The 57,671-nt window shown below is 65.0% G+C and carries 49 protein-coding genes and 1 pseudogene (2 of these 50 running past the window's edge); 16 read left to right on the top strand and 34 right to left on the bottom strand.

From position 1 onward, the window contains the following. From mutM to ACOOHP_RS17505, 5 genes are all read left to right on the top strand, one after another. Positions 1-84: the 3' portion of a bifunctional DNA-formamidopyrimidine glycosylase/DNA-(apurinic or apyrimidinic site) lyase gene (mutM, locus tag ACOOHP_RS17525; RefSeq protein WP_420467777.1), read on the top strand. It extends 735 nt beyond the left edge of the window; the window shows 84 of its 819 coding nt (coding positions 736-819); the start codon falls outside the window, past its left edge; it ends in the stop codon at positions 82-84. A gap of 72 nt (positions 85-156) precedes the next feature. Then, on the top strand, positions 157-1,476 hold the full coding sequence (locus ACOOHP_RS17520) for an NADH:flavin oxidoreductase/NADH oxidase family protein (RefSeq protein WP_420467776.1): 1,320 nt from the start codon (positions 157-159) through the stop codon (positions 1,474-1,476). Further along, positions 1,469-2,722: a formate-dependent phosphoribosylglycinamide formyltransferase gene (gene purT / locus ACOOHP_RS17515; protein ID WP_420467775.1), complete on the top strand. Its 1,254-nt coding sequence runs from the start codon at positions 1,469-1,471 to the stop codon at positions 2,720-2,722. Before ACOOHP_RS17520 ends, purT begins: the two co-directional genes overlap by 8 nt. A 338-nt stretch (positions 2,723-3,060) precedes the next feature. Further along, positions 3,061-4,896 (top strand): translational GTPase TypA, encoded by a 1,836-nt coding sequence (gene typA / locus ACOOHP_RS17510; RefSeq protein WP_420467774.1) that lies wholly within the window; start codon positions 3,061-3,063, stop codon positions 4,894-4,896. A 166-nt stretch (positions 4,897-5,062) separates the two neighbouring features. After that, positions 5,063-5,386 (top strand): hypothetical protein, encoded by a 324-nt coding sequence (locus tag ACOOHP_RS17505; RefSeq protein ID WP_420467773.1) that lies wholly within the window; start codon positions 5,063-5,065, stop codon positions 5,384-5,386. Here ACOOHP_RS17505 and ACOOHP_RS17500 read toward each other — a convergent pair. The 4 genes from ACOOHP_RS17500 to ACOOHP_RS17485 form a co-directional block, all read right to left on the bottom strand. Next, entirely contained in the window at positions 5,374-6,420 is a 1,047-nt protein-coding gene (locus ACOOHP_RS17500; RefSeq protein WP_420467772.1) for a glycosyltransferase, read from the bottom strand. The genes ACOOHP_RS17505 and ACOOHP_RS17500 overlap by 13 nt on opposite strands. A gap of 3 nt (positions 6,421-6,423) precedes the next feature. Continuing rightward, positions 6,424-7,608 (bottom strand): class I adenylate-forming enzyme family protein, encoded by a 1,185-nt coding sequence (locus ACOOHP_RS17495; protein ID WP_420467771.1) that lies wholly within the window; start codon positions 7,606-7,608, stop codon positions 6,424-6,426. A gap of 82 nt (positions 7,609-7,690) precedes the next feature. Further along, entirely contained in the window at positions 7,691-8,287 is a 597-nt protein-coding gene (locus ACOOHP_RS17490) for a TetR/AcrR family transcriptional regulator (protein WP_420467770.1), read from the bottom strand. Positions 8,288-8,465: 178 nt separating this feature from the next. Further along, on the bottom strand, positions 8,466-9,944 hold the full coding sequence (locus tag ACOOHP_RS17485) for a DUF3336 domain-containing protein (RefSeq protein ID WP_420467769.1): 1,479 nt from the start codon (positions 9,942-9,944) through the stop codon (positions 8,466-8,468). A gap of 114 nt (positions 9,945-10,058) precedes the next feature. Between ACOOHP_RS17485 and ACOOHP_RS17480 the strand changes: the two genes are divergently transcribed. Further along, positions 10,059-10,547: a DUF456 domain-containing protein gene (locus ACOOHP_RS17480; RefSeq protein ID WP_420467768.1), complete on the top strand. Its 489-nt coding sequence runs from the start codon at positions 10,059-10,061 to the stop codon at positions 10,545-10,547. Positions 10,548-10,560: 13 nt separating this feature from the next. On the opposite strand, the gene ACOOHP_RS17475 is transcribed toward ACOOHP_RS17480, so the two are convergent. Then, on the bottom strand, positions 10,561-12,264 hold the full coding sequence (locus tag ACOOHP_RS17475) for a LysM peptidoglycan-binding domain-containing protein (RefSeq protein ID WP_420467767.1): 1,704 nt from the start codon (positions 12,262-12,264) through the stop codon (positions 10,561-10,563). Between the two features lie 178 nt (positions 12,265-12,442). Between ACOOHP_RS17475 and pip the strand changes: the two genes are divergently transcribed. Beyond that, a complete protein-coding gene (pip, locus tag ACOOHP_RS17470; protein WP_420467766.1) occupies positions 12,443-13,390 on the top strand; it encodes a prolyl aminopeptidase in 948 nt (315 codons plus the stop codon). A gap of 40 nt (positions 13,391-13,430) precedes the next feature. Here the strand turns inward: pip and ACOOHP_RS17465 are convergent, their stop codons facing one another. From ACOOHP_RS17465 to ACOOHP_RS17430, 8 genes are all read right to left on the bottom strand, one after another. After that, positions 13,431-13,745, bottom strand: coding sequence for a hypothetical protein (locus ACOOHP_RS17465; protein WP_420467765.1), 315 nt, complete (start codon positions 13,743-13,745; stop codon positions 13,431-13,433). Positions 13,746-13,845: 100 nt separating this feature from the next. Beyond that, positions 13,846-14,412, bottom strand: coding sequence for an NnrU family protein (locus ACOOHP_RS17460; protein WP_420467764.1), 567 nt, complete (start codon positions 14,410-14,412; stop codon positions 13,846-13,848). Between the two features lie 254 nt (positions 14,413-14,666). Then, positions 14,667-16,421, bottom strand: a complete 1,755-nt coding sequence (locus tag ACOOHP_RS17455) for an FAD-dependent monooxygenase (protein WP_420467763.1) — start codon at positions 16,419-16,421, stop codon at positions 14,667-14,669. Further along, positions 16,408-18,252 carry an FAD-dependent monooxygenase gene (locus ACOOHP_RS17450; protein ID WP_420467762.1) on the bottom strand — a complete coding sequence of 615 codons (1,845 nt, stop codon included), beginning with the start codon at positions 18,250-18,252 and terminating at the stop codon, positions 16,408-16,410. Before ACOOHP_RS17450 ends, ACOOHP_RS17455 begins: the two co-directional genes overlap by 14 nt. A 233-nt stretch (positions 18,253-18,485) precedes the next feature. Next, the gene (locus ACOOHP_RS17445) at positions 18,486-19,598 is read right to left on the bottom strand and encodes a Rieske 2Fe-2S domain-containing protein (protein WP_420467761.1); all 1,113 of its coding nucleotides are present in this window, start codon (positions 19,596-19,598) and stop codon (positions 18,486-18,488) included. A gap of 45 nt (positions 19,599-19,643) precedes the next feature. Then, entirely contained in the window at positions 19,644-20,900 is a 1,257-nt protein-coding gene (locus ACOOHP_RS17440) for an aromatic ring-hydroxylating oxygenase subunit alpha (RefSeq protein WP_420467760.1), read from the bottom strand. A 63-nt stretch (positions 20,901-20,963) separates the two neighbouring features. Continuing rightward, positions 20,964-21,299: a hypothetical protein gene (locus ACOOHP_RS17435; RefSeq protein ID WP_420467759.1), complete on the bottom strand. Its 336-nt coding sequence runs from the start codon at positions 21,297-21,299 to the stop codon at positions 20,964-20,966. A gap of 63 nt (positions 21,300-21,362) precedes the next feature. Then, positions 21,363-22,223, bottom strand: coding sequence for a fumarylacetoacetate hydrolase family protein (locus ACOOHP_RS17430; RefSeq protein ID WP_420467758.1), 861 nt, complete (start codon positions 22,221-22,223; stop codon positions 21,363-21,365). A gap of 174 nt (positions 22,224-22,397) precedes the next feature. On the opposite strand from ACOOHP_RS17430, the gene ACOOHP_RS17425 reads away from it, so the two are divergent. The 3 genes and pseudogenes from ACOOHP_RS17425 to ACOOHP_RS17415 all read left to right on the top strand — a co-directional run bounded on the left by ACOOHP_RS17425 (position 22,398) and on the right by ACOOHP_RS17415 (position 25,070). After that, complete coding sequence (locus ACOOHP_RS17425) at positions 22,398-23,027, top strand: VOC family protein (protein ID WP_420467757.1); 630 nt, start codon at positions 22,398-22,400, stop codon at positions 23,025-23,027. 65 nt (positions 23,028-23,092) lie between these two features. Continuing rightward, positions 23,093-24,025 (top strand): annotated as a pseudogene (locus tag ACOOHP_RS17420) (NADH-flavin oxidoreductase/NADH oxidase); the annotation flags it as partial. 202 nt (positions 24,026-24,227) lie between these two features. Further along, on the top strand, positions 24,228-25,070 hold the full coding sequence (locus ACOOHP_RS17415; protein ID WP_420467756.1) for an FAD-dependent oxidoreductase: 843 nt from the start codon (positions 24,228-24,230) through the stop codon (positions 25,068-25,070). A 48-nt stretch (positions 25,071-25,118) separates the two neighbouring features. On the opposite strand, the gene ACOOHP_RS17410 is transcribed toward ACOOHP_RS17415, so the two are convergent. Together ACOOHP_RS17410 and ACOOHP_RS17405 are read right to left on the bottom strand one after the other, a co-directional pair. Beyond that, the gene (locus ACOOHP_RS17410; protein WP_420467755.1) at positions 25,119-26,141 is read right to left on the bottom strand and encodes a zinc-dependent alcohol dehydrogenase family protein; all 1,023 of its coding nucleotides are present in this window, start codon (positions 26,139-26,141) and stop codon (positions 25,119-25,121) included. Beyond that, the gene (locus ACOOHP_RS17405) at positions 26,138-26,536 is read right to left on the bottom strand and encodes a hypothetical protein (protein ID WP_420467754.1); all 399 of its coding nucleotides are present in this window, start codon (positions 26,534-26,536) and stop codon (positions 26,138-26,140) included. Before ACOOHP_RS17405 ends, ACOOHP_RS17410 begins: the two co-directional genes overlap by 4 nt. On the opposite strand from ACOOHP_RS17405, the gene ACOOHP_RS17400 reads away from it, so the two are divergent. Then, complete coding sequence (locus ACOOHP_RS17400) at positions 26,426-26,944, top strand: NADPH-dependent FMN reductase (protein WP_420468735.1); 519 nt, start codon at positions 26,426-26,428, stop codon at positions 26,942-26,944. The two genes, ACOOHP_RS17405 and ACOOHP_RS17400, sit on opposite strands and share 111 nt — an antisense overlap. Positions 26,945-27,260: 316 nt before the next feature. On the opposite strand, the gene ACOOHP_RS17395 is transcribed toward ACOOHP_RS17400, so the two are convergent. The 11 genes from ACOOHP_RS17395 to ACOOHP_RS17345 form a co-directional block, all read right to left on the bottom strand. Further along, the gene (locus ACOOHP_RS17395) at positions 27,261-28,157 is read right to left on the bottom strand and encodes a sulfurtransferase (RefSeq protein WP_420467753.1); all 897 of its coding nucleotides are present in this window, start codon (positions 28,155-28,157) and stop codon (positions 27,261-27,263) included. A 455-nt stretch (positions 28,158-28,612) separates the two neighbouring features. After that, positions 28,613-28,984, bottom strand: coding sequence for a molybdopterin-dependent oxidoreductase (locus ACOOHP_RS17390; protein ID WP_420467752.1), 372 nt, complete (start codon positions 28,982-28,984; stop codon positions 28,613-28,615). A 59-nt stretch (positions 28,985-29,043) separates the two neighbouring features. Then, positions 29,044-31,518 (bottom strand): efflux RND transporter permease subunit, encoded by a 2,475-nt coding sequence (locus ACOOHP_RS17385; protein WP_420467751.1) that lies wholly within the window; start codon positions 31,516-31,518, stop codon positions 29,044-29,046. 58 nt (positions 31,519-31,576) lie between these two features. Further along, positions 31,577-32,956, bottom strand: a complete 1,380-nt coding sequence (locus tag ACOOHP_RS17380; RefSeq protein WP_420467750.1) for a DUF1329 domain-containing protein — start codon at positions 32,954-32,956, stop codon at positions 31,577-31,579. 108 nt (positions 32,957-33,064) lie between these two features. Further along, complete coding sequence (locus ACOOHP_RS17375) at positions 33,065-35,185, bottom strand: DUF1302 family protein (RefSeq protein ID WP_420467749.1); 2,121 nt, start codon at positions 35,183-35,185, stop codon at positions 33,065-33,067. Positions 35,186-35,280: 95 nt separating this feature from the next. Further along, on the bottom strand, positions 35,281-36,279 hold the full coding sequence (locus tag ACOOHP_RS17370) for a YCF48-related protein (protein ID WP_420467748.1): 999 nt from the start codon (positions 36,277-36,279) through the stop codon (positions 35,281-35,283). Positions 36,280-36,362: 83 nt separating this feature from the next. Then, positions 36,363-37,760, bottom strand: coding sequence for a DUF1329 domain-containing protein (locus ACOOHP_RS17365; RefSeq protein WP_420467747.1), 1,398 nt, complete (start codon positions 37,758-37,760; stop codon positions 36,363-36,365). A 594-nt stretch (positions 37,761-38,354) separates the two neighbouring features. Next, positions 38,355-39,653 carry an ACS family MFS transporter gene (locus tag ACOOHP_RS17360; protein WP_420467746.1) on the bottom strand — a complete coding sequence of 433 codons (1,299 nt, stop codon included), beginning with the start codon at positions 39,651-39,653 and terminating at the stop codon, positions 38,355-38,357. 16 nt (positions 39,654-39,669) lie between these two features. Continuing rightward, positions 39,670-40,719 (bottom strand): alpha/beta fold hydrolase, encoded by a 1,050-nt coding sequence (locus tag ACOOHP_RS17355; RefSeq protein ID WP_420467745.1) that lies wholly within the window; start codon positions 40,717-40,719, stop codon positions 39,670-39,672. Positions 40,720-40,785: 66 nt separating this feature from the next. Continuing rightward, positions 40,786-43,296 carry an FAD-binding oxidoreductase gene (locus ACOOHP_RS17350; protein WP_420467744.1) on the bottom strand — a complete coding sequence of 837 codons (2,511 nt, stop codon included), beginning with the start codon at positions 43,294-43,296 and terminating at the stop codon, positions 40,786-40,788. Between the two features lie 220 nt (positions 43,297-43,516). Then, positions 43,517-44,323: an enoyl-CoA hydratase/isomerase family protein gene (locus ACOOHP_RS17345; RefSeq protein WP_420467743.1), complete on the bottom strand. Its 807-nt coding sequence runs from the start codon at positions 44,321-44,323 to the stop codon at positions 43,517-43,519. 188 nt (positions 44,324-44,511) lie between these two features. Here ACOOHP_RS17345 and ACOOHP_RS17340 point away from each other — a divergent pair, with 188 nt between their 5' ends. Further along, complete coding sequence (locus ACOOHP_RS17340; RefSeq protein ID WP_420467742.1) at positions 44,512-45,678, top strand: serine hydrolase domain-containing protein; 1,167 nt, start codon at positions 44,512-44,514, stop codon at positions 45,676-45,678. Positions 45,679-45,741: 63 nt separating this feature from the next. Here ACOOHP_RS17340 and ACOOHP_RS17335 read toward each other — a convergent pair whose 3' ends face one another. From ACOOHP_RS17335 to ACOOHP_RS17325, 3 genes are all read right to left on the bottom strand, one after another. Further along, entirely contained in the window at positions 45,742-46,389 is a 648-nt protein-coding gene (locus ACOOHP_RS17335) for a response regulator (RefSeq protein WP_420467741.1), read from the bottom strand. Beyond that, on the bottom strand, positions 46,389-47,669 hold the full coding sequence (locus tag ACOOHP_RS17330) for an ATP-binding protein (protein WP_420467740.1): 1,281 nt from the start codon (positions 47,667-47,669) through the stop codon (positions 46,389-46,391). Before ACOOHP_RS17330 ends, ACOOHP_RS17335 begins: the two co-directional genes overlap by 1 nt. A gap of 127 nt (positions 47,670-47,796) precedes the next feature. Then, positions 47,797-49,230, bottom strand: coding sequence for an amidohydrolase family protein (locus tag ACOOHP_RS17325; protein WP_420467739.1), 1,434 nt, complete (start codon positions 49,228-49,230; stop codon positions 47,797-47,799). A 274-nt stretch (positions 49,231-49,504) separates the two neighbouring features. On the opposite strand from ACOOHP_RS17325, the gene ACOOHP_RS17320 reads away from it, so the two are divergent. From ACOOHP_RS17320 to ACOOHP_RS17305, 4 genes are all read left to right on the top strand, one after another. Next, positions 49,505-50,914 carry an NAD(P)/FAD-dependent oxidoreductase gene (locus tag ACOOHP_RS17320; RefSeq protein WP_420467738.1) on the top strand — a complete coding sequence of 470 codons (1,410 nt, stop codon included), beginning with the start codon at positions 49,505-49,507 and terminating at the stop codon, positions 50,912-50,914. A 115-nt stretch (positions 50,915-51,029) separates the two neighbouring features. After that, positions 51,030-51,791 (top strand): SDR family NAD(P)-dependent oxidoreductase, encoded by a 762-nt coding sequence (locus ACOOHP_RS17315; RefSeq protein ID WP_420467737.1) that lies wholly within the window; start codon positions 51,030-51,032, stop codon positions 51,789-51,791. A gap of 106 nt (positions 51,792-51,897) precedes the next feature. Next, positions 51,898-53,145: a sensor histidine kinase gene (locus ACOOHP_RS17310; protein WP_420467736.1), complete on the top strand. Its 1,248-nt coding sequence runs from the start codon at positions 51,898-51,900 to the stop codon at positions 53,143-53,145. After that, positions 53,142-53,792, top strand: a complete 651-nt coding sequence (locus ACOOHP_RS17305) for a response regulator (protein WP_420467735.1) — start codon at positions 53,142-53,144, stop codon at positions 53,790-53,792. The genes ACOOHP_RS17310 and ACOOHP_RS17305 overlap by 4 nt, the downstream gene beginning before the upstream one ends. Before the next feature lie 181 nt (positions 53,793-53,973). On the opposite strand, the gene ACOOHP_RS17300 is transcribed toward ACOOHP_RS17305, so the two are convergent. From ACOOHP_RS17300 to ACOOHP_RS17280, 5 genes are all read right to left on the bottom strand, one after another. After that, complete coding sequence (locus ACOOHP_RS17300; RefSeq protein WP_420467734.1) at positions 53,974-54,615, bottom strand: 3-oxoacid CoA-transferase subunit B; 642 nt, start codon at positions 54,613-54,615, stop codon at positions 53,974-53,976. Next, complete coding sequence (locus ACOOHP_RS17295; protein WP_420467733.1) at positions 54,615-55,334, bottom strand: CoA transferase subunit A; 720 nt, start codon at positions 55,332-55,334, stop codon at positions 54,615-54,617. Before ACOOHP_RS17295 ends, ACOOHP_RS17300 begins: the two co-directional genes overlap by 1 nt. Positions 55,335-55,453: 119 nt before the next feature. Continuing rightward, positions 55,454-55,987, bottom strand: coding sequence for a hypothetical protein (locus tag ACOOHP_RS17290; RefSeq protein ID WP_420467732.1), 534 nt, complete (start codon positions 55,985-55,987; stop codon positions 55,454-55,456). Positions 55,988-56,050: 63 nt separating this feature from the next. After that, a complete protein-coding gene (locus ACOOHP_RS17285) occupies positions 56,051-57,247 on the bottom strand; it encodes a phosphotransferase family protein (RefSeq protein WP_420467731.1) in 1,197 nt (398 codons plus the stop codon). A gap of 125 nt (positions 57,248-57,372) precedes the next feature. Further along, positions 57,373-57,671, bottom strand: the 3' portion of a protein-coding gene (locus ACOOHP_RS17280; protein ID WP_420467730.1) for an HpcH/HpaI aldolase/citrate lyase family protein. The gene runs 559 nt beyond the window's last position; 299 of the gene's 858 nt are visible here — the last part of the coding sequence; the start codon falls outside the window, past its right edge; its stop codon occupies positions 57,373-57,375.

Raw genomic sequence — 57,671 nt, 5'->3', positions numbered from 1 at the left:
CCCTGCCGGCATTGTCAAACCCTGATCCGTCGCGTCGTGATCGGCCAACGCGCAAGCTGCTACTGCCCGGCATGTCAGCGTTGAGCCGGCTGCATTGATGGGCTCCGAAGGCTTGCGCATACTGACCAGCTTGCTCCCGGCTGCCCGAAGCGCTCGATGACCTCTGTTCTGCAACAAGTGCTGCCCCTGCCCTGCGGCGCGGTGCTGCCCAACCGCCTGTGCAAGGCGGCGATGACCGAAGGCATTGCCGACGCGCACCTGCGCGCCACCTCGCGCCACGAAACCCTGTACCGGCGCTGGAGCGAAGGCGGCGCAGGTCTGCTGCTGACCGGCAACGTGCAGGTGGACCGGCGTGTACTGGAACGGCCCGCCAACGTCGCCATCGACCGGACCGATGAGCTGACCACCAATGCCGAGGCGCGGGCACGACTGTCGCGCTGGGCCCGGGCCGGCACCGTCGGCGGCAATCACCTGTGGATGCAGATCAATCATGCAGGCCGGCAGTCGCCGCGTTATGTCACCCGGACGCCGCTGGCACCCTCGGCCGAGCAGCTCGGAATCCTGGGCAATTTCGGCAAGCCGCGCGCGCTGACCGAGGACGAAATCCTGGACCTGGTCCAGCGCTTTGCCCATGTGGCGTCGGTGGCGCGCGAAACCGGCTTCACCGGGGTGCAGATTCACGCCGCGCACGGGTATTTGCTTAGTTCGTTCCTGTCCGGCGTCACCAACCGACGCACCGATGCCTGGGGCGGCGCGCTGGAGAACCGTGCACGCATGTTGCTGGAAACCGTGCGCGCAACCCGCAAGGCGGTGGGCGCGGACTTTCCGCTGAGCATCAAGCTCAATTCCGACGACTTCCGCAAGAACGGCTTTTCCAACGAGGACTGCATCCAGTTGGTGCAGTGGCTCAATCACGAGTCGGTGGACCTGCTGGAAATCTCCGGCGGCAACTACGAACAGCCCGCCCTGCTCGGTCACCAGGGCGATGCCACCACCGCGGCGCCCTTGCGCGAAAGCACGCGCAAACGCGAAGCCTACTTTCTCGACTACGCCGAGCGTATCCGCGCCGTTGCGCAGATGCCGATGATGGTCACCGGTGGCTTTCGCAGTCGCGAGGGCATGGAAGCCGCCTTGTCCGACAACGCCTGCGATGCGATCGGCATCGCCCGCCCGATGTGTACCCATACCGACGCCGCGGGGACCCTGCTGCGCGGCGAAATCCAGGATCTGCCGGCGTTCGAGCACACCCTCAAGATCAGCCAGAAGGGCCTGTTTTCGCCCACCTCAAGCGTGATGCTGTTCAAGATGCTCAACATCTTCGGCTCGCAGGGCTGGTACTACCTGAATCTGTTCCGTCTCGCCGACGGCCTGGGCCCCGACCTGCGCCGTGGCCCGCTATCGGCTTTCTTTGGTTACATCGCCAGCGAGTACGCGGCGGCATTTCGCCTGCATCGCGCAAGGAAAAAACATGTCTGAGCTGCCGCGGTCCCCGGCCATCAAGATTTCCACCACCACCCTGGGCACGCCGCTGTCGCATAACGCGGTGTGCGTGCTCATGCTGGGTGCCGGCGAGCTGGGCAAGGAGGTGGTGATCGAACTGCAGCGCCTGGGCGTCGAGACGGTAGCGGTGGATCGTTATGCCCACGCGCCCGCGATGCAGGTGGCGCATCGCAGTCACGTCATCAATATGCTCGACGGCGCCGAATTGCGCCGCGTGGTCGAGGAAGAGGGTCCGACGCTGATCGTGCCGGAGATCGAGGCCATTCACACGCCCACGCTGCTCGAACTGGAGAAGGAAGGGTTTGTGGTGGTGCCCACCGCGCGCGCCGCACGGCTGACCATGGATCGCGAGGGCATACGCCGACTCGCCGCGGAGGAACTGGGTCTGCCCACCTCGCCGTACCGCTTCGCGGAAACCGAAGAGGAGTACCGCGCGGCCATCGAAGTCGTCGGTCTGCCATGCGTGGTCAAACCGGTGATGTCCAGTTCCGGCAAGGGCCAGAGCACGGTCAAGACCACGGCAGACATTCAGAAGGCCTGGGATTACGCGCAGGCCGGCGGTCGGGCGGGACGCGGCAAGGTGATCGTGGAAGGCTTCATCGACTTCGATTACGAGATCACCCTGCTCACCGTGCGGCACTGGCCGGGACCTCCGGGCATGAACGAGGAGTTCGGCACCCGCACCACGTTCTGTGCGCCCGTCGGCCACGTGCAGATCGACGGCGACTATCGCGAGTCCTGGCAACCGCACCCGATGTCCCAAACGGCGCTCGCTCGCTCGCAGGAGATCGCCGACAAGATCACCCGTGCGCTCGGCGGACGCGGCCTGTTCGGCGTGGAGCTGTTCGTCAAAGGCGACGAGGTGATCTTCAGCGAAGTCTCTCCTCGCCCGCACGACACCGGTCTGGTGACCTTGATCTCGCAGGACTTGAGCGAGTTCGCACTGCATGTTCGCGCGATCCTGGGCCTGCCGATCCCCAATGTCCGCGCGCGCGGGCCGTTCGCGGCCTCCTGCGCCATCCTCTGCACGGGCGATCAGGTGGCACCCGCCTTCAGGGGCGCCAACGATGCCCTGGCCGAACCCGACACCATGCTGCGCCTGTTCGGCAAACCCGAGATCGTCGGCAAACGACGCATGGGCGTGGCACTGGCGTTGGGCGACAGCCTGGAGATCGCCCGCGCCAAAGCGCGGCGCGCCGCGGCAGCCATTCGGCTGCTCTGAAGACGCTGGAAGCGCGCGGCATCGACGCGCGAACTCCGGCCGATGCCGGAGCTGCCCGACCTGACCGTCTACCTCGAATGCCTGGAGGCGGGCGCGCTCGGGCGGGTGCTGCACTTCGCGGGCGGGCACCGCGCCGTCATCCATCTGAATCGCGATTTTTGCACGACAGCTGGCCGAAGACCCTGGACGAAGCCTGACCCCGAAAGCGGCGACGACGCGCCCGCGAGGCGCTTCCGCAAAAGAAACCGAAGAGGGTTCGCAGCGTCCAAAGCAGTGAAGTTTCACGGGAACCCGCGTAAACTCCGCGACCTTTTGTCCAGGCCGCCGCGGCCGTTCCCATGATCCAGAATCTTCGCAACATCGCCATCATCGCTCACGTCGACCACGGCAAGACCACCTTGGTCGACAAGCTTCTGCGTCAATCCGGCACCCTGGACAAGCGCGAGGAACTGGGCGAAAGAATCATGGATTCCAACGACCTGGAGCGCGAGCGCGGCATCACCATCCTGGCCAAGAACACCGCGCTGCGCTGGATGGACGAGCGCACCGACACCCAGTACCGCATCAACATCGTCGATACCCCGGGGCATGCCGACTTTGGCGGCGAAGTCGAGCGCGTGCTGTCGATGGTCGACTCGGTGCTGCTGCTGGTGGACTCGGTGGACGGGCCGATGCCGCAGACCCGCTTCGTGACGCAGAAGGCGTTTGCGATGGGCCTGAACCCGATCGTCGTTCTCAACAAGATCGACCGCGACGGCGCGCGTGCCGACTGGGTGGTGGATCAGGTCTTCGATCTGTTCGACAAACTGGGCGCCAACAACACGCAGCTGGACTTTCCCTTCATCTACGCCAGCGGGCTGATGGGTTACGCGGGCGATTCGCCCGACATCCGCGAGGGCAACATGGACCCGCTGTTCCGCGCCATCGTCGACAAGGTGCCGGCGCCGGGGGTGGAAGTGGATGGCCCGTTCCAGATGCAGATCACCTCGCTGGCCTACTCCAGCTATGTCGGCGTCATCGGCACCGGTCGCATCAAGCGCGGCAGCATCAAGCCCAACTCACCGGTATCGGTGGTGGCGCGCGACGGCAAGGTCCGCCAGGGCCGCGTGCTGCAGGTGCTGGGCTTCATGGGCCTGGACAAGGTCGAAGTGGCCGAAGCCCATGCCGGCGACATCGTCGCCATCACCGGTATCGACGAGCTGGGCATTTCCGAGACCGTCTGCGATCCGAAGAATCCGGAACAGCTCGCCACCCTGCAGGTGGACGAGCCGACCATGAGCATGATGTTCGAGGTCAACAAGTCGCCGTTCGCGGGCAAGGAAGGCAAGTTTGTCACCAGCCGCCAGATCGCCGAGCGCCTGCAGCGCGAACTCAAGACCAACGTGGCGCTGCGGGTGGAGCCCGGCGATGCGCCCGATCAGTTGCGGGTCTCCGGTCGCGGTCTGCTGCACTTGGGCATCCTGCTGGAGAACATGCGCCGCGAGGGCTACGAGATCGCGGTGGCACGCCCGCAGGTGATCCTGAAGGAAATCGACGGCGCGATCTGCGAACCCTACGAATCGCTGATCGCCGACGTGGAGGAGCGTCATCAGGGCGGCGCCATCCAGGGTCTGGCCGAGCGCGGCGGCAAGATGCTGGACATGGTGCCCGACGGCCGCGGCCGCGTGCGCCTGAGCTACATGATTCCCTCGCGCGGGCTGATCGGTTTCCAGACCGAGTTCATGTCCATGACCTCGGGCACCGGCCTGCTGTTCCACAATTTCGACCACTTCGGGCCGAAGTCCGAAAACAGCGAGATCGGCCAGCGCCACAACGGCGTGATGATCTCCAATGACCAGGGCGACGCCCCGGCCTACGCGATCTTCAACCTGCAGGAACGCGGCAAGATGATGCTGGAGCCCGGCCAGTCGATCTACGAAGGCCAGATCGTCGGCATCCATTCGCGCGATAACGATCTGGTGGTCAACGCGCTGCGCGGCAAGAAACTGACCAATATGCGCGCGTCCGGCTCGGACGAGAATGTGCTGCTGGTGCCGCCGGTGAAGTTCTCGCTGGAACAGGCGCTGGAATTCATCAATGACGACGAGCTGGTGGAACTGACCCCCGCCGCCATCCGCGTCCGCAAGAAATTCCTCAAGGAACACGAGCGCAAGCGCGCCGATCGCGCCGACTGACCTGTGCCCGGGCACCGGGCGCTCGCATCGGCGGAGCGCGTGGACATGCCGTCGCGAAAGCCGGTCATTCGGGTCTGCGCACAACGCTTGCGCCCGGTTCAGCTCGGTTCAGAGCGAATTCATCCCTCGCTCCATAGATTCGCGCCACTGTCTCAGGAGCGCATCCATGAAGCTCAAGCTGCTGGCCGCTGCAACGGTCCTCGGATTGTCGGCGCTGGGCGGCACCGCCCAAGCCGGGGGCATCGACGTCCACATCGGGCTGGGGCACCCCGGGGTGGTGTACTACGACTCTGCCCCGCGCTACTACTACTCGCCGCGCCCAGTGTACCGGTATTACGACCGCCGCCCGGTGGTGCGCCACTACTACCATCCGCGCGAGTATCGTCGTGCCTACCGCCACCGTCACGATTGGCACGGTCATCGCGGCCATGACCGGCATTACCGGCATGACCGACGCGACCATCATCGCCGCCACCGCTACCGCGACTGAACGCTCCGCCCCGCCGGCAGCACACGCTCCAGCGGCAATCTGAGTCCGAGCAGCAGCAGCCGGGCCAAGGCCCGCGAGAGCCGCCTGCCGCCGGCTCCGTGCAACCGAGGCTCGGCATGATCGGTAAACCAGCGCAGCGTGCCTGAGTCCACGGGGCGCCCGGTCAGAAGATCCAACGCCAGCCAGGGCTGCCAGGCGTTCGCCCTCAGACTCCTACCGATACGCTCGACCAAGCCGGGCTGCCGCGACAGCGCCTGCAATAGTTGACGCCGCGCCAGACGCACGAACGGCCGCAGGTCGAGGGCATGCGTCGTCGACTGTTCGCGATAAACGCCGACCGCCTGCTGCAGAAAATCCTCCAACCCGATCTGGTGCATCCAGGTCATCAGGGCCATCAGCGCGTAACGAGGCGCCAGCCCCTCGGTCTCGAAGCGACGCGCCGAAGTCCCGAGCACTCCCGGCAACAGCAGCCAGCGACCGCGACGAAAGATCTCGGCGGCCATCTTCTGGTCTTCGAAGAACGGCAATCGAGTGTCGAATCCGCCCAGTTCGCGAAAGAAATCGGCGCTCAGCAACAGGCCTTGGTCGCCGTTGATGGTGCCGGGCCGGCCGCTGCGGCTCTTGGCCTCCATGTACCGGTAGGCGCTGTCGCCGCCCGCCTGCTGCCTTCTGAAGGCGAGCGCAAAGTGCCCGGCAATGCAACCGCCATGTCGTCGGCGCGCCGCTTCCAGTGACTGCAGTGCCTGTTCGAGCTGGCATCGATGCATCAGATGGCTGTCGACGTGCAGAAACAGCAAGTTCTCCGCAATGGCGGCCGCGGCACCGGCATTCATCTGCGCACCGCGTCCGCGAGGCGCCTGCACCCAGAGCGCGCGCTCACTGCGCTCGACGATCTCGCGGGAGCGGTCGCGCGAGCCGCCGTCGGCGATCACGATCTGCAGCGGCAGGCTCTGGCTAGCCAGTTCGTCCAGCAGCCGGGGCAGCTCGTCGGCTTCGTCAAGCACCGGCACCACCACGCTGAGATCGGCGTGCAAGGCTCAGGATTCCGGCGGTTCCGGCGTTCCGAGTAAATGAAAAAATCCCGCGGCATCGTATTCGGCGCGTTCGCCCGGATGGAAACGGCCCTTACGGCAGACCCGATGCCAGGCCTCGGCCGAGTCGTAGTAGCCGGCGCACAGCCCCTCGCCGGCCAGACTGAGCTCGCCAGGCTCGCCGGGTCCGCAAAGGCGACCGTCTGCGCGTCGAATCTGCGCATCCACGTGCGACATCGGCAAGCCCACGCTGCGCTGTGCTACGGGCCGATCATCGTCGGACAAGGCAAACACGTTGGGACCGCACTCGGCCCTCACGTAAGCCGCCTTGATGGTCACGCCGCGCCGGAGATATCGCTGCCGTAGCGGCTGCGAACAACTCGTGCCCAGCGAAAACGCATGCCGCACGGCCTGCAGCGGACAGTCGGCAAACTCCGCGTGGTCGGCCAGTTCGGCATAGGCCGGCGCGTCCAGCGCCCATGCGGTCACCCCCAGCCGTTCGGTCGCGTGAAGGTATTCTTCGGCTTCGAACCGGGCCGGCAGCACCACCCGCCCGCCCACGGCGAGCAAGGGCATGGCCAGAAGGTGGATCGAGGCCTCCGCGCACGGCAAGACCTGCAAGGCACAGTCCTCAGGCCCCAGTCCCCAGGTCATTGCGGTGACGCGGGCGTTGGCCAGCGCCTGGCGATAAGGGATCAGCACCGCATGCGGCTCGTCGCTGGCTGGCCCCCTGGTGAACAGGATGGACTGGATGCTTTCCGGGGAAAGCTCCACCGGGCCGGGCCGCCGACGGCTGGAATACCCCAGCCATTCGCGATACTCCTCCAGGTCCACCCGCGGGCAACTGAAAGCCTGGGCCGCCAGGGTCTCGTGTCGCAGATCCGAAATCACCAGACTGGCGCCGATGGTCCTGGCCACGGCACCGAGCCGCGCCGCCGGCCACTGCGGATCGAAAGGCACGTGGATGAAACCGATCTTGGCCGCGGCGAACATCAGATCGAAATGTGCCAGATGATTGCCGGCCAGCAGGCCCACCCGGTCCCCAAATCCGATGCCCAGGCTCGCCAACTGATTGGCCAGGCCGTTGGCGCGTTCGTTGAGGTCGCGATAGGTCAACCAGCGACCGTTGGACCACACGGCCGGCCGTTCGGGCGTCAATTCTGCCCCCCAGGCAGCGAGATCGAATTGCATGGTCGACATCGGAGATGGCGCGAGGATCGCCACCTTACCGCAAGCAGCTGCTGCGACGCCGAGCGGCCGCAGCCGCGCGTTTCTACCGTGTGGGCTCCTGGGACCGCGACGCGAGCAGGCGGCCGACCAGCGCTTCGATGCTCGCTCGCGCTGGCACTGCCGATTGGCCGCCACCCGCGGATTTCATGCCCATCGCCTGACCGATCCCGAGCAGCGCCCAGGCCAGCACCTCGGTGGTGGCCACGGCCGGCCCGTCGTGCCGGTCACGGGTCGCCAGTGCGCCGCCAAAGTCCCGCGCCACGCGCTCGTGAAATTCCCGAAACACCGATACGTCGACGAACTGTGCTTCCTGAACGATGCGGTACAACCCCGCGTCTGCACAGACGAAATCCACGAAAACCTGCATCGCCGCCTGGGCAGCACGCGCCGGTTCGGCCGCGAGTGCGGCCTGCATGTGCTCCTGCAGTTTGTGCCCGATGTCACGCACCAGGGTCACGAAAATCTCTTCCTTGGTCCGGAAGTACAGATAGAAGGTGCCCTGCCCGACGCCGGCTCGCGATGTCACCGAGCTGACCGAGGCGACGTGGAACCCGCGGACTGCGAACTCTTCTTCGGCCGCGCGCAGGAGGCGCTGTCGCGTCGCCTCGCCGCGTGCGGTCACCGGAACCAGCGGCGCCAACCGGTGGCCCGAGGCTGGACCGCTGTCATGATTGCCATGGGCATTTTGAGTCGGGTGCACAGCGTGGGCATCTAGCATGTTCGGGTGGCCGGTTCTTCCGCGGGATGGACCTTTCCCTAGTTCACGCTGACCGCGACCCAATAGTTCCCTGCGGGCGCCAGCCGGTAAGCGACCGGTTTCAGCGCGCGACGCGACGTACCCGGCTGCGTGGCGTCAGACGATCCGTACGCGCCAGCTTGAGCGTCAAAAGGCAGGATTCGAACGCGCGCGAGATCGCGGTCTGGTTGCGGATGCGCTCGATGCGCGGCCAGGTTGCGCGCTCGCCTTCGCGGATGAACTGAGCCAGTTCGCGTGCGTTCAAGTTGCTGAACATTCTGAGCAATTGCCGCGGCGAATGGCGCGGCAAAATGTTGATGTCGCCGGAATAACGCTGCGCCATGACCGCGTTGAGCTGGTCGGCGACCCGCCGCACCGGCGACCCTTGCAGATGCGTTCGCGCCAGCCGCATGGTGCTGCGTCCCGCGCCCAGCGCCAGCTGGCGCGCCAGCGGCATCAGCCCGCGGGCCTGCTTGGCCTCGTCGACCATGAACGGCACCACGTGCGGGTTGGTCTGGCTGACGATGTAATGGTTGACGTTGTGCAGCCGCGCCAGCCGCAGCATTGGCAGGTCGCTGTAGACGGTGCCGTCGATCCAACGCTTGGACGGCAGATACGGGACCACCTCGCCCTGGAAATCGCGGGCGAGCAGTTGCACCGGCGGGAACACGCCCGGCACCGCGCAGGATGCCAGCACCGCCTGACGCAGCAACACGTTGGGAGCGGTGAGGTAGTTGAGCAGGCGGCCTTGCTGGTGTTCCTCGGCCGCGGACACGGTGACCCCCACGATGCGGCGTGTGCGCTGGAACGCCTCGGTGAAGGTTTCCTCGCCCAGGTTGTGCAACAGACATTGCTGCAACAGGGTTGGGTCCATCAGGCCGCCGCTTTGCAGGGCGCCGCGCAGATTCAGGCGCTGGAACGCGGCAAGATTGAGGTTTTCGGGATCGAACAGCTGCGGCAACTGCGCATCGTCGCGCGTGCCGACCATGCCGCCGATGATGGAGCCGGCACTCGACCCGCTGATGACGCGCGGCAGCAGTCCCTGCTCGGACAGCGCTTTGATCACCCCCAGATGGAACATTCCCAGCGTCGCGCCGCCCGACAGCAGCATCGCGCTGCGCCCGAAGCTGGTCGCGGTGCGCTTGAAGAACACAATCTTCTCGTCGGCCGAAAAGTCCGCGAAATCGCCTGCGCACAGATAATCCAGGCAGCGCACCACCTCGGTCAGGTATTCCTCGATCAGGCGCTTGGTGCCGAAACGCGCAAAAGCATAAAGCGCGGGCGTGGTGATATTGCCGAGGTTGCCGTGCAGACCCTCGTGCAATTCATGGACCAGATGGCGGACCTCGCCAGCCGAGCGCAAGCGCCGCATCTGGGTGAGTCGCTCGCGGATCAGCAGATGATCGTAGTCTTCGCTGGCCTCGTCCTGCTTCCACGCATCGGCGCCTTCGAGGCGATCGAGTTCCTGGGCAATCTCGCGCCACTCCGAGTAAGTCTGGGCATATTCCAGTTCGCGCAGTCGCAACGCGATAGGGTCCCTGAACGAGCGTTTGGCGGGCATCCCGCCAGTGTATGCGATGCCCGGGAGCGGCTTCATGACCGCCGCGCCGCACGCCAAGCGCCTCCGGCAATTCCGTTCAGCGCCGCCGTCCGTGCCATCGACCACAATATGCCGATGGAATGGACCGAACCGCTGATGATCGTGCTGGGCTTTGCCATGGTGCTGGTGGGTCTGGCCGGCGCGCTGTTGCCTGCCTTGCCGGGTCTGCCGTTTGTGTTCGGCGGCTTGTGGACGCTGGCGTTCGTCGGCGATTACGACCGCGTCGGCGGTTTCACCCTGGGTGTGTTGGGCGCACTGCTGGCGGCGGGGCTGGTGCTGGATTTCATCGCCGGCAGCCTGGGCGCCCGCAAACTGGGCGCCAGCCCTCAGGCAGTGGCAGGGGCAACGGTCGGGACCATTGTCGGCATGTTCTTCGGGCTGCCGGGACTGTTGCTGGGCCCGTTCATCGGTGCGGTCGCCGGCGAGCTCAAGGCGCGGCGCCCGATCGCTCAGGCCACCACCTCGGGCATCGGCGCCTGGATCGGCTTGATGCTAGGCATCGTAGCCAAACTGGTCATCGCGCTGATCATGGTGGGCATCTTCGTCTTCGACTATTTCATCTGACGCCGCACCGAGGTCAACCGCTGCCCGCCGGTACTCTGAGCTTTTCACCGGCCCGAATCCGGCTCGATCCGCCCATGCCGTTGGCGCGCCGCAGTTCGGCGATGGTGACGTTGTAGCGCCGCGCGATCGAGGTCAGGGTCTGGCCGGAGCGGATCCGATGCGTGCGGAACTTGGGCGCAGGCACGCGCGCCTTGGACGCCGCCTGCTCGGTGCGCGTCAGACCGGGCTTGCTTTCGCCCATGGCGACGGTGACCGGGCCGGGGCGCCGCTCCAGCTTGGGTGGAACCTTTAGCACCTGGCCGATCCGCAGCAGCGATCTCGACTTCAAGCCGCTCGCCCCGGCGATGGCGCTCTGCGTCACGCCGTAACGGCTGGCCAGCCCGGACAGGGTGTCGCCGCGCCGGACCTTATGCAGCGTGTAGTACATGCGCTGAGTTTCGAAACGCTCGTGAGCGCCCAGCGACGCGTAGGCGACCTCGAAATTCTTGGCCGATCCCGCCGGCACCCGGATCAGATGTCCGGGTGGCACGTACAGACGACCATCCATGACTTCCGGGCGGTAGGCGGGGTTGAGCTTGCGGAACAGCTCGTCGTCAGCGTCGCACAGGCGCTTGAGTGTCTCGTATGGCACGTAGTGGCGGGTTTCGACCACCTCGAATTCCAGCGGAGCGCGGCGCTGAACTTCACCGAAGTGTGCCTTCCAGTTGCGCTCGACATCGGCCGCGGCGAGGAACTCTGCGTAGAAGTTGCGCGACGCGAAGCCGAAACGCCGGTTGGTGTAATGGCGCACCAGATCGGGCAACTCGGTGCCACCGGTCTCGCGCAGGCCGCGCGCAACGCCGCCGCGTCCGTGGTTGTAGGCGGTCAGCGCCAGCGGCCAACTGCCGAGCATGGCGTAGTCGTCGCGCAGGTGGCGCGCGGCCGCATCGGTGCTGGTCCAGGGATCGCGGCGGTCGTCCACCACTTCGTCCAAGCGCATGTAGATGCGCGCGGACGACGGTATGAACTGCCACAAGCCGGCCGCGCCGACCTTGGAGTAGGCCTCCACGTTGAAGCTGGACTCCACCAGCGGCAATCGGGTGAGCCGTAGCGGCAGTTCGTAGGAAGTGAACACATCTTCCATCGCCGGCAGGTACTTGCCGGATATTTCCAGTGCCTGATAGGTGCGCTCGCGCAAGCCGCGCTGCGCGCGCAGATCGTCCGCCGCCTTCAGGAACCGGTCGTCGTCGGCTTTCAGACGGTCGAACATCCGGTAGATGCGCCGCTGCTCGCCACTCAGCGTCTCAGGCGCATGCCGCTTGGCGTGAATCGCCTTCAGCTGCTTGCGTACTGCTGCCCTGGCTTCGGTCTCCTCGGCGTTCTTCAGCTTGCGCAGCGACGCCGGGTCCATGTGCGTGGCCTGGCCGCGAAAATCCAGCACCTCGAACACCAGATCCAGATGCGTCATCGAGTGGATCACGCTCTGATGTTCGGAGTACTCGCCGAACACGCGCGTCCAGAACTTCACATTGGGTTCGAGCAGCGAGTAGCGCGGAAACAGGTGCTGGTCGTCGACGCCGTCGAGTTTGCTGCTCCAGGGGGTTGCCGTCGCGGCAACGGGAACCGGCGCTGGAGACGCGCCGCCAGCGCCGCTGGTCGCCTGCACCGCCGATGCGAGGCTCCAGCCCATCAACGACACCCACACCCGAACGCCACGTCGTTGCAATTCCCACCCCATCGTCAACTCCGGATTGCGGCTCGAGAATGCGGCTCACCGCTGCGACTGCCGCGAGCTTCGATGCTAGCGCGCACGCCACTCGCCTTCAACGCAATACGCGACGACCGGCGACGGAAAATTGGTCAGTCGGCGAACGCATGCGGCACCATGCCGACACGTCTGACCTCAACCGCCGGCAATGCCCTACCCCCATACCGAGCCCTACCGCACGCATCGCCTGCGCGTCGACACCCTGCACGAGCTTTACATCGAGGAATGCGGCAATCCCGAGGGCATCCCTGCCCTGTACATCCACGGCGGTCCGGGCGGAGGCGTGGAACCCTGGCACCGCCAGTTCTTCGACCCCGCGCGATATCGCATCGTGCTGTTCGACCAGCGCGGCTGCGGCCGCTCGACTCCGCACGCCGAACTGCGCGGCAATACCACCTGGGATCTGGTGGCGGACATCGAGCGGGTCCGCGAACACCTGGGGGTGGCGTCGTGGCTGTTGTTCGGCGGCTCCTGGGGTTCGACCCTGGCGCTGGCCTATGCGCAGACACATCCCGAGCGTGCCCGTGCCCTGGTATTGCGAGGCATTTTCTTACTGCGCAAACAGGAAGTGGACTGGTTCTATCAGGAGGGTGCGAGCTGGCTGTTCCCCGACGCCTGGGAGCATTTCCTGGAGCCGATTCCCGCGGCCGAACGCGGCGATCTGCTGGCCGCCTACCACCGGCGCCTGACCGGCCCCGATGCCGCGATCCGGCTGCAGGCGGCGCGTGCATGGAGCATCTGGGAGGGTTCCACCAGCAAGCTGCGGCCGGCTCCGGATTTGCTGTTGCGCTTCGGCGAAGCACGGTTTGCCGAGGCCTTTGCCCGCATCGAATGCCATTACTTCGTCAACCGCGGCTTCTTCGAATCCGACGGCTGGCTGATCGAGAATGTCCATCGCATCCGCCACATACCGGCAGTGATCGTGCACGGCCGCTATGACGTGGTGTGCCCGCTGAAATCCGCCTGGGAGTTGCACCGCGCGTGGCCCGAAGCGGAGTTCTCGGTCGTCGCCGACGCCGGCCATGCGGCCAGCGAAGCGGGCATCCTGCAGCGACTGATGGCGGCAACCGACGGTTTCGCCAGCAGCCTGGCGTGAAGTTCAGCGGCCCGGCGCACGCAATGCGCCGGCCACAGACTCAGAACAGGCGACTGAAGAACCCGCCTTCTTTCTTCTCGCCACCTTCGCCGACCACTTCGACTTCGGCCATGTCTTCGTAGACCACGCGCGCGTTATCGCCGTAAAGCGCCTTGTTGGTGATCTTGGTCACGACAAAGGTATGCACCGCATCTTTACGCGTCTTGATACGTACCTCGTCGCCCTTGTCGACGCCCGCGATGATGGACTCGGTGCTGCTGGCATCGATCACTTCGTTGGAAGCGCAACCGGCAGCCGTCACCAGGCCGAGGGCGAGAACAGCAGAGCAGGCAAACCGCCAGACGGACGCAGACATCGAAAAATCTCCTAACTCATGAGCCAAAGGCATCGGTAGGTTGTGGAAGATACCATCGCGGCGGCCGACGACCCAGCCGCTACCGATCTCATCGACGCGCTCAGCCGTGCGTCATCACCGGAATGCCGGCGATCCAGGGATGCGCAAACAGGAGCAGCGCCGCAACCACCAGGCCCGCGGCTGCGCTCAGCAGGCTCTTGAGCATCCCCACGCGTGGCGGCTTGCGCCGCGCGCCCTCGCGACGGTTGATCACGATCACTTCCGCCACCGCCCAGGCCAGCAGGCCGCCAAACAGGATGATCGAACGCACCTCGCCATTGGCCAGCAGGTGCGCAACCGCCCACAGCTTGACCCCGGTCAACTGGGGGTGACGGATGAGCTGCTTGATGTCGGTTGGCATGCGGGCACTGAGAAACAGAACCACCGCGATCGGCACCAGGAGCAAGGTCAGATGGCGCATACCCGCTGGCGGCACCCATAACGAGGACACCCCCGCGTCGCGCCAGCCTGCCACGATCATGACCAGCGCGAGCACCAGCACCAGCGAGAACGCCAGTTTGTAGGGCACCAAGCCGAGGCCGGCTACCAGTCGGGCGCGCACCTGCGGCGTCAGCGCGATCGACAGGTGGGCCAGGGACCACAACAACACACCGGCAACGAGCAGCATGGGGTTCTCCTGTGCGCTGGTTCGGAACAAGACTTCGTGGCCTCCGAGCATAACGGCCGCCGGCCGCCGGGGCGACCGCCGCGGCGCGCAAGCAAGCAGGCAGAGGTGGGCCGTGCCCGCCGTCAGACTTATCGATGGAGCGCGGGCTGTCGGACGGTAGTGCTCCGTCCCACCCCGGCGGCCACGGGCCGCCCTGCGGTTGGCGCGCTGTTTCTCGTGTAGGGCTGCTGCCGAGTCGCCGCAGCCGGCCGGAGTTACTTGGCCAGAATTGCAGCCAGGGCGGCGCTCAGCACGCTCGCCGGATCGGAAACTGCGCCTGGGCTGCGCCAGCCCACATGCACGTCCGGACGCACCAGGATGGCGCCGTCGTCGCCGATCTGGCGCACCTGCGCCCAACGTCCGTCGAGGTCGGCCGCGGCGTCGAGCGCGATCACCTCGACGCGGACGCCGTGCCGTTGCGCTGCCTGCGCCGCGGCGTCCTGCCACTGCGCGTGGTTCGCGCCGGTGATCAGCACGAAACGGCCGCGGCCGCACAGATCATGAGTGGACACGCGCCGGGCGTCGTGGCGGACCCAGGCGTGCGGCAGGCGATGCCCCGGCCGCGTGCTCGGCACATGCACATCGCCCATCGCCGCGCGCGGCGGTGCCGGAGTGCCGTCGGCGACGATGGCCGCGCTCGCATAGGAAAAGCCGATCTCGATGTCGTGCGCCTGGAATTCGGTGCGCTGCGTGTTGAGCACCTCGTGCATGCGCGCACGCGCGGTGTCGCCTTCCCAGCCTTCGGCCAGCAGGGTCATGAAGGCGGCGAGATTGGCTTCGGCCGGCGCGCCCGGAATCATGCCGAAGCCAGGTTCGATGATGAAGTGATTCATGAAGGTGAACAGCGCCCACTTGGTGTTGCGCTCGGCCACCGGACGGCGCTCGGCCTCGTAGGTCTTGAGCAGGTCCAGGCCGGCCTGCTCGTTGACCACCGCGGCGATCTTCCAGGCCAGGTTGTGCGCGTCCTGGATGCCGGAATTGAGACCCAGGCCGGTGGTGGGCGGATGCCGGTGCGCGGCATCGCCGATCACCCACACGCGATCACGGCCGTAGTGATTGGCCAGCACGCATTCGACGATCCAGTGGCTGACCTTGTGTACCTTGATGTCGACGTCCGGCGTCTTCAGCAATTGCTTGATGCGCGGCGCGATGTCGTCCTCGTTGAAGTTGGGATCGCCGGGCTGGAACGCAAAATGAAACACCCATTCTTCGGAGCGGCGGTCGAAGTGCGTCGGCCCCATCGCCACCATGGCGCCGCTGCCCCAGGCGCCGCTGGCCGGATTGCTGAACCAGCGGATCAGCGGCGAGTCGTCGTCGATGTACTTCGAAAAATCTGCGCTCAGGTGGGTGGCCACCATGTCCACCATGTTGGTGGGCCCTTGCAGTTCGATGCCCAGCGGCGGACCCACCGTGCGATGGCGATCGGAGCCAATCAACACCTGCGAGCGCACGGTGAACTCCTCGCCGCTGTCCAGGTTCTTCACCACCGAGGTCACGCCACTGGCGTCCTGTTCGTAGCGCAGCAGCTCGTGGCTGAAGCGCACGGTCGCCAGCGGTTGCTTCTCGGCGAACTCGCGCAGCACCGGCTCCAGCCGGATCAGCGGCAGATTGCCGGAACGGGTGGGACTGTCGGCCTCGTACGCCGCCTGCAGCCTGCCGCCGCCGAAGGCGTCCATCTTGTAGAGCGTCTTGCCGTCGACCGGGCCGTCGCCGCCCAGCGAGGTCATCCACGCCACGCAACCCATGTTCTCGAATGGTGTGCCTTGGGCGTAGATGGTGTCGGCGATGCCGTGCTCGCGCAGGATCTCCATGCTGCGCTGGTTGAGGTAGTGCGCCTTGGGCAGATGCGAGGTGGTGTGGTGTCGCTCCACCAGCATGGACTGCACGCCCAGCGCCGACAGGAAGATCGACAGCGACAGGCCGGAGCCACCGCCACCGCAGATCAGAACCGGGATTTCAAGCGTTTGCATGTGGGTTTACCGAGCAATGTAAGGGACTCCGGCCGAGCAGCCGGGCGAAAACCTGTTGCAGCGTCGCCAGTGGATCGCCGCTGATGCCGGGTGAGCGCCACGCCACCATCGCGTCGGGGCGGACCAGAATGGCGCCGTCATCGGCCACCCCTTTGAGCGCGTTCCAGGCGTGATCGGTATCTACCGCATCGCCGTCCGGCGCGATGCGTACGACGCGCAGGCCGCAGTCCAGATCGCGCTTGAGCCTGGCGGCGGCATCGCACCAGGCCTGGCCCCGGACGCCGGTGACAAGCACGAAATCCGCGCTGTTGCCGATCAGGTCGTGCGTAGAACGGCGACGGCCATCCGCCTCCAGCCAGGCGTGCGGCAAGCGATGCCCGGGCCGCGTGGTCGGGAAATAGTTCGAGCCCCAGGGGTCGCGTGACGGTGTCGGCGTGCCGTCCGGAATCAGCGCGCCTTGCTCGTAGACGAAGCCGAGTTCGACGTCGTGATCAAACATCTCGACGCGATGGGTACTGAAGACTTCCTGCATCCGCGCACGTCGCATGCGGCCGTCCGGGGTGTCGGCGAACAGCCCGGAGATCTCGTTGTCTTCGTCCGGCTGACCCACCGCTTCGTAGACATTGGCCGGATGGATCGCAAAGATCGACGCGGCGCTGAGCAGATGATTCCAGTAACTCGACAGCGCCCAGGCCACGTTGAACGAGCCGACCGGCCGACGCTCCAGCTCGTAGCTTTCCAGCAAGCTCGAAGCTGCGTGACCACGGGTGACCAGGGCCAGCTTCCACGCCAGGTTGTGCGCGTCCTGAATGCCGGTGTTGAGGCCCAGCCCCGATGCCGGCGGATGCCGATGCACCGCGTCGCCGGCCAGCAGCACGCGACCGAACTGATATTTCCGGGCCAGCACCGCCTCGATCATCCAGTGGCTGATCCGGTGCACGGATATGCCCAGGTCCGGCAGCTTGAGCAGTTCGCGAATCTGCTGCGTGACCATCGCCTCGTCGAAGTGCGAAGGATCGTCCGGCGCCACCATGAAATGGAAGATCCACTCCCGACTGTGCCGGCCCCAACGCGCGTCGTCGCCGCCGGCGGGAACCAGTGCACCGCTGGCCAAGGGGCCGCGCCGCGTGGGGTGTATGAAGAAATGCAGCATCACCCGATCATCGAGCAGCACCTTGGACAGGTCGGCGCTGAAATGCACAGTGACGTTCTTCGCCAGACCCGAGGGCCCGACCATCGGGTTGCCCAGCGCCTTACCGAGCGTGCGGCCACCGTCGGCGCCGATCAAGTACCGCGCGCGGACCTGGCGCTGGTCGCCCGACTGCACATCACGGAGGGTCGCCGTCACGCCGTCGGCGTCCTGCTCGAAGTGGATCAGTTCGGTGCCGAAGCGCAGGCGGCCCGGCGCGCGCTGTTCGACGTGACGCCGGAAGATCGGCTCCGAACGGATCAGCGGCAGATTGGCACTGCGGCAGGCGCTGTCGCGGTCGTAGATCGCGCGCTGGGAATCGCCGGTGCCGCCGATACCGTCCATCTCGTAGATCACCTTGCGATCATGCGGACCATCGCCGCCGAGCGTGGTCAGCCACATCGCCCGCGACATGTTGTGCGGCGGTGTGCCCAGCGCATAGATGTCTTCGGCCACGCCATGCTGGCGCAGAATCTCCATGCTGCGCTGGTTGAGGTAATGCGCCTTGGGCAGATTGGCGAGCGCCGTGTTGCGCTCCACGGTGAGGAAATCGACACCCAGGTCGGCCAGGAAGATCGACAGATTGAGGCCGCAGCCGCCGGCACCGACGACGAGCACATCGTGTTCGAGCAATGCGGACATCAGCGCGGTCGTCCTGGCAGGTCGCGCGGTGTCGGGGGTTCGAGACCGGCGTGACAGGGGCTGAAATCCTCGTCGCGCCTGCCGGCGCTGAACTCCGGCGCGGACGGCGTGACTCCGATGCGTTTGCGCAGCGTCTGGCCGGCCGCGGCTATGGGTTCAAGTATTCGCATGTGTAGGCATCACAGTTGGGGTGTCGATGTCGTGTGCGGTGGCCCAGCGCGATCAGGCGCCGCTCATACGATGGGCAGAATCGGGTTGCAGGTATCGGCCACGCGATGACGCAGCTCGCCCAGCGCCGCGTTCTGCGGCCGCGGTTCAAGGTTGTCGCTGACCAGCCGCGCCAGCAGCTTGCGCGCGCGCTGCGCGGCCACGTCGGACGCAAACATCACCGGGTCGGCCTCTTCGAAACTGCGGCTGCCGAGCATGCGCTGCTGGCCTTCGATGACGATCTGATCCTGACCTTCGAACGCGCCCTTGATCACCTGGCGCCACAGTTCGCCGGCGGCGGGATCGTCCTGCTTGTAGCCGCGCGTGATGCCCCAGAAGTAATACGTGCTGGTCGCATCCTTCGGCGTGAGGATGTCGGTGCCGTAGATCCATGCGCCCTGCGTGCGCGGATGGCCGGGATGGGTGATGCCCACGTCGAGCAGCATGTGCGCGGGCGCATCCCAGCGCATGTACGCCCAGTGGTCGACCGGCGCGCCGAGCTCGTGGCCTTCGAAGATCATGTGGAACGCCGGCATGGCGTCGCAGTTGGGCGCCCAGCGATTGGCGTAGATGGTGGTGCCCTGTTCGATGGTCTGCAGCTTGCTCGCGGTGTAGCCGGCGCTGGAGAGCAGGCCCTCGTGCACGAACTCCGAGTGCGCAAGGTCGAGCAGGTTGTCGGTGATCAGCTCGTAGTGCGCCTTCATCTCGATGACGCCGCCGACAAAGGCCAGCTCCGGATCTTCATGGCAACTGAAGTCGGGGATCGTCGCAGGATCGGCCTTTTCGGCATCGCCGAACCACAGCCAGATCAGCTTGTGCTTCTCCACCAGCGGCCGGCTTGGCACCGCCATACGCGGCGGGATCATGCCGTCGCCATGCGGATTCAGAACGCACTGGCCGCTACCGTCGAAACGCAGGCCGTGGTAGGGACACTGCACCGTGTCGCCGACCAGCTTGCCCATGTGCAGCGGCGCAAAGCGGTGCGCGCAGGCGTTGCCGATGGCGGCTGCCTCGCCGCTTTCCTTGCGATAGAGCACGATGGGTTGTTCGAGCACGGTGCGTTCGAGCAGATCGCGGGTGACTTCATTCGACCATGCGGCCACGTACCAGGCGTTGCGCAGATAAGGCGTCTTGCTCATGGCGTTTGCTCTCGTGATGCGCGGATGGGTGCGCTCATCGCCGGCTCAGGTCAGTGCTTCGCGCACGGTCGGCGCTGCCACCCACTTCTGGATCGTCTCGATGGAATGCCGCAACAGGAACTCGCCGTCCTGCAGCAGGATCTCGGTCTTGCCGCCGGACTCCATCGCACGCTGCTGACGCTCCAGGTTGCCGACGTCCTCCAGAAAGATTTCCGCCATGCGGCAGTTGTGATGCTCCTGCTGAAAGCGCTGGCGCACGTCCTTGGCGCGCGGAATGTGGATGCGTGCGAGCCAGCGTGTGGTGTTCACGGTGAGCTGCCAGAACTCCAGGGTGAAGAAGCCGCCGGGCGAATAGAAAATCAGATAATTCGGAAACATCCACACAATCTCGGTCGCCCAGTTCGGAATCCGTCGTGGGTTGATCGCCGGGTGATGCTGGATCGCCTCGACTTCCCTGGCCGCCGCGCCGCCAAGCGTGTTGCCGGTGTCGACGTTGCTGTAGGCGAGCCGTTCCACTTTGGAGTTCGGCGAAGGCTGAAACATCGGATTGCCGAAGGTGGTCATGGTGCGATGCGCGCCGCGCACCACGCCGTTGAGCGGCCGCGAGAACGGATTGCTGTCGTTGGAGAACGTCGTGCCGATGGTCATCGGGTGCAGCACCGGCACGTGGTAGGACTCGCAGAAGGCATCGATGGTCTCCTTCCAGTTCGCGCGCATGTTGGACACGTTCACGGTGAAGGCCTCGTCCGCAAACGGTGCCGGCGCGTCCTTGAACGCTTCGCCGAACGGTCCGAGAAATTCCTTGAGGGTGACTTCCGGTCGCGATTGCAGATTGATGAAGATCCAGCCTTCCCAGGTCTCGCAATGGATCGGTGTCAGCCCGCAGGTCTTCATGTCGAGCTTGAAGAAGTTGTTGCGATCCGGCACGCCGATGCAGTCGCCGTCGTTGCGATAACCCCAGTTGTGGTACTTGCAGACGAAACGGCTGCCCTTGCCGGCGGGTTCGTGCACCAGCATGTTGGCGCGGTGCGAGCACACGTTTTGGAAGGCGCGGATCTTGTCCTTGGCGTCGCGCGTGATCAGCGCGATGACGCCGCAGACCTCGATCTCCTTGACGATATAGGTGTCCGGCTCCGGCAACTGCTCCACGCGGCCCATGCACAACCAGGCGCGGCCGAACACCTGCTTGCGCTCGCGCTCGAACCAATCGGACGAGACATAGGGCTCGATGGGAACCGGCCCGGTGCCGAGGCCGTTGGGTTCGGTGAGTTTTGGGAAGACGTTGGGTGGTTGCTTAGTCATTGGAACTATCTTCGCGTGGATGCGGTAGCAGCCGGCAAGCCGATACCCTCATCCACCCTGCGGCTACGGCCCGCGGCCGATGCTCATGCCATGCGGAAACGGCGAACCCACCGCGCGCGGCTGGCCATGAAATTCCACCGCCATTGCCGCATGCGGCAGCGACAGCAGCAGGCGGAACAGGCGCGCCGCGTCCTCAGGCATGTCGTCGAGCAGGAACTGCTGCAGATGGCCGAAGGCATCTTCCGCACGCGGCAGCATCGCCTGATAGAACTGCTGGATGTCCGCCATCGCCGCACGCGAGCGGCGGTCCCAGCGGATGTCGTTGGTTTCGCCAGCCCAGTACGCCGCGTAGGGCGCCAGATCCTCGAAGCCGGGCGGCAATGACTGCGGCGTCTGCATGGTGTCGGTCTCCTCCTGCCTGCCGGGCGCGTGGCAACTGGCCGCGTGGTGCCGGTGGGGTGCTCAGCGCGGCTCGTCGATCACGCGGTTTTCGATGGCGCCGATGCCGTCGATCTCGACCCGCACCACGTCGCCCGCCGCCAGATAGCGCGGCGGCTTGCTCACCGCGCCGACGCCGGCCGGCGTGCCGGTGAGGATCACATCGCCGGGCTCCAGGGTCATCGCCTGCGACAGGTGTTCGATCATGGCAAAGACATCGAACACCATTTCGCGGGTGTTCGAGTTCTGCCGCTGCTCGCCGTTGACGCTGCAACGGATGCCGAGCGCCTGCGGGTCGGCGATCTCGTCGGCGGTGAGGATCCACGGCCCGAACGGGCAATGGGTGTCGAATGACTTGCCCACCACGAACTGCGTGGTACGCAACTGCCAGTCGCGCACGCTGACATCGTTGGCGCAGCAATAGCCGGCGATCGCCTGGCGCGCCTGCTCGCGCACGACATGCTTTGCGCGCGTGCCGATCACGATGGCCAGCTCGGCTTCGTAATCGAGCTTGGTGGACACCCGCGGCAGATGCACATCGCCATACGGCGAGTTGGTTGCGGTGGGCATCTTGGCGAACCAGGTCTGCACTTCGGGCAGGGCCATGTTCGCTTCGGCGGCGTGGTCGCGGTAGTTGAGCCCCAGCGCCAGGATTTTTCCGGGCCGCGGCACCGGGGCCAGCAATCGCACTTCGCTGAGCGCATGCCAGCCTGCGATCTGCGGCAGGGCCTGAAGCTGCGCGCGCCAGGTGTCGAGAGCTTCCAGGAGGCCGATCATCGTCGACGGCGCGTCCGGCAGGTGCGCGCCGATGTCATACACGCGTTCGTCAGCAATCACCGCCGGCCGGGCAGCCGCGTCGCCCAAGACATAAGTACCCAACCGCATGACGCTCCTCCTGACGTTCGTGGCGTCTGCCCGTTACGCGAGCGTACGGGTTCGGAATTCAAGGCTCCGAATGCACTTGACCATATGGTAAACATATGGAGAATGCAACCGGTCCAGACCGCCTACGCCGTCGTCAGAACGGCCCCGCAATTCCGGTCATCCAGGAGCAGACTCATGAACGCACCGCACACCCCTTCCGCCGCCGCGTCAGTCGCTGCGTCCGCATCCAAGGTGGTTCCCTGCAAGCTGGCGCATTACGTCATCCGCGCCAAGCGTTTCCAGGACATGCTGGCCTGGTATCGCAAGGTGTTTCACCTGCAGACTTCGTTCGAAGCGCCGGTGATCGCCTTTCTGACTTACGACGACGAACACCACCGCATCGCCTTTCTCAACACCGCGCATCTGCCCGCGCCCGATACCATGCGCACCGGCATCGACCACATTGCCTTCACCTACGAATCCCTGCCCGATCTGCTGCACACCTGGGAGCGATTGAAGGCCGAGGGCATCACGCCGTTCTGGTGCATCAACCACGGCATGAGCACCTCGATGTACTACCGCGACCCGGACGGCAACGAGATCGAACTGCAGGTCGACAACTTTCCCAGCATGGACGAGTGCAAGGCCTGGTTCGCCTCGGAGGCCTTTGCCGCCAACCCCATCGGGGTGGATTTCAATCCGGAGATGCTGCTCGCCAAACTGCGCAGCGGCGTGCCGGCAACCGAACTGGTCAAGCAGGGTGCAGCGCCGGTGCCCAAGGACCAGCAGCACGTGTTCACCACCCTGCCGCCGCCCCCGGGCTGAACTGCACACACCCAGCGACTGCAGGTCCGCCACCCTGGCGGACCGCATGCCAGCCAGGAGCCGCGATGTACGCCAAGGCTTTCTCGCCGATCCGGATCGGCGGCGTCAGCGTTCCCAATCGCGTGTTCCGGCCCGCGCATACCGCCAACAACACGCCGGGTGGCAGGGTCAGCGAACGCTTCATCGCTGCGCACGAGGAGACCGCTCGCGGCGGCGTCGGCCTGACCATCACCGGCGGCGCGGCGATTCACGGGTCTTCGCTGCTGCATCCCAACGGTCTTGCGGTATGGGATGACGAATCGGTCGAGGGCCTGGCGCAGTTTGCCGCCCGCATGGACCGTTATCCCATGCGCACCTTCGTGCAACTCTGGCACGGTGGCCACAATGCGTTTACCGCCGACGGCTCGCCGCCGTGGTCGGCCTCGGCGACGCCGGGCGTGATGGTTGGCGTGCAGGCCGTGGCGATGAGCAAGGCGCAGATCGCCGAGATCGTCGAGGCGTACCGACTCGGCGCGATGCGCGTGGCACGTGCCGGCCTGCAGGGCTGCGAGATCCACGCCGGGCACGGCTATCTGTTGCGCCAGTTCCTGGCCACGGCGATCAATCATCGCGACGACGACTACGGCGGTGCGCTCGACAACCGCGCGCGCTTCCTGCTGGACGTGCTGCGTGCGGTGCGCGCGTCAGTGCCCAAGGGCTTTGTGGTGGGCGTGCGCATGGGACCGGAGACCCGCCCCGGCCTGCTGGAGCTCGACGAGATGATGCAGGTGGTCGGCATGATCGAGGCCGAAGGCCTGGTCGATTACCTGAACCTGACCCTGGGCGAATACAGCGCGCCGGACATGATGGCGGCACCCATGCACGAGCCCTCCGGCTATCAGCTGCGCTACAACGGCGAGGTCAAGGCGCACACGCAACTGCCGGTGCTGATCACCGGCCGCTTCCGCACCCTCGAAGAAGTGGACCAGGCGGTGCGCCTGGGCCAGGCCGATCTGGTCGGCATGGTGCGCGCACATCTGGCCGATCCGCACATCGTGCGCAAGACGCGCGAGAACAAGGTCGATCAGATCCGTCCCTGCATCGCCTGCAACCAGCGTTGCATCGGCGGCCTGTTCCTGCCGCCGGGCGAGCCGTTCTGCGCCGTGAATCCGCGGGCCAACCTGGAATCCAGCGGTGCCCGAGCCGACCCCCGCCGAAACCGTGCGCAAGGTCATGGTCATCGGCGGCGGCGTGGCCGGCATGGAAGCGGCGCGAGTTGCGGCACTGCGGGGTCATCGCGTACGTCTGTTCGAGGCCCGGCCCCAGCTTGGCGGCGTGGTGCGCTTTGCCGCTGCGCACGCCCCGAAAATGGCGTCCTTCGGCGATATCGCCTGGTGGCAGGAAGCCGAACTGCGGCGCCTGGGCGTAGAGACCTTCACCGACCGTCACATCGACGCCGACGATGTGCGCGCCGAAGCGCCCGATGCGCTGGTGCTGGCCACCGGTTCACGGCCACGCATGGACGGCGGGCAGCGGCATCGTCCGGGATTGGCGATCGCCGGCATCGCACAGTCGCATGTGATCTCGTCCGAGGACGCCTTGTCGCTGCCGCGCGAAAAACTCGGCGTCAGCGCGGTGGTGCTCGACGACGTCGGTCATTACGAGGGCATCGCCGCCGCCGAACACCTGATCAACCAGGGCCTGCAGGTTCGCTACGTGACGCGCCACGCCGCCTTCGCGCCGTTGATGGACGCCTGCTTTCGTGCCGAACCCGCGTATGCACGCATGCGCCGCACGCAGCGCTTTCACGTCCACACGCGGGCGACGCTGTCGCACATCGACGCAGAGTCGGTCCACATCTTCGACCCGACGCAGGACAAGCTGCCGACCGTGGTGCCGGCCACCACCGTCGTGCTCGTCGGCTACAACCAGACCAATGACGAGCTCATTCGGGAACTCGGCGATTTCCGTAGCGACGACCTTCACGTGATTGGCGATGCGCTGAGTCCGCGCTTCATCGAAGCCGCAATTTCCGAAGGGTATCGGGCCGGGCTGGCGATCTAGAACCGTTATCGCTGATTTGCGCGGGTCCGGCTCCTGTACGACGCTCGCTCAAGCCCCTACGCGGATCGCCACCTTGCCGAAGTGATTGCCGGATTCCAGGTGACGATAGGCGTCCTGCACCTGCTCGAATCCGAACACCCGATCCACCACTGGCTCGATGCGGTTGGCGCCGACGAAACGGCTCAGGTCCTGCAGCATCGCGCGGCTGCCGACGAACAGGCCTTCCATGCGTTTGGCGCCGATGATCAGGCTCATCGGCGAGAATTCCGGATCGGCGCCGAAGCCGCTGACACCGCCGATGATGGCGACGCGTCCGCCGACGCAGGTACTCGCCACCGAGCGCGACAAAGTACCCTGCCCGCCGACCTCGATGGCCAAGTCCACGCCCTCACCGCCGCTGAGCTTGAGCACCTCGTGCTGCCATTCCGGCGTCTTGCGGTAGTTGACCAGCCCGGTGGCACCAAGCGCCCTGGCGCGTTCCAGCTTGGCGTCGCTGGACGAGGTGACGATCGCTTCCATGCCAGCGGCGCGGGCAATCTGCAGGCCCCAGATCGAAACACCGCCGGTGCCCAGCAGCAGCACGCGTGCGCCCGGCTTGAGTTGGGCAAATTCGACGATGGCGTTCCATGCAGTGACCCCCGCGCAGGTCAGCGTCGCGCCCTGCACGAAATCCATCTGCGCCGGCAACCCCGCCAGGCGGCTCTGCGGCAGCACCAGTTCTTCGGTCAGTACGCCGTCGACATTGCCGCCAAAGGATTCCGAAACCTTGGCCAGAGAAACCGGGCCGTCGTCCCAGCCGTGGAAGAAGGTGTTGGCCACGCGATCGCCGGGCTTGAAAGCCGTAACCCCAGCGCCCACCGCGGTGACCTCGCCCGCGCAGTCCGAGGCCGCGATCACCGGATGCGGCACTGCCTGCGGATAGATGCCCTTGACGCCCATCAGGTCGCGGTAATTGAGCGACACCGCGCGCACCGCCACCCGCACTTCGCCAGCGCCGGGCTCGCGTGCGACGCGCTCGACGTGACGCAGGCCCTCAATTCCCTTTCCGTGGGTAAACTCGACCACTCTCATAGCGGATTTCCTGTTCGATCGATTGCTTGAATTTCGGCAGCAGGTTTCTGCCGCCAAGCGCGCAGGTGCAGCGCGGTCGGAACATGATCGCGGATACCACGATCGAATTGCGAGGTCGGTGCGCGAAATCCGCCGAGATGACGCAATGCCGATCCGTGCGTGTCCGTCATCGTCGATGGCGGAAATCCCGGTCTCGAATTGCGTGTTCCTGACTCACCATCGGAGTTCCGTTCATGAGTTTCTAAGACGTCGCCGTCATCGTCGGCAGCAATCGCCGCGAATCCATCAATCGCAAGCTGGCCCAGGCCCTGGTCGCGCTGGCGCCGTCTGATCTGAAGTTCAACTGGATCGGCGTCGACGATCTGCCGATGTACAACGGCGACCTCGAAACCCACCGGCCGCACTGCGTCGATCGTTTCACCGACGAAGTACGCGCGGCGCAGGGCCTGCTGGTGGTCATGCCCGAGCACAATCGCTCGCTGCCCGCAGTGCTCAAGAACGCCATCGACTGGGGTTCCAAGCCGGCCGATGCCAACGTGTGGCGCGGCCAGGCCATCGCCATCGCCGGCACCTCGCCGGGCGCCATCGGCACCGCGGTGGGCCAGCAGCATCTGCGCCAGATCCTGGGCGTGCTGGGCGCCGCGGTCATGGGCGGCGAGTGCTATCTGCAGTTCAAACCCGAGCTGATCGATGCACAGTCGCAGGTCACCGTGGAAAGCACACGCAAGTTCCTGCAGGGTCATGTCGCGCGCTTCGCGGAGCTGGTGCGGCTGCACCATGGCCGCCGGGGAAACGCCGAATAAGCTCTTACGCCGGCGAGAGCTGCAAGGACGGGCACGGGCGATTCGGAATTTCCTGGCATGCCCGAGTCGTCGGCAGGTCAAGGTAAGGGCGATCGCCGACCACGGATAACACAGGCAAACGCGATTCGGAACCTGACCGGCTCTGCGACTGGATCGCGAGCCGTGGACTTTCGATCCGTGGCAGATGCGTCTTTCCGGACGCAACCACACCGAGCCTCGCGCGAACGATGAACATGCTGCCTTCGGCGACGGGACCGCGCCCCTCGAGCGTCGCGGCGCGATCATCGGTTCGATGCCTCGCGCGCCTTGCAGACCCTCAACGCGCAGCTTCTCCCACCACCAGAGGAAGATTGAGGTCCGCCGCCCATTCGGTCATCGAGCCGTCGTAGACGCCGATGTTCTTCACGCCGAGCAACGTCATCGCGAACGCGGTGCTGCACGCCGCGATGGCGCCACCGCAGTAGGTGATGACACGGTCGGCGGCCAGCGCTCCAACTCTTTCGAACTGCTCATGCAAGCGGTCGGCGGGGAGATAGGCCTGCGTGTCCGGGTCGACAAGACCCAGAAACGAGACATTGACGCTGGAGGGTATGTGGCCCGGTCGCTGGTAGCGGACGGCACCCCGGCCGGCGTACTCGTCCGGGTCCAGAGAATGGACGAGGCAGGTATCGCCCCGGTCGATCGCGGCAAGAACCTCAACCTGGTCGGCAATGAGTCCGGCACGCGGTCGACAGACAAACTGCGCCGGTAGCGGCGTGCTCATGGTGGTGGTTACCGGCCGTCCCTCGGCAACCCATTTCTTCCAGCCGCCGTTGAGCACCGCAGCACGCTCGAATCCAAAGCTGCGCAGCATCCACCACACTCGCGCGGCCCAGATGTTGAGCATGTCGTCGTACAGCACCACACGCGTGTCGGGGCCGATGCCCAGGCGCGACATCGTCGATGCGAACTGCGCGGCCGAGCACATTGGATACATGAAGCGGTCGTTGGACGGATCGCACAGATCGTCGCGCAGATCGACGAAGACGCTGCCGGGAATGTGTCCGTTCTGGTGATTCTGACGACCGCTGAGCTTTTCGATGTAGCGTGCTGCGCTTTCGTCGAAGTAGTTCGGCAGGTAGTGCGTGCAGTCCACCACCCGCAGTCCGGGATCGTCGAGATGCTCCTGCAGCCAGTGGGTTTCGACCAGGTATTCCGGGTGTGCGTATTCCACAGGTTCACCTCCGATGTGCCGAGACTCAAGCGTACGCTCGGAGTGGGCGTATGCACCCACTCTGAAGAGTAAGAGTTCCGATCTACGGATCTGCGCGGCAGTCAACGCCGCTTCAGCCTGGAAAAATGCATTTGCCGCCGATTTCAAGGATGACGCGGATTGAAAATCGGCTACTTGCCAGCGCCGATCAAGTCACCTAATCGCTGCAGCACCGATGCTCAGAAAGTTCATATTCCGAACCGTGTTTATCCGTGTGATCCGTGTGATCCGTGGCTAAGCGCCGCTTTTTGGGTTCAGCGCCCTTGCAGCGATGCGCTCGGTCGAAGGCTTCAGGGCGCGATACAGCGGCCGCAGCATCCGCGCCGGAAACCGGCGCGCGCTCCTCGAAGGCGACTCTAGCGCGCGGATGATCCATGAACGGGGGCAGGAGGAAGGAAAGCGATACGCCCGTCGATCTAGTCCGCCAGTAGCACGTCGGAAGCCAGCAGATCCTCCAGCGGCAGGCAGCAGGCATAACCGTCGGCACCGCGGAAGGCCACCCGTTCCGCGCCGGCCTGCGGCCTCAGGATGTCTTCGTACACCTGCGCGAAGCGCCAGCCCGACCATTGCACCGCGCGCACCGACCGGGTCGTGACGCAGTGAAAATCGGACCGCTGCTGGATCCGCGGGACCGAATGCAGGTGCTCGGCTTGCAGTCGCAGGGGATGCGCGACGTCGCCGCGGATTTCCACCTCGGGCAAGGCGGCATGGGCGGGCGCCAGCGGGTCGACGTTGCTATCGCGGTTTTCCGATTGTGCTTGTCCTTCCTCGACGACAGCACAGGGCAAAAAAGAGCCGGGCTTACGCCCGGCTCCCGATTACACAACTTGTGCCTGAATCCGCCCGATCAGACCGCCGGTGCGGTCCGCCCGCCGGTGGACTTGTCGGCCTCGTGATCGGCGTCGTCCATGAACAGCGACAGGTCCACGCTCTCGCCCACCAGCAGGTCTTCGCGGGCGGCGAACTTGGGCTTGATCAGCCACACCAGCAAGGGCAGCAGCACCAGCGCCAACACCATGTTGATCAGCATGATCGCCACCAGCAGCAGACCCATGTCGGCCATGAACTTGAGGTCGGACAAGAAGTACCACGGCAGGATGCCGATGATCATGATGGTGGCGGTGAACATGATGGCCTTGCCGGTGGTGGACAGGGACACCGTGATCGCCTTGCCCCAATCCTTGCCTTGCGCATTGAACTCTTCGCAGATGCGCGACAGCAGGTAGATGCCGTAGTCGATACCGACCCCCACGCCGAGCACGGCGACCATCACCGAGTTGATGTCCAGACCGATGCCGAGCACATGCATGGTCGCGGTGAGAATGAAGTTCGACAGGTTGACCGGAATCAGCACGATGAGTGCGCCGATGGGCGACTTGTAGGCAAAGGTAGCCACCACGAAGATCGCCAGATTCAACAGGCCCAGGATCACCCAGTGATAGCGCTGCACCACCAGGTTCATGGCCTGCTGCAGGGCGATGAAGCCGGTGCCCATGCGCACGGTGAACTTTTCGTGGTCGGTGCCGACGATCTCCACCGCGCGCCTGGCGCTGGCCAGCGCTGCGTCCACCGTTTCCTGCTTGTTGTCGGCGTACCACAGCGACACGGTGGAGTGCTGGGCATTGAAGTCCATCACGTTGCTGAAGTTCAGCGGCGTCGATCCGAACAGGATCGCCTGGCCGGCGCTGTAGGCTGCCAGTTTGGTGGGATCGATCGGCATCCACAACGGATTGCCGCCGGAGAACAGGCGGTTGCCCTCGGACATGTAGTCGCTGAACGACAGGGTCGCGCGCGGCGGCAGCACCGGGTCGGACTCGACGATGGCCTGCAGCTTGGAGCGGATGACCATCGCCTCCGGCGACAGCGCGATGCGATTGGTGCCGTCCACCGGATTCTTGGACTCGATGATCAATTCCAGGGTGTTCATGCCCGGGAAGTGATCGTTGATGGCGCGCACCGCGGTATTGAACTCCGAATCCTCCCACAGCAGGTTACTGCCCTCGACCGGATTGCCGATCTTGATCTGGAAGGACAGATAGATCGCCACGGCCGAGAACGCCACGAACAACACGGTGGTGACCCTTGCCGGCTTGCCGAACGTGAGGCGCGCGATGCGCTCGAGCACACGCTTCTGCGCAGCATGAAAGCCGCCCTGCTGGTCATCGTTGGTGGCAACCAGGGAATCGATGTTCTTCGGATCCGGCAGATAGGACAGCAGGATCGAGATCAGGAACACGCCGGTGGGGATGATGCAGAAGGCCCAGAAGCCGCAGAACAGGGCAAAGCGCTCCATTGCGGGGATCGGCGCCACCGCGATGAAGATGATGCCCAGCGCGTCGGTGATCACGCCCAGGATCGAGGGCATCATCATCACACCCATGGTCACTTCGGCAGCTTTGCGCTTGTTCTTGAGGTGCGCGTAGATCTCGTAGAAACGTTCGCTGAACTGCACGCAATGCGAGAACGAGCGCGCCACCAACAGCAAGGGCACGATCAGCAGCAGCGGCTCGATCGGGGACTTCAGCCAGCCCACCAGACCGAAGCCCCAGATCGCGGCCACCAGACTGCAAGCAATGGGGGTAAAGGTGCCGGCAAAGTTACGCATGTACAGCGCCAGCGCCACCACCAGCATGCCCAGCGTGATGGCGAAGATGGTGTAGGTCTGCTCCTTGAGCTTGTACACCCAGCCGGTCAGGGTCGGCTGGCCCGCCACGTAGATGATGTGGCTCTCGTCTTCTGCCGCTTTTACCAGCTTGTCGACATACTCGAAGGCGACGCCGTAATCCACATAATCCTGGAAGGTGGCCTGGATCAGGGTGGCGGTGCCATCGCGCGACACGAAGAAGTTGCGCGCGTTGGGCGACTGCTCCACGCGCTTGCGGAAGTCCTCGATCTCTTCGTCGTTGACCGGCACGCGGTCACCCATCAGCGGACGCACGTCCACACCCTCGGGTGTTGCTTCCACGTAGCGCAGCTTTTCCGTGGAGATCGACAGCATCTGGTCGTGGTCTACGGCCGGCGTCAAGTCGATGTTGCGGGTCAGGTCCCAGACCTTCTGCAAGGTGTCGGAGTTGTAGATATCGCCGTCGGTACGCTTGACCATCACGAAGATGGACAGCGGGTTGCCGAAATTGGGATGGTCGTAATAGACCTGGACGAAGGGATCGTCCTTGGGCAACAGGTCCTTGAAGATGGTGCGGATCTCGATACCCGGGAAGCCGGCCGCGAATCCTGCCGTGACCAACCCGAACAGGATCAGGATGGGCAGGCGCTTGTCCATGATCCATTTGGCAAGACGGAAAGGGGCTGGAAGTTTGTTCATGGGCACGTCCGCAAGTTGTTGTTTGCCGCAGAAGAAGTATCGATTACCGCAAAGCCGTTCAGACCGCGCCCAGCCGCATCAGCGCGGTCTGGGTCAGATAGTTGTCGTACATCTTGGGATCATTGGCGCCGCTCAGGTGGCCATCCACGTTCTTGAGCTGCTCCAGGCGGGTCACCCGACCGGTCTGGATGTCGGAGACCGTTACATGACACCAGCTCCAGTACGGATGCTGGCCGTCCATGAACTTGTTGTCGCCCAGCTCGTAGAGACTGTAGGCGCCATCGAAGGAACGATAGGGCTGATCGCGGCGGTCGTAGGTGACCATGCCGATCACGACCTGATTGCGGGCATCGAACCACACCTGCTTCTTGGAAATGGGCGCGCGCGGGAATCCGGTGGGTTTGGCCTCGACCAGAATTGCCTCGGGCACCAGTTCCACGGTGGAATCCCAGAACGTCTCGCCCTTGGGGCCGCCATGCTTCTTGTGCGCCCAGTTGGGGTCCGCCCCCTCCCAGTTGCCGGACAAGCCCGCCAGGAACGGCCCACGCCCGACGATCTTGTAGTCGCTCCAGGTGTTGAGCGGATCGCCAGCAGCCCAAGCGTCGGACAAATAGATCGTGGTGCCCGGCAGCAGCGGTTCGAAGCGCTGATCGGCCGGAAACTGGCGGATGCGGCGGAAGTCCGCCACGTAGCCGTACAGCTTGGGAAAGGTGCTGTGGTCGTAGTCCCACACATTGAGAAACGAGGTGCCCTTGAACTGCTGCGGCGCGGTGAAGAACACCGACTGGAAACGCAGCTTGTCGATGTGCTCCGGCCAGTAGGGCTTGGGGTCCATGCTCACCCGCGACACCGTGGCCAACTCCGCCCAGCCGCCGCGATATCGGAAACGGGTCTCGCCGTCGACCGCGACGTCGTCGATGCTGACGGCATAGAACGAGGCATCGTGGCGGCCCCAGCTCAGGGTTTGCGCCGCAAACAGCTCGATACCGGTCTTGGCATCGGGAAACGGATTGCCGCCGATCCAGGGCTGACCGTCGGCGGTGTGAACCACGTTGCCCTTGTCGTCGAAACTGGCTTTGCCGGCATTCTTGAGCGTCGCCTCCAGATATTCCCAGGGCGACAGCTTCATCACGTCCTTGGTGGATGCAACGACCTTGAGCTTGCGTCCGTGCTTGAGAATCTGCTCGTAGCGGATCGGCTCCAACAGATCTTTCACATGCTCCACATTGGCAGCGGTGATCTCGTCGCCGGTCTTGACCTTGCCCTTGGTATAGGCGTCGATCGACAGCAGTTCGTCCGGATAGGCCTTGCTGATCTCGCCGGTTGCTGCAATGGTCTGCCACGTTGGCGCCAACACGCCTGCCGTAGCCGCACCCGTCGCAAGCTGCTTGAGGAAATGGCGACGACTGTAGTGGTGATCGTATTTGCGGATGTGCATGGCGGGGCCTCCTCCTGAGTTAAAAATACCGGCGGTCGTTACCCGACCGCCGGTTCGAAAAGCGCTAGGGTAGGTTTAGCGCTGAGGAGTCGGTCAGACGGGAAAGCTCTAGAACTGGTAACCCATGCGAATGCCGATTTCGTCCGCGAAATCGAGCAGGCTCATCAGATTGTTGTTGGCGTTGTCGCCCCACGCGCTGTCGGTGATGTAGTTGTAGTACAGGTTCATGGTGATGTTGCCGCGCGGCTTCCATTGCACCGCCGGCTGCACCAGCACGCCGCCCTGCACGTCGATCAGCGAGGCGACGCTGTACTCGAAGATGTAGGCATTGGTCGGCTGCAGCGCGGCCAGCACCACGTAGTGGGCGCCGCCGGGCAGGCCCGGGGTGATGCTGGGATCGGCGCTGGTGGGCACATCGGAATTCAGGATGATGCCCTGATCGCTGAAGTTCTCGCTGCCGTAGCCGGCCAGATCCAGACCGGCGAGATCGAACTCCTTCTGCCACAGGTACTGGAACAGCATGTAGGTGGCGGGGAAGTTCTGCGAGAAGCGCTGATACTTCTCGACCACCACACCCACCTGAACTTCATCGGTTTCGGCGAAGCCCTGGTTGAGGTCGATCGGGGTGTACTTGCGATCGGTCGTGTAGGTGGCTTCCACGTTGATGATCATCTGGTCGAACAGCGAGCCCGGCTCGGCATCGATCACGTAACCACCACCCAGACCGTAGATGTTCTCCGGCGAATACATGCGCTCGATGTGGCCGTGCAGGCCTTCGGCCGCAATGAAGAACGCATCGAGCTGGTTGTTGGCAGCGTTGGTATCGTTGCCGATCGGCTGCGCCAGAATCTGCTGTGCCGCCGGGAACTCGTCGATCGCGCGGTTCAAACCATCGAGGCCGTCGAGCTTGATGTAGCCCGAGTAGTAGAACCATTCCTCGGCCGTGAACACACCGGCCGGGGTGGCTTCGAACGCGGTCTGCGCCAACTGCGGGCCGCAGCCCTGACCCAGCGGCGAACCGAGCGCCAGTTCGCAATAGCGATTGAACGCCAGCCCTAGCAGGTTGGAACTCGGCAGCGGCTTGTTGATTTCGGACTTGGTCCAGCGGATGTTGCCCAGCGGGTTGTAGCGCCGGGTGAACATGGCCTGCAGGTTGTAGTTGCCGTACTCGCCCTTGAAGCGGATGCCGTAGTTGAACTTCTCGTCGTAGCCGAACTGCTTGTAGCGATCCTGAATATAGAACTGCGACGGCACGATGTTGTAAGGCGTGTTGACGTTGTTGATGATCGTCGGGATGAACTGCAGCGCGTAGGCGTCAGCCTGGATCTGGTCGGTCACCTGATGGGTGATGCGGATGCCAGGCGCCGAATTGCGCTCGTCGGCGAACTCCTCGATGGCGCGATCCAGGAACAAATGGCGGCGCAGATCCAGACCGTTGGCGACGTCCATGATGCGGAAGAACAGCAACTGGCCCCAGGCCACGCTCTGGTTACCGACGCGCACCGTGCTCTGGCCGTTGGTCCACTGCAGGAAGAAGGCCGGCAGGTCGACCATGTAATTGCGGCCGGAACGCTCGAACAGCAGCGGATTGTCGTCGCCATTCACCCGATAGCCGAGATGGCTGGGCTTGCCGTCGAACTGGTCGGAATTCTCGCTGTTGAAACCGCCGTTGATGTCGGCGTAGTCGCGCGCATCGAAGTCCCGGTAACCCAGATCGCCCGGGTCGTACAGCGCGCGCAGGCGTGTGATCAGCGAGAAGTTACCCCAGCGCAGCGTCGGCTGAAATTCGAAACGCAGCGCGTGGTAATTGAGATCGTTCTTGCGCGCGGGCACATAGCGGGTAAAGGTATCGCTGGTCCCGCCACCGCCGATGTCGCTGACGCCCAGGGTCGGCGGCAGCACGCCGGTGTTGATGGGAATGATGCCGCCGGGCCCGATCAGGGAGTCGGTGGGCACCAGCGTGGTCTGCCAGCCGAGGGCGGGGTTGCCGGCGTTGCGACGTATGGCAATGCCGTTGGTGGGATCGCCAAACTGGTTGGCGGGCGCGGCGTAACCGGTGCTGATCGCGGTCTCGAGCCGGAACTGCCCGTTGAACGACAGATCCGCGCCCAGGAACTTGCGATCCACGCGGCCCGCGGTGGCACCGCCGCCCTGCGCGATCGCGCTGGTCGACGCCAGCATGGCCAGTACTGCGGCCACTCCTACTCCGTATACCCCAAGCTTTGCCATGTTGCTCTCCTCCGCCACAGTCATTAATTAGGTTCTGCCGGTTCTCTACCGCAACATCCCCACCTTGTCCGGCATGATTCGGCAAGCGCCGCTCATCAACTGCCGATCTGGATAATCCTTCCAGAATGCCCCACCGCGATGATGCGTCCGCTGGTCGGGTCGGTCTTCGCCGTCTGATACCAGTCGGTGAGGATGTCGGCCTCTTCCACCGGGTACCAGGTGATTCCGCCATTGGTGCTGCGCATCATGATTCGAAAACCGGTCGCCACCACTTCTCCGTTGGGCTTGCTGGCAACGCCCAGGAAATTGGCAGTCGTATTGGTGCTGCAGCGCAGCCAGGTCGTACCGCCGTCGCTGGAGGTCAGAATTTCGCCCTCCTGGCCCACTGCGTAACTGTTGCCGGTGCCCGGCTCCGCGATGTGCAGCGCCGAGATGGTCGGGGTCCGGGCCTTGAGCTCCTTGAGCACTTTCCAGGTCTGCCCACGATCGGCGGATCGCAGGATCACGCCATACTCGCCGGCCAGCGTCACCTCTCCGTTCTCGGCGACGTGTACGGCGTACACGTGCGGCTCGGCGGTGCCGAAGGTTTCCTTGTCCTCGAAATCGGTCCAGGGCGGAGCGGACGGAGTCCAGCTCCTGCCGCCGTCCTCCGACTTCAGCACGGTTCCGAATTCGCCGCCGGCAAAGGCCAGCCCCGCGGCGTTGACGCTGACCGATAAAATGCGGCCGTCGAAGCCTGCATCGGCTTTGGCCCACTTGCCCGGCGACTCTTCGTACATCACCAGGCCCATCTGACCGACCGCGATGGTGTGATCGCCACCGCGATCCACCGCCAGCAAGGCCAGCTCGGTGGCTTCGTGCGCAACCGCCTCCCAGGTCTGGCCGCCGTCTTCCGACTGATAAATCGCACCACCGATCCCTACCGCGACGCTGCGCGTGGCATCCATGCTCAACCCGAAGAAGGCCGAATGCGCGATGCCGGACTCCACTACCTTGATCAAGCCCCCTTCGCCCTGCGCATTGGTCTGTCCGGTCGTGGCGACTGCGGACGACAGGCCCAGAGCGAACAGCGAAAAGATCGTGGCGCGTTTCATAATTCTTTGAATCTCCCCCTCATCGAGACCAGCCCGGCCGGCGAATCGCCGACCGGGCTGCCCACAACTATAGACTGCTCGAACTACACCGCGCCGAGGCGCGCGATCGCGGACTGCGTGCAGAACTTGTCGTAGATCGCCTTCTCGTCGCCACCGGGCGCTTCGTACTGGCTGGCATAACCACCGGCAATCTGCTTGCAGTGGTTGAACAGATCCAGACGTCCGGACTGGATGTCGTGGAAGTGCACATTGGTCCAGGACCAATGCGGCTTGCCATGACGATCCTTGTTGACGAAGTCGTCTTCGATCTGCGGGCCGAAGGCGGCGTCGACCTGCTTCCACAGCTCGCCACGACGGTCGAAGGTGATGTAGGCCACCAGCATGCCGTTGCGGGCATCGACCCAGACCTTCTTCTTACCGACCGGCGCACGCGGATAACCCGTGGGCTCGGACTCGATCGCGATGCACTCCGGCGCCAGTTCCATGGTGTATTCCATGAAACTCTTGCCCTTGGGGCCGCCGTGCCAGGAGTGGTTCTCCCAGTTCTCATGCGACTTGCCGCGGAAGTTGCCGGCGCCGGCCACCAGATGCGGGCCGCGACCGACGATCTTGGTATTGCCCCAGGTCAGCATCGGGTCGCCCGCACCCCAGGCATCCGACAGGAAGAACGACAGGCCCGGAACGATGGGCTCGAAGCGCTGGTTGGCCGGGAACTGACGCACGCGACGGAACTGCGGCAGGTAGCCGTAGATGTCCGGGAACTTGCGCTGGTCGTAGTACCAGGGCACCAGAAACGAGGCACCGGCTTGCTCCTGCGGCGCCGTGAAGAACACGCTCTGGTAACGCAGCATGTCGGACTTGCCGTCGAACACTGCTTCGCCTTCGGTACGGGCGGTGGTGTTGAGCTCGGTCCAGTACAGATCGTAGGTGTAGGCCGGCGATCCGTCGGGGTTCAGCGAGTAGGAACGCACCGCATACTGCGACATGTCGTGCCGGCCCCAGCTCAGGGTCAGGTTGGCAATGCCTTCCTGTCCGGTCTTGACGTCGACGAACGGGTTGCCGCCAATCCACGGGCCCTTGGTCGCGGTTTCCACCACGTTGCCGGTCTCGTCGAAGCTGGCCTTGCCGGCATTCTTGAGGGTGGCTTCCAGATAGGCGTGCGGGAAGAACTGGGTGATGTCCTTGTTGGGCGCGCGGATCTTGAGCCGGCGGCCCATCTCGGAAATCTGCTTGACCATGATGGGGTCAAGCAAGTGCGCTACGTGCTCGACATTGCCGGAGTCGACCGTGTCGCCGGGCTTGACCTTGCCCTTGGACTGAATCTCGATCGAGAGCAGCTCGTCGGGGTAAGCCTTGGTGATCTCGCCGGTGTCGGCGATGGTCTTCCAGGTCGGCGCCAACAGCCCGGCTCCGAGACCGAACGCCACCTTCTCCATGAATGCACGACGGCTGTAGTCGTGATCGTATTTCCTGATTCGCATTTTCTGCCTCCACATGGAACCGCTAGTAAGGTCGCCAACGACCCATCGTTTTGGGGTGATGCACCGGCAATGCCGGATATCGCCTTGTCAGGTGGATCGCTGGAGTGATCGGGATGCCATACAGCCTCCCTGCAACTACGTACGCCCTCGAACTACATTCCGGACGCAGCCGACCCGCATGACGATGTTGTGTGTTGAACGCCCGCGGCGATGTCGGTCGGGACGGCAAAGGCCGACGACTGCATCCTCCGGAACGTTCGATCGATCTGGTGTCGCTCCTCCATCTATGCCAATTCTCTCAATGCCTTGAGTGGCGATGGCGCATCTCGCGATAACCGTCTGCGCGACGCTGCCCGCATTTTAGTTATGCCTCTTGTCGAGGTTGCTGCAATCCGGATCGCAGACACCCAACCTTAAGCATGGGCGACGCATCCTGCAACCGACATTGGTATGGTGCCATATTATTTTTGGATTGCAATACCCGGTACCGGAGCCTTCCCCGGCGGAGGCCCCCACCCGCTGGCACCCTCCTGGATCGGTCCGCAGCGGCTTCAGCCGCGGCGGCGCGCGTCCCGTTGCGATGCCGATGCCGTCTCAATACATCGGTTTCGACCGCGAGAACAGAATCCATATCAGCGCTCCGAACGACGTCACCGTGGCCGCGACGACGAAAACCGATTCGTAGGAACCGGTGACGTCCAACACCCAGCCGGTAAACGCGATCCCCACGATACCGGGTATCGTACCTGCTGTGTTGGTGATGCCCACCAGAATGTCCGCGTGCCGGGGCGCGATCTCCAGGTGATTGGGTGCATAGCCGGCCCAGGTCAGCCCCAGCGCGCCCAGCGCGCCGCACATGAGCAGCACCGCCCCGGTCGGCGTTGCAGGCTGGCTGACTGCCAGCATGAAGGCCGACGCCCCCAACAGACCGCAGACCTGCATGAGCTTGCGCACCAGCGACACGTCGATGCCGCGGCGGATCAACTCGTCGGCGATCCAGGCAGCCAGATTGGATGCCGCGAACATGCTCAGCCACGGCGCGGCGGCCGCGAACCCGGCGTTGGCCAGATCCAGCCCCTGCACTTCGCGAAAATAGCTGGGCATCCACGCCAGCAGCACGTACAGGATCCAGTTGCTGCAGAAGTGATTGATCAACAGCGCCCAGAAAGGCGCAGCGGCGAGCAGCTTGCGAACCGGCAGGGGGCTGCGAACCGCCGCTCCGGCTTCCACTCCCGCGGCGATGTACGCGCGTTCCGCTTCCGAGATGCCCGGGTGCTGCGCGGGCGAGTCGTGAACCACGACAAACCAGACCAGAGCGATCGCGATGCCGGCAATGCCGAAAACATAGAACACGCTGGCCCAGCCAAACTGGGCGACCAGCAGTCCGGACAGGGCCAGACCGATCACCGTCCCCAGCGGAATGCCGCCCAGCGTGGCCGCAACCGCGCGCGACCGCTCCACCCGCGGGATCCATTTGCCGTAGAGGTTGTAGGTGGCGGGGAAGGTCGCCGCCTCGCCCAACCCCAGCAGGACGCGCGAGACGAACAGGGCGGCGAATCCGACCATCGCCGCGATCGGTGTGATGGCGGTAAACACCGACCACAGCAGCAGCGCGCCGCCCAGGGTCCAGCGTCCGCCAACCCGGTTGGCCAGCCAGCCCGCCGGGATCTGCCCGAGCATGTAGCCGATGAAGAACGAGGACATCACCAGGCCCTTGTCCGTGGCACTCCAGCCGAAATGCTCGGCCATCGGGATGATGGCGATGGAGATGTTGACCCGGTCGATATAGCAGACGAAGGCGGCGATAAAGCACATCGCCACCAGCACGTGTCGCTTGCGGGTGGCGGCGGTGGGCGCGATGGCGTCCTTACCGGCGGTGAGGGACTCGCTCATCCGAGGGCGCGCGCAGTCAGCACAGGCTACGCAGGAACTGCAGCAGCAGGCGATTCGTCTCGGCAGGCCGCTCCTGCTGAATCCAGTGCCCGACGCCCGCGAACAGATGCGTGCCGCGGTAGTCCGCCATGTGCTGCGCAGCCTGCTCGACGTTCTCCATGCCCCACTGCGTACCCACGTCGAAATCCGAACCGATGAAATACGAAGGCGGCGTCAGCGGCTTGCCGGCCTGCGACGCGAGGTCGGCCCAGTCGTTATCGACGTTGTGGTAATACGCCAGCGGGCCACCGAAGCCGGAGCGCTCGAATTCGGCGACGTAGAAATCCAGATCCGCCTCACTGAGCCAGGCTGGCAGCGTCCTGGGATTGAGGAAGGCGTCCTTGAGCCGCGCGCCTTCCGGCATGCACAGTGGGCCGTGGCGCAGCGTCTCGAGCGGGCTCATCGGCGGTGCACCGGCTGCGGCCGCAGCCGCGACCAACTCGCCCACGCCTTCACCCGAGACGGTGTAGTAGATGCTGCGCAGCCAGCCGCGCAGATCGGATTCGATCTCGGCGATCACCGCGGTCTGTTCGCCGAAGTAGTCCTGATAGAACACCCGACCCGGACCGGTCACGACCTTGTGGTACTCCGCCGGACGTACCGTACCCCAGGGGTTCCCCGGCAGGCCGATCAGCGCGCGATCCGCGAACGGCACGCTGATGCCGATCACGCCGCGGCAGCGCTCCGGATGCAGCCAGGCAAACGTCCACGCCACCGGCGCACCCCAGTCATGGCCGATGACCACCGCTGACTTCACGCCGTAGTGGTCGATCACCTTGCGGATGTCGTCGACCAGCGGATGAATGCGGTAGGCATTGTTGTCACGGAACTTCGACGACTGACCATAGCCGCGCTGATCGATCGCTACCGCCTTGTAGCCCGCTTCCGCGAGCGCGGTGAGCTGGTGCCGCCATGAATACCAGGACTCCGGAAATCCGTGGATCAGCACCACCAGCGGACCTTCGCCCTGTTCCACGGCGTGGATGCGGACGCCGTCGAGCGCCAACAGCCGGTGCGTGCGCTGCATGAAATCTCTCCCCCCTTCGTTAGTTGTGGCTAAAAGCTTACGCCAGCCCATCGACAAGGCGCTCCCTCAGTCGTGGGACACCACCGGCGCATTCGCGTGCGCCAGCGTTGGGGGTGTGCGGTAGTTGCGCTGAATCAGGGTGCGCTCGCCGCGCAGCCGGGTCGCGGCCCACTTGCCGAGCACCCGCGCCACCATCGACGGCGTCAACATCGCCAGGGGTGACTTGACCATGTGTATCACTGACAGAAACGTGCGGTAAGCATCCAGATCCTCGTGCACCAACTCGGTCAGGCGGTCCATGTACCAGTTCAGTGCGCGAAAGTAGAACGGTCGCTTGCTTTCCACGTCGCGCACCCAGTCGAAACGCAGCGTCTGCTCCCGCACGACGAACCAGGCACCGTCAGCGATCCTCGATACCGCACGGTAATAGCGCCGTGGCAGTGCCGGGTCGGCCGGACGGTACTTGTCGAGCAAGTCGCGCAGGCGCGCCACTTCCTGCAAGGTAATGGTCATGCCCAGTCCGGCAACGGGATCGGTGCTGGTATAGGCATCGCCAATGGCCACGAGCCCCGCCGGCGGTCGCGCGAGGTTCTCGTAGCGATACCGTTGCATGCGCGGACTGCGAAAGTTGTAAACCGGAGACGCGGGCTCCAGACCTTCGATGTTCTCGAATACCACCGGCGACTGCATCCGCTTGGCAAACTGAGCAAACTCCGCCGGATTGCGCGGCGGCGTGTAGCAGTTGTACTCGATCAGCGAGGTCAGCAGGATCGAGCGGCTTTGGTCGATGTAGTACTGCGCAGCATAGGTCTGCTCATGCGGCCGGTAGGCATAGCAGATCACCATCACCTTGTCGTCCCAGCGTCGCTCCGGCGGAACGTGGTGCAGCATGCTGGAGTAAAAGCAGTTGAGGATGTCCTCTTCCAGCTCCGGCGCGCCGACACCCATGCGCTCCATAAATTCCGGCAGGCGTGTGTTCTTGCCGGAGGCGTCGACCACGAACTCCGCCGGAATCACTTCGAGTCCGTCTTCACCGTTCACCGCTACGCCGATCACCGCGTTGTGTTGCGCGTCATAGACCAGATCCTGCATTTCGGTCCCGTAGCGGAAGTCGATATTGGATATCTCATCAAGCCGCCGACGCAGACACCACTCGATCAAGGGACGCCCGGCACACACGATCTCGATGTCGCTGTCACAGCGCTTCTTCCAGCTCCCGGCCAGGCGCAACTGGTAATTGCGCGCCATGTCCACCTTGAACGCGCCCTCACGGACCATGTCGTCGACGATGCCGGGGAAAATCCGCTCCGCTTCCTGTTGGCCGGCGATCAGCAGGTGATGCAGGTGATGCCCTTGGGCTGCGCCCGGACGCCCTTCGCGACGGTCATGCTGAGAGTCCTGTTCCAGCACGATCACCCGGTCGAATCGCTCGCTCAGCACCTTGGCCGTGGCGATGCCGGCCACGCTGCCGCCGACGATCACCGCGGTTCCGCGCGCAGCCGCGCGCAGTGCGGTCATGTCTAGCGATGCCAGGTCCACCCGCGGCGGCTGGCGCAGACGTTGGCGCGCCCCGCTGGGCACGAACTTCTCGAAGTACAGTCCGGCACGATGCAGCCCCTGAGCCGCGATCCAGCCACGCACCGCCTCGACCATCGCGGGCGGCCCACACAGATAAACATCGGCATTGCCGTCGTTGAGCAGACTGCGGTCCAGCAGGTCGGTGACCACTCCGACCGGTCCATCCCAGCGCGCATCGGCCGTGGCCACGATGGTGCGTGCCGACAGCAGTGGCTGGCGGCGCAGGAGCGCTTCCAAGACCTCGCGCTTGCACAGATCGTCGTAGTGCGTCACGCCGTAGAGCAGGCTGACCGGATGCTCCAGCGGCGCGGCAGCAAGCTGTTCGGCCATCGCCAGGATCGCGGACAGGCCGGTGCCACCGGCAACCAGAACCAGGGGACGCGTCACCGCGCGCAAATGAAACGTGCCCTTGCTGCCACGCAGGCCGATGCGATCACCGGGCTTGGCGCGCTGCCGAAGATAATCGCTCATCACGCCCTGCGGCAGCAGGCGCACGATGAATTCCAGTTGCAGGTTGTCGCGCGACGTATGCGCGTAAGAATAGCTGCGCCACTGTTCGGCGCCCGGCACCCGCAGTTGCGCAAACTGGCCGGCGCGATAATCCAGCCGTTCACCCAGGCTGCTGGCATCGATACGCAGCAGCGCGGTGGAGGCCGAGATCAGCTCCACCGCGGTCACCACCGCCTCGCCGGTGACCAGTTGCGCCGCGTTGTCGTTCAGCGGGTATTTCAGCTCGATGACGCAGTCCGATTGCACGGTCGCCTGACAGGTCAGCAGCTTGCGCTGCTCACGTTCGACCTGACTCAGGCCCTCAGTGCGCCCGGTCTCGTACAGCCCGGAAGTACAACCGGCGACGCAGGTTCCGCAGACTCCGCTTTCGCATTCGCTGACGATGGGCACGCCGTGCACCTCGGCGGCTTCCAGCAGGGTCTGCTCCGGCGCTACCGGCATGCGCCGTTCCGCGCCCCCCTCATAACGCACCGTGACGGTGTAACTCATAACCGTTCTCCGCGCCGCCCTGGTGGCGGTTTTCAAGTCGACCCAGAATCCCGCCAGTCGTGCCTGCCAGCTATCACCCGATAAGGGGATCGTTTCGGCGTGTCAGGGTGTGGTCGAAGTCGCGCCAGCCAGATCGACACGCGTCATCGTGCGCTTTGGGTCCTTGCAAATCTTCCCCGAAGGCGTGCGCGGAAACTCCTCGATCACGCACTGGTCACCCTCATTTTCCAGTGAACGCTGGCCGGCGCCGTTCACGAAACGCATTCACCGCTTCCTGATGATCGCGCGTGACATTGGACATGCTCTCGTACGCCAGGCCCATATCGAACAGCTGATGTGCCAGGGCCTTGAGTGGGGTGTTGGTGACAATCTTGGTCCAGCGGATTGCACGGGTCGCGCCCGCCGCCAGCTCGCGCGCGAGTCCGTACACCGCGTCATCGAGCTGTTCGGCCGCGACGACGCGGTTGATCAGGCCGATACGCTCTGCTTCTTCGGCCTTGGCCAGCTTGCCGGTGAACAGGTACTCGCGGGCTCGCGCAAACCCAACCAGTTGCGACCACAGGATGGCACCGCCATCCCCGGCGACCAGTCCGACCGAAACATGGGGATCGCCGATCACCGCGTTACTCGAAGCGATGGTCATGTCACAGGCCAGCGCCAGCGACGCGCCGAGCCCGGTCGCAGCACCATTGAGTCTGCAGATCAGCGGCTTTTCCAGTTCCAACTGGCTGAACAGGATGCGCTTGGCCTCGCCACCCATGCGCAGGAATACCTCGGGGTCATCGATGGCCTCCTGCAACCAGATCAGATCACCGCCGGCGCAGAAGGCCTTGCCCTCGCCGGTCAGGACCAGCACGTCCGAGCCTTCGTCGTCCGCCAGGTCGCAGAACAAGCGCGACAGCTCCTCGTGCAGCGCGGCATTGACCGCGTTCATCGCCTGCGGACGCGACAGGGTGGCGGTGAGGATGCGGCCCTCGCGGCTGAACTTGATGCAGGTGTAGGCGCTACTTTTTTCTTCGATGCGCATGCCGACCTCGGGTTGCGGGAATGTGCCATTGTCGGAATGCGCCGATGCAGCCGGAAATCACGCAAAACGGGGCCGTCCGGCGCCCGTTCGGGGGGCGTGACCGGGTTCGACCTCAGTCCCATCGGCGACCGCCACCCCTTACCATCGGAAAAACCCAAGCTTTGTTCACAACAGTCGAGGAGATTGCGATGGCCATGCAGCAAGCGCTAGACACCCTGTTGAAAGGCGCCACCGAGGCGGGCGATGTGCCCGGCGTGGTGGCGATGGTCACTAACCGTGATGAGACGATCTACGAGGGCGCATTCGGCGTGCGCAAGGCCGGCGAAAAGCAGGCGATGACGCAGGACACGGTCGGCCTGATCGCGTCGATGACCAAGGCGATCACCTCAGTGGCCGCGATGCAACTGGTCGAGCAGGGCAAGCTCGATCTGGAAAGCCCGGCCTCGAAGTGGGCACCGGAACTCGGCAAGGTGCAGGTGCTGGACGGCTTCGATGCCGCCGGCAAGCCGAAGCTGCGCGCCCCGAAACATGCGATGACGCTCAAGCATCTGCTCACGCATACCGCGGGCTTCGGCTACTCGTTCACCAGCGCCGATATCAAGAAGTACGAGGAAGTCACCGGCGAACCCGGCCCGTTCACCTGCACCCGTGCCAGCCTCAACGCACCGCTGCTGTTCGACCCGGGCGAGCGCTGGGAGTACGGCATCAACATCGACTGGGCCGGCCAGCTCGTCGAGCGGGTCAGCGGCATGCGGCTCGGCGAGTACTTCACCAAGCACATCCTTGGCCCGCTGGGCATGAATGACACCGCCTTCGTCCTACGACCCGACATGATGGCTCGCCGCGCTCACATCCATGCGCGTCTGCCGGACGGCACGGCGACACCGATCGACCTGGTACTGCCGCAGCCGCCGGAAGTCGACATGGGCGGCCACGGCATGTACGGCACGGTGGGCGATTACCTCAAGTTCGTGCGCATGCTCCTCAACCGCGGCGACTCGCCGGGCGGACGCATCCTCAAGGCCGAGACCGTGGACCAGATGGGCCAGAACCAGATTGGTGATCTGCTCATCACCGGCTTCAAGACCGCCGATCCGACCCTGCTCAACGACATGCCGCTGCCGCCTGACAATCCGCACAACTGGGGCCTGGCCTTCATGCGTAACGAGAAGACCTTCGTCACCGGGCGCAGCCCCGGCAGCCTGATGTGGGCCGGCATCTGCAACAGCTACTACTGGATCGACCCGACCGTGGGCGTCGCCGGTGTGTATCTGACGCAGGTGCTGCCGTTCGCGGACGTGAAATCGCTGCCGCTGTTCTTCGGGTTCGAGGGCACGGTCTACCAGAACCTCTGATGCAGCCACCCTCTCCCCGCCTCGGCGGGGAGAGGGCCGGCGTCAGCGCGCACCACCGCAACGTTACCCGATCAACTGTTGTCGCAACGCGATAGCCACCGCATGGGCGCGGTCCGACGCGCCCAGCTTTTCGTAGATCTTTTTCAGGTGAGACTTCACCGTCTCCTCGGTAATCGACAAGGTGCGCGCGATCATCTTGTTGCTCTTGCCGTCCGCCAGCGCTTCGACGATGTGCATTTCGCGTACCGACAAAGCGCTGCGATCCTCGGCGGTGCGTGCGTCCTGCGCCATGCGCCGCAGCAGCGGCAAGGTGATCTCGGCCTGCAGATAAGCGCCGCCGCCCGCAACCGAGCGCACCGCGCGCAGCAAATCCCCGCCGGAGGCGCTCTTGAGCAAATATCCGCGCGCGCCAGCGTTCATCGTGCTCCACACGTAGCCCGGGTTGTCGTACATGGTGAAGACGATGATGCGCGCCTCCGCGTGTCCGGCCATGATCTCGGCGATGGCGCTCATGCCGCTCTGGCCCGGCATCTTGAGGTCGATCACCACGATATCGGGATAGTGATCCAGTGCGTCCATCTCGCGCAGCCCGGTCTGCGCTTCTCCCGCCTGGCCGACCACGACGATGTCGTCTTCCTGATCGAGCATGCGGGCGACGGCCTGGCGCAGCACGTGGTGATCGTCAATCAGGTAGACGCGGATCGGTTCCATCAGTGGTCGGACCTCGGCAGTCGCACTTCAACCCGCGTACCGGCACCGGCTCGCGATTCCACCTGCAAAGAGCCCCCGGCCGTCTGCGCGCGCTCACGCATCGTCATCAGGCCGTAGTGGCCCACCGGCACGCGCAAGGGATCGAAGCCACAACCGTCGTCGCGGATCACCAGTACCACCTCGTCGCCGTGCGGTTCCAGACTGACCTCCACATGCCGTGCGCCGGCGTGTTTCTGAATATTGAGCAGCGCTTCCTGCAGCAGGCGGAACAGCATGGCGTCCTGCCGCGAGCGCCAGTCGCGCAGGCTGCGGTCGATCCGCCAGTCCAGGGTGAACGGTGAGTTGTCGGCCAGCCGCGTCAGATATTCACGCGCGGCCTCGTAGAAGCCCAGTTCGTCGAGCACCGTCGGCCGCAGTTCATTCATGATCGAACGCACGTCGTGGGTGCAGGCGCGCACGGTGGTGTCGAGTTCGTCCAGCGGCTCACGCAGGCGCTGCGGTTCGTCGATGAAACGCCGGCACTGCTCCAGCCCGGTGCGAAGACCGAACAGATGGCCGCTCATGCGGTCGTGCAGGTCGCCGGCAATGTTGCGCCGCTCGTCTTCCTGCACCTGCGCAAAGCGTCGCAGCACGGCCTGATAGCGCTCGCCGGATTCACGCAAGGTGCGTGCGTGCTCCAGGATCAGCGCCGCATGCTGACGCGCCCAACCGGCGATGATCGCGCCCATGAAGCCGGCAAAGCCGAGCAGGAAGAATTGCGTGCCCAGAGTGATCCAGGTCTCGCGCGTTCCCCCGCTGTAAAGCGGCTCGGCAAAGAACAGTGCCACGGTCAACGCGCAATTGAATACCGCGATGCCGATGGACTCCCACACGCCGAAGCGGATCGCCACCGACATCTGGGTGAAGTAGAAGAATGGATACAGGATGGAGTCGATGCCACCGGTGAACAGGCAGATCATCGCAGCCAACACCGGGTCGGCGAAGGTGGTGGTCACCGCGGCGCGGCGGATATTGCGTGCGTATGCCGCCTGCAGGTAGGCCCAGATGCCGTAAGTGACGCCGGCGGCAAACACCATCCACACCGGGGTCAGGCCGAGCGTGTAGCCATGCCCCTGCAGGACCACGAACCAGCCGACCAGGCCGATGTCGCGCAGCCAGCGGATGTCCATCTCGGCGCGTCGCAGCCGGTGTTCGTCCTGCTGGGTATCGGTCCACAGCGGATCGGCGCGCGCGTCGGACATCGGCCTCAGCACACCGGGATCGGACAGGGCGTTGAACATGGACCATCCCCGGACATTGCGTGTCGTCCCGAGCATAGCGCGGCGCTCTGCGAGCCTGTCCAAAAAATGCTGCGCACGCCTCAGCGCTTGAGGTTGCGGCTGGCCTCGGCAACAGGCCACGTGCGCGTCATGCCGCATCACCCGGTGAGGCTTTGCGGATGAATCCGTAATAGCGGTTGGATGGCTTGCCACCCGCAGCGAGGTACTCGGCCTTGGCCAGGCTCAGCGCATCGTCGCGCCATCCCGCGGCGGCCACGGTCTGCTGCAGGCGGAACAAGGGCACCGCGTTGTGGCCCAGGATCGCCGATTTCACCGGTCCGTCGGCGTCGCCCAGCGGCTTGAAGCCGTGCGTGCGCTGCAGTTCCGCCGGAATCTCGATATGGCGAAACGCCTCGATCTGCCATTGCGGCGAGCCGTACCACACCGAGTCGGTGCCCCACATCACGTGGTCGTGCCCCATGCCCTTGATCAGCGAACCGAGTATCGCCGCAGCGAGCTTGGGATGCGTGACCACGCAACTGCCGAAGGTGGTGCCGAGCTCGGCATAGACGTTGGACACCTGGTACTGCTCCGGCACGCGGGCCAGATCCGTCACCCAGTCGATTTCGCCGGTGGCGTCGAAGCGCGCCAGGGTCGGACCCGGATCGGTCAGGAACATGCGCAGGCCGGAGTGATAGATGACGAACTTCAGTTCCGGCCAATCCCTGGCCGCACGCCCGACGTCGTCGACCATGGCGTGGCGCCAGTGCTTGAGGCTGCGCTCATAGTCGTCCGGCAGCAGGCCCTTGTGCACGCAGACCGTGCGGATGCCTGACTTCATCATCTTCTCGTAGGCCGGATACATCAGCTTCTCGTCATCCATCCGCCAGGGATACTGCGAAGTCTCGAACGGATCGCCCAGGGTGTAGCCCTTCCAGCCGTCGGGCTTGTAGATCTCGATCGCCTTATCGATCTCCTCCAGCCAGCCCGGCTGGCCCGGCGCCATCACGCTGTGACACATCAACCGACGCGAGCCCGCGGCCTCGTTGACCAGTCGCCGCGCCTGCTCCAGCCCGGCGTTGCCGACGATGACGTTGTCGCCCTGCTCCGAGGGCGCGGCGCTGACCAGGCCGATGTGCGTATCGCTGTCGAAATACACCTCTTTCAGGAAGTGATCCCACTTGTAGCGATCCAGGGTCACGCCTTCGCGCACCAGTACCGGGTTCCAGTTCTTGGCGTACTCGCCCAGGGCCAACACGATTTCCTTCTGGTAGTCGTCGCGCACGAAGTGCAGCTGTACGTCGATCACCAGCTGGTCCTTGACCCGCTCGCGCAACCTGGCGATTGCATCCAGGTCCGGCGTCGCAGCCTGCGCGTCATTGAAATAACTGCCGAACACGGTGTTCATCGCCGCCAGGGCGGTCATCAGTCCGGCGCTGGAGCGCAGGAAGTCGCGCCGGCTCATGCCCAGTTCGCGCGAATGTCGCGTCGCCAGCTCGCCCAGCTCGAACTCCACCCGCTTCTGATCCGCGGTCTGCGCGATGGGCAGGAACTCGCCGTTGGAGATCATCCGGGTGGGCATGGGCCACTGGTCGTGCTCGCCATCCGGCGACCGCAAAATGCTTCGCTGCCGATCATCCAGCCACATCGTCTGCTCTCCTTCCGACTTGTAGCCGCAGCTTGGTTGACGCCTCAGGCTGGATAAATCACACGACTAGGGGGGCGGCACGCCCCGTTCGGGGCGCGCGCAGCAACACCCCCGAACGAACCGGCGGACGGAACCGATCCGGTGATACCGGCGCTGCGGACCCTGATCTACGCTGCCCATACCGCGGAAACCCAGGAACGCACCGCCCATGAATCAGGCCATGCCACCTCAGCGTCATCTCGGTGGATTCGGTGGTCGGCATGCCGTGGTCATCGGCGCCAGCACCACCGGGCTGGCTGCCGCCGCGGCTGCGGCACGACATTTCGAGCAGGTCACCGTCCTGGAGCGCGACGCGCTGCCGGCAGAACCGGTGTGGCGCATGGGCGTGCCGCAGGGCCGTCATGTGCACTCGCTGCTCAAGGGCGGCCAGAAGGTGTTCAACCACTACTTCCCGGGCCTGACCGCCGACATGCTGCGCGGCGGATCGGTGGAAGTGGACCTGGGCCGCGACATCATCTGGCACCACTCGGGCGGCTGGAAGCGGCGCTTCGCCAGCGGCGTGCGCATGCAATGCCAGACCAAGGGTTATCTGGAGTGGTCCGTACGCCAGCGCCTGCTGCAATGGCCGTGTGTCGCATTCCGCGCCGGCACCGGCGTCCGCAGCCTGCTGGTGGACGATGGTCGCATCACCGGTGTCGGATTGGCCGATGGCAGCATGCTGGAAGCGGATCTGGTAGTCGACGCCAGCGGCCGCAGTTCCTCCATGCCGCGCTTTCTGCAGGCGCTGGATCTGCCAGCACCTGCCGTGACCGAGCTGCCGGTGGACATTGGCTACGCCTCGCAGATCTTCCGGCCCGGACCCTCGTCGCGCGACTGGCTGGGCATGCTGATCCACTCGAGCCCGCCGGCCACCCGTACCGCGGCCCTGATGCCGCTGGAGGACGGGCGCTGGATCGTCACCCTGGTCGGCTGGAACGGCGACCTGCCCGCCGCCGACGGCAACATGGCCAGCTTCATGGAATGGGCGCGCGGCCTGCCGGTGCCGGACCTGTACCGCGCCATCCGCGAGGCGGAGCCGGTGGATCGCGTCTGGCGCTGGAAGTTTGTCTCCAACCAACGCCGGCATTACGAGCGCATGCGCGCGCTACCCGAGGGTCTGGTGGTGTCGGGCGATGCCAATACCTCACTCAATCCGATCTATGCCCAAGGCATGTCGCAGGGTGCCATCGGTGCCGGCCTGCTCGACGCCAGCCTGGACGAGCAGCGCCGGGTGGCGGGTCCTGGCCGGCTCCGAGGATTGTCGCAGCGCTTTCACCAGCGCTATGCGCGCTTCATCGATCAATGCTGGATGACCTCCACCGCCGAGGACTACGGGGTTCTGGGCAGCCACGCACAGAAAGCCTGGTACGCACCCCTGCTCGCGCGTTACCTGCACCGCTACACCGAGCTGACCTGGCACGACGAATCCGCCGCGCGCGCCTTCCTGGACGTGATGAATCTGCAGAAGCCGCCGACCTCGCTGCTGGCACCAGCGTTACTGAGCAAAGCCTTGTTCGGCCGGCGGCGGGAGCCACGCACCGAAGCGCCGACGCTCGAAGCCGCGGTAACCGCGCCCTGACCGTGGTGCACCCGATCGGGCGACGGCAAACCCCTGCTTGCGTGATTCCGGCGCAAGCACGCGGCGCCGAGACTCTGCTCCAGCGGCCAACCGATTACCGAGGAGAACCCACGCCATGAAAGCGCTGTTCCAGGACAAAACCGTATTGATCACGGGTGCGGCGGCCGGCATCGGCCGCGCGATGGCGCTCGGTGCAGCCGAGGAGGGCGCCCGACTGGTGCTGGGCGACGTGGATGCCCAGGCGCTGAACGCAACCGTGGCCGAACTGCGTGGGCGTGGCGCCACCGTCTATGCCGCGACCTGCGACGTGCGCCGCCAGGCCGACCTCGACGCACTGGTCGCCGACGGTGAACGTGAAGCCGGGCCGCTGGACACCGTGTTCGCCAACGCCGGCGTGCTCGGTTCGCCCAGCGAAGTCTGGAAAATTCCCGAAGCACAGTTCGCGGCGGTGATGGACATCAACGTCATGGGCTGCTGGCGCACCCTGCGCGCGGTGCTGCCGGGCATGGTCGAACGCCGGCGCGGCACCCTCGTCGCCACCGCCTCGGCCGGTGGGTTGATCGGGGCGCCGGGATTATCGGCCTATGTGGCAAGCAAGCACGCCGTGGTGGGTCTGGTCAGAACCACGGCGCTGGAGGTGGCCGCACATGGCATCCGCGTCAACGCGCTGTGCCCGGGCATGACCGACACCGCCATGCTGGATCGCGTGGCCAACGAGATTCCGGGTTTGCGCGAATCGCTGATGAGCATGAACCCCAGCGGACGCGTCGGGCGCCCAGACGAGGTCGCCCGCGCGGCATTGTGGCTGGGCTCGGCACAGTCCACTTTCGTCACCGGGCACCCGCTGGTCATCGACGGCGGCTTTCTCGCGCAATAAGGGCAAACCCCTCGCCCGACCCCGCGCCGCGGAACCGCCGCCAACCACGATAATCCGGGCAGCATCCGGACGGAGGCGCGGCATGCGGGAATTCAGGCGGCGGTTCGTGGACAGGCTGTCGGGCCGCGCCGCGCGCGACCCGCAAGAACGCGCCATCGAGGACCTGCGTCTGCGCCAAGCAGAGAAGGACGTGCGCTGGCTGCGCAATCTTGGCATTTTCGGCTGGCTGTTCGTGCTGCTGGCGCAGGGTCATAGCCCCGGCCTGACGCCGGTCTGGATTGTCTACGCCGGTGCCGTGCTGGCGACGGTGGCGGTACACATCACCATCGGCCGGGTTCGCAATATTCGCGCGGCCGCCGCGTTCACCACCGTTCTCGACCCGCTGATGGGCGCAGCGATCTGCCTGGTCACCGGCGGTCTGGACTCGGTGCTGTTTCCCTTCCTCTATTTCACCCTGATGTCGGTGGCGATCCGCTTCGGCGTGATCGAGTCGATCGGCCAGGCGCTGTTCAACAGCCTGCTGATCCTGCTGCTGTATCTGTATGCGCCACACTTCCCGGTCGAGGGCGACGCAAGCCGCCTGGCGACGCTGGGCTCGTCGCTGTTCCTGCTGCTGTTCGCTGCCTGTCTGGGTGTGGTGGTGGCGTCGTGGGCGCGCCAACGCTCGGACCTGGTAATGGCGCACGCGCGCACCCTGCGGGAATCCGGCGAGCGTTACCAGGCGTTCGTGCGGCGCTTCGCGCAGGTGCAGGAGGAGGAGCGCCGCAACATCTCCGCGGTGCTGCACGATCGCATGAGCAGCCACATGTTCCTGCTGCACCGCGGCATCGAAGCCTGCACCGAAGGCCCGCTGTCGCAAGCGCAGCTGCATGATCGCCTGGCCGTGCTGTCGGCCCGCGTGAGCGCCTGTACCCAGGACGTGCGCTCGATCATGAACGAGTTGCGGCCGACGGTGCTGGACGAACTCGGCTTTTACGAAGCGGCGAGCGAATATCTGGCGCGCCATGCGGAGAGCAGTCCGTATCGTCTGGTCTGTCGCTTCGACTCTGCGCTCAAGTCCTGGCGTTCGCGCCACGATGCCCTGCTGTTTCGTCTGCTGCAGGAGGCCCTGCTCAACGTCCAGAAGCACGCCGGTGCGCAGCACGTCGAGGTCAACTTGCACGAGTCCGCAGGCCGGGTGGAACTGCTGATCGTGGACGACGGCACCGGCTTCGATCCGGCCGCGGTGCCGGTGGGTCACTACGGCATCATGACCATGCACGAACGCGCCGCCGGCGCCGGTGGCGAGCTGCACATCGACAGCGGTCCCGGTGGCACCCGCGTCTGCGTGCGTCTGCCGCGGAGCACCTCGTGAGCGACCCCATCCGTATTTTTCTGATCGACGATCATCAGGTGCTGCGCCAGGCCATCGCCGACATGCTGGACGGCCAGGACGACCTGCGCGTGGTCGGCCAGGCCGGCGATGCACGTTCCGGCATCGACCGGATGACGGCACTGGAACGCTATCCGGATGTGGTCGTCATCGACCTCAAGATGCCCGGCCTGAGCGCCACCGGCGCCATCGCCGAGATCGCGCGAACCCATCCAGCCACGCGCATCCTGGTGTTCACCATGTACGACAACCCGGGCTACGTCTGGAGCACGATGAACGCCGGCGCGTCGGGCTATCTGCTCAAGAACGCCTCGCGCGAAGACCTGCTGCGCGCAGTGCGTTCGGTGGCCGCCGGCAACGGCTATCTGCAGTCCGAAGTCACCATGCCGCTGGTCAAGCGCCTGATCCAGGAGGCCAGGGTCGCCGGCGATCGCGGCTCGCTGTCGGTGCGGGAGATGCAGATTCTCGAAGCGCTTGCCGAAGGCCGCAGCAACAAGATGATCGCGCGTGCCATGGACCTCTCGGAGGAGACCGTGAAGTCCCACCTGCGGCGCATCTACGAAAAGCTCGGCGCCGCAGACCGCGCTCATGCCGTGGCCATCGCGCTGCGCCAGCAACTCATCGGCTGAACCTTCCCCCGGTGGGGTGGTGGCGCCGGTCATTCCGTGTGAGGTGCGACTGCCATGCCTATCGTCGCGCGCCGATGTTCGACAGCCTGCATGGTTCCGGAGACGGCGCTGGACGTGCTCGCCCAGCGTCGATCCACCCCAGAAGGTGATCGGACCAGTCGCCTGCGATGAGAGCGCCGCGTTATAGCGCGACGCTGAACTCCGCCTCGGTCCTGGCCCTGATGTCGTCCAAACTCACCCCATCGGCCAACTGGATCAGCCTGGCACCGGCGCCCTTGCGGTCGATCTCGAACACGCCGAGTTCGGTGATCAGCAGATCCACCACGCCCTTGCCGGTCAGCGGCAGGCTGCAGGCCTTCTTGAACTTCGGATCCCCGCCTTTTTCGCAGTGGTCCATCACCACCACCACGCGCGGCACCCCGGCCACCAGGTCCATGGCGCCGCCCATGCCCTTGATCATCTTGCCCGGCACCATCCAGTTGGCGAGGTCACCGGACTGCGACACCTGCATGCCACCGAGGATGGACAGGTTGATGTGGCCGCCGCGGATCATGCCGAAGCTGTCGGCGCTGGAAAAATAGCTGGTCTTGGGCAGGTCGGTGATGGTCTGCTTGCCGGCATTGATGAGGTCGGCGTCTTCCTCGCCCTCGTAGGGGAACGGGCCCATGCCGAGCATGCCGTTCTCCGACTGCAGGGTGACCTCGATTCCCGCGGGAATCATGTTGGCCACCAGGGTCGGTATGCCAATGCCGAGATTGACGTAGTAACCGTCGCGCAGTTCCTTTGCGGCACGGGCTGCCATCTGTTCGCGATTCCAGGCCATCAGCCGTTCTCCTGCGCAGTGCGCGGACGCGTGGTGCGCCGCTCGATGTGCTTGACGTAATCCTTGCCCACCACCAGGCGCTGCACGAAGATGCCCGGCGTGTGGATCTGGTCCGGATCGAAGCTGCCGACCGGCACCACCTCTTCCACTTCTGCAATGGTGATCCTTCCGGCGGTGGCGATCATCGGATTGAAGTTACGCGCCGTCTTGCGATACACGAGGTTGCCCTCGGTGTCGGCCTTCCAGGCCTTGACCAGCGAGATGTCGGCGACCAGCCCGGTCTCCATCACATACCACTCGCCGTTGAACTGGCGCGTCTCCTTGCCTTCGGCCACCAGGGTGCCGTAGCCGGTGCGCGTGTAGAAGGCGGGAATCCCGGCGCCGCCGGCGCGGATGCGCTCGGCCAGGGTGCCCTGCGGGTTGAACTCGATCTCGATCTCGCCCTTCATGTAGCGCGATTCCAGGATCTTGTTCTCGCCGACATACGACGCCAGGACTTTTTTGATCTGGTTGTTGGCCAGCACCATCCACATGCCGTGCTCGTCGCAGCCGACGTTGTTGCCGATGACGGTCAGGTCCTTGGCCCCCGAGTCACGCAGCGCCACGATCAGATTCTCGGGGATGCCGCACAGGCCGAAGCCGCCGGCCATGACGGTCATGCCGTCGAAGGTGATGCCTGCCAGCGCGGCATGGGCATCGGGATAGAGTTTGTTGCTCACCAGTGCGGACTCCTCTACGAGCTTGATGTCGACCTCTAAGCCGGGTCGGGTGCAGTCTTGCGACGGCCGCCGTCGCTGTGCATCCCCCAGCGGGGTAATTCTGTCTGCTCTCGCCGGCCTCAGGCAGCCTTGGCGCTGATCCCGAGCAACTGCTCGATCGCCGGGATGGCCTTGGGGTCGGGCTCCCAGCCCTGACTCAGCAACCACGAACGCTCGCGCAGCAACTGCTCCGAAGTCATCGCCAGCACGGTCTTCTGCACGCGATCCTGGGCAGCGCCGTCGTCGCCCTCGAACACGCGCGAGATCAATGCACCGGTGGATGCGCGCAGATCGCGTACCGCCTGCAGCACCTCGTCGGGATCGGCCTGGGCGCGCTCCAGAACTCGCGCACCGTGCACTTGCTGTGCCGACAGCTCGCGGTCGCCGACGCCGGCCTGGCGTTGCAGCTCGTCTGCAAACGCGAGCAGGCGCGTCAGCTCGTCGCAGTCGTAACGGAATTGCAGCGGCAACTGCTTGGCCATCAGCCCCAGCAGTCCGACGATCAGACGCGCCTGCTCCTGCGCGAGCTTGTTGTTGGGGTCCAGCGCGGGCAGCACCACGTCGCTCAGCGACTTGATGATGCTTTGAATCTGGACTTGGGGTCGCATCTGCATGTCATGTTCTCCGGGCCACAGGGCAACGGCATCGGCCGGCACCCGCGACGTTGCGATGTCGGGTCAGGGCGCCAGTTCGATCAGGCTGCGCATTTCTTCCTGCAGCAGCGCGCTGATGCCCATCAGCCAGGTCACCAGCACGTCCTGGTGGGTCTTGCCGCCGCGAGCGATGCGGTAACCGGTGGCGATCAGCAGGGTCACCATCATGTAGTCGTTGTAGACCTTGTGCCAGTGCACCGAGCGCGCATCGACCTTGAGGCCGGAAGACTTCTCGTATGCTTCCAGGAATTCGCTTTCCGGCAGCAGACCGCAGACCAGGAAGGTCTTGCCGTCGGAGTCGAAATGCCCGAACGCACGGCTGGTGGTCCAGGCCAGATCCTGGTGGCGGTCGCCGATGCGGCCCAGCTCCCAGTCCAGCCAGGCGCTGATGCGCGCGTCGTGCTCGGTGTACAGAAAATTGCCGACCCGGTAGTCGGCGTGGACCACCACCGGCACGTCCAGCGACGGCATGTTGCGTCGCAGCCAACCGGCGGCCAGGCGCATCAGCGGAGAGTCTTCGTCGCAATCCTCTTCCCACACGCGTTCCCACCAGTTCACGCCCCACTCGGCGCACTGCGTGCCGCGAGTCGGAATGTCAAAGGCTGTGAGCTCGGCCTTGCTGAAATCGAAACGGTGAATCTTGACCAGATGCTCCACGAACTGCGGCGCCAGTTGCGCCCGCAGTTCCGGTGACAGGTGCGTGCCAAGACCCGATACCCCGGCCTGCGCAGTGCTGGGACGCGTCACGCCCGGCGCAAAGCCGTAGACCAGCGCCGGATACGGCAGGTGCTCGCCGTCGGCATCGCACCAGAACACCGGCGGCACCGGCACCGTGCCTTCGAAGGCCTTGATCAGCTGGAATTCACGCAGGCGACTGGTCTCGACGATGGACTCGGCCGGCTCCATGCGCAGCACCATGGGCGTCTGCTCCCGCCCGACGCCGGGGCGCTTCCAATTCAGGGTGAAGGCCATCTGCAGCTTGGAGGCGCCGCCCGACAGCCAGCGTGCCTCGGCAATCTTGAAGTCGTCGCCGATGTGGGCGCGAATCAGCGCCGCAGTGCCCTGGACCAGGGTATCCAGTTGCAGCGGGATGAATCCGGGACCGGAACGGCGCTCCAGCTTGCGCGTGAGCACGCGGTCGATTTCGGTTTCCACGTTGAACCGCTTGCGCAGCTGGGCGATCCACGCGGCGGGTGGCCGGTTCTTGTCGATGACGGGCATCGCTTCCTCCTGTCAGGGTCTGTTCGCGTCCGGCTGATCGCGGCGATCAGCGCGACGGGCACCAGCCCGGTGTCATTCCGGATCGTGGTCCGGTGGTCTGCAGCTTTTCGTTTCGCACAGCTTGATCAGGCGCCAACGCTGGCCAGCAGGCGCCTAGCGCCCTTGAGATGCGGAATGTCCAGCATCTTGCCGTCCAGCGACACCGCACCGGCACCGGAGGCAAATGCGGCGATGACGCGACGCGCCTGCGCGATCTCGTCGTCGCTGGGCGTGAATGCAGCATTGATCACCGCCACCTGATCGGGGTGGATGGCGACCTTGCCGGTGAAGCCGTCATAACGCGCGGCCTCGCTGTTGCGGCGGCAGCCATCGGGATCACGAAAGTCCACGTACACGGTGTCCAGTGCTTCCACCTCCAGCGCGT

It is taken from the genome of Panacagrimonas sp. (assembly GCF_965216805.1).
Taxonomy (GTDB): Bacteria; Pseudomonadota; Gammaproteobacteria; order Nevskiales; family Nevskiaceae; genus Panacagrimonas.
Note: the sequence above shows the minus strand (reverse complement) of the source record. Positions and strands in the feature narration are given on the sequence as shown.

Coding starts and splice junctions, on each gene's coding strand:
- ACOOHP_RS17285 (WP_420467731.1), bottom strand. CDS start 57,247: ATGCCCGTCATCGACAAGAACCGGCCACCCGCCGCGTGGATCGCCCAG.
- pip (WP_420467766.1), top strand. CDS start 12,443: ATGCCCTACCCCCATACCGAGCCCTACCGCACGCATCGCCTGCGCGTC.
- ACOOHP_RS17340 (WP_420467742.1), top strand. CDS start 44,512: ATGGCCATGCAGCAAGCGCTAGACACCCTGTTGAAAGGCGCCACCGAG.
- ACOOHP_RS17360 (WP_420467746.1), bottom strand. CDS start 39,653: ATGAGCGAGTCCCTCACCGCCGGTAAGGACGCCATCGCGCCCACCGCC.
- ACOOHP_RS17445 (WP_420467761.1), bottom strand. CDS start 19,598: ATGAGCAAGACGCCTTATCTGCGCAACGCCTGGTACGTGGCCGCATGG.
- ACOOHP_RS17450 (WP_420467762.1), bottom strand. CDS start 18,252: ATGTCCGCATTGCTCGAACACGATGTGCTCGTCGTCGGTGCCGGCGGC.
- ACOOHP_RS17520 (WP_420467776.1), top strand. CDS start 157: ATGACCTCTGTTCTGCAACAAGTGCTGCCCCTGCCCTGCGGCGCGGTG.
- ACOOHP_RS17485 (WP_420467769.1), bottom strand. CDS start 9,944: ATGCCCGCCAAACGCTCGTTCAGGGACCCTATCGCGTTGCGACTGCGC.
- ACOOHP_RS17480 (WP_420467768.1), top strand. CDS start 10,059: ATGGAATGGACCGAACCGCTGATGATCGTGCTGGGCTTTGCCATGGTG.
- ACOOHP_RS17465 (WP_420467765.1), bottom strand. CDS start 13,745: ATGTCTGCGTCCGTCTGGCGGTTTGCCTGCTCTGCTGTTCTCGCCCTC.
- ACOOHP_RS17425 (WP_420467757.1), top strand. CDS start 22,398: ATGAACGCACCGCACACCCCTTCCGCCGCCGCGTCAGTCGCTGCGTCC.
- ACOOHP_RS17380 (WP_420467750.1), bottom strand. CDS start 32,956: ATGCACATCCGCAAATACGATCACCACTACAGTCGTCGCCATTTCCTC.
- ACOOHP_RS17455 (WP_420467763.1), bottom strand. CDS start 16,421: ATGCAAACGCTTGAAATCCCGGTTCTGATCTGCGGTGGCGGTGGCTCC.
- ACOOHP_RS17320 (WP_420467738.1), top strand. CDS start 49,505: ATGAATCAGGCCATGCCACCTCAGCGTCATCTCGGTGGATTCGGTGGT.
- ACOOHP_RS17460 (WP_420467764.1), bottom strand. CDS start 14,412: ATGCTGCTCGTTGCCGGTGTGTTGTTGTGGTCCCTGGCCCACCTGTCG.
- ACOOHP_RS17385 (WP_420467751.1), bottom strand. CDS start 31,518: ATGAACAAACTTCCAGCCCCTTTCCGTCTTGCCAAATGGATCATGGAC.
- ACOOHP_RS17505 (WP_420467773.1), top strand. CDS start 5,063: ATGAAGCTCAAGCTGCTGGCCGCTGCAACGGTCCTCGGATTGTCGGCG.
- ACOOHP_RS17375 (WP_420467749.1), bottom strand. CDS start 35,185: ATGGCAAAGCTTGGGGTATACGGAGTAGGAGTGGCCGCAGTACTGGCC.
- ACOOHP_RS17315 (WP_420467737.1), top strand. CDS start 51,030: ATGAAAGCGCTGTTCCAGGACAAAACCGTATTGATCACGGGTGCGGCG.
- ACOOHP_RS17330 (WP_420467740.1), bottom strand. CDS start 47,669: ATGTTCAACGCCCTGTCCGATCCCGGTGTGCTGAGGCCGATGTCCGAC.
- ACOOHP_RS17335 (WP_420467741.1), bottom strand. CDS start 46,389: ATGGAACCGATCCGCGTCTACCTGATTGACGATCACCACGTGCTGCGC.
- ACOOHP_RS17370 (WP_420467748.1), bottom strand. CDS start 36,279: ATGAAACGCGCCACGATCTTTTCGCTGTTCGCTCTGGGCCTGTCGTCC.
- ACOOHP_RS17495 (WP_420467771.1), bottom strand. CDS start 7,608: ATGCAATTCGATCTCGCTGCCTGGGGGGCAGAATTGACGCCCGAACGG.
- typA (WP_420467774.1), top strand. CDS start 3,061: ATGATCCAGAATCTTCGCAACATCGCCATCATCGCTCACGTCGACCAC.
- ACOOHP_RS17300 (WP_420467734.1), bottom strand. CDS start 54,615: ATGGCCTGGAATCGCGAACAGATGGCAGCCCGTGCCGCAAAGGAACTG.
- ACOOHP_RS17410 (WP_420467755.1), bottom strand. CDS start 26,141: ATGAGAGTGGTCGAGTTTACCCACGGAAAGGGAATTGAGGGCCTGCGT.
- ACOOHP_RS17440 (WP_420467760.1), bottom strand. CDS start 20,900: ATGACTAAGCAACCACCCAACGTCTTCCCAAAACTCACCGAACCCAAC.
- ACOOHP_RS17355 (WP_420467745.1), bottom strand. CDS start 40,719: ATGCAGCGCACGCACCGGCTGTTGGCGCTCGACGGCGTCCGCATCCAC.
- ACOOHP_RS17345 (WP_420467743.1), bottom strand. CDS start 44,323: ATGCGCATCGAAGAAAAAAGTAGCGCCTACACCTGCATCAAGTTCAGC.
- ACOOHP_RS17365 (WP_420467747.1), bottom strand. CDS start 37,760: ATGCGAATCAGGAAATACGATCACGACTACAGCCGTCGTGCATTCATG.
- ACOOHP_RS17325 (WP_420467739.1), bottom strand. CDS start 49,230: ATGCCCACCCGGATGATCTCCAACGGCGAGTTCCTGCCCATCGCGCAG.
- ACOOHP_RS17290 (WP_420467732.1), bottom strand. CDS start 55,987: ATGCAGATGCGACCCCAAGTCCAGATTCAAAGCATCATCAAGTCGCTG.
- ACOOHP_RS17430 (WP_420467758.1), bottom strand. CDS start 22,223: ATGCGGTTGGGTACTTATGTCTTGGGCGACGCGGCTGCCCGGCCGGCG.
- ACOOHP_RS17350 (WP_420467744.1), bottom strand. CDS start 43,296: ATGAGTTACACCGTCACGGTGCGTTATGAGGGGGGCGCGGAACGGCGC.
- ACOOHP_RS17435 (WP_420467759.1), bottom strand. CDS start 21,299: ATGCAGACGCCGCAGTCATTGCCGCCCGGCTTCGAGGATCTGGCGCCC.
- purT (WP_420467775.1), top strand. CDS start 1,469: ATGTCTGAGCTGCCGCGGTCCCCGGCCATCAAGATTTCCACCACCACC.
- ACOOHP_RS17475 (WP_420467767.1), bottom strand. CDS start 12,264: ATGGGGTGGGAATTGCAACGACGTGGCGTTCGGGTGTGGGTGTCGTTG.